General features: G+C 60.7%; 42 protein-coding genes and 1 pseudogene (1 of these 43 running past the window's edge). 31 read left to right on the forward strand and 12 right to left on the reverse strand.

Translation table 11 applies throughout. The annotated features are described in order from the left end of the window. On the forward strand, window positions 1-1,332 hold the 3' portion of the coding sequence (glmS, locus tag BR41_RS16950) for a glutamine--fructose-6-phosphate transaminase (isomerizing) (RefSeq protein WP_035059379.1). The gene continues 495 nt to the left of window position 1, outside the view; only the last 1,332 of its 1,827 coding nucleotides appear in the window; its start codon lies beyond the left edge, outside the window; it ends in the stop codon at window positions 1,330-1,332. 1,231 nt (window positions 1,333-2,563) lie between these two features. On the opposite strand, the gene BR41_RS25455 is transcribed toward glmS, so the two are convergent. Then, window positions 2,564-2,695, reverse strand: a complete 132-nt coding sequence (locus BR41_RS25455; protein ID WP_281174016.1) for a hypothetical protein — start codon at window positions 2,693-2,695, stop codon at window positions 2,564-2,566. 87 nt (window positions 2,696-2,782) lie between these two features. Between BR41_RS25455 and BR41_RS16955 the strand changes: the two genes are divergently transcribed. Further along, entirely contained in the window at window positions 2,783-4,903 is a 2,121-nt protein-coding gene (locus tag BR41_RS16955; protein ID WP_035059381.1) for a phosphocholine-specific phospholipase C, read from the forward strand. A 161-nt stretch (window positions 4,904-5,064) separates the two neighbouring features. Beyond that, window positions 5,065-5,460, forward strand: a complete 396-nt coding sequence (locus BR41_RS16960; protein WP_084187329.1) for a RidA family protein — start codon at window positions 5,065-5,067, stop codon at window positions 5,458-5,460. Window positions 5,461-5,475: 15 nt separating this feature from the next. Here BR41_RS16960 and BR41_RS16965 read toward each other — a convergent pair whose 3' ends face one another. After that, window positions 5,476-6,465 carry a hypothetical protein gene (locus BR41_RS16965; protein ID WP_035059383.1) on the reverse strand — a complete coding sequence of 330 codons (990 nt, stop codon included), beginning with the start codon at window positions 6,463-6,465 and terminating at the stop codon, window positions 5,476-5,478. Between the two features lie 276 nt (window positions 6,466-6,741). On the opposite strand from BR41_RS16965, the gene BR41_RS16970 reads away from it, so the two are divergent. Both BR41_RS16970 and BR41_RS16975 read left to right on the forward strand, forming a co-directional pair. Then, on the forward strand, window positions 6,742-7,935 hold the full coding sequence (locus BR41_RS16970) for an NAD(P)H-dependent flavin oxidoreductase (RefSeq protein WP_051711226.1): 1,194 nt from the start codon (window positions 6,742-6,744) through the stop codon (window positions 7,933-7,935). A gap of 124 nt (window positions 7,936-8,059) precedes the next feature. After that, window positions 8,060-8,644: a hypothetical protein gene (locus tag BR41_RS16975; RefSeq protein ID WP_051711228.1), complete on the forward strand. Its 585-nt coding sequence runs from the start codon at window positions 8,060-8,062 to the stop codon at window positions 8,642-8,644. A gap of 161 nt (window positions 8,645-8,805) precedes the next feature. Here BR41_RS16975 and BR41_RS16980 read toward each other — a convergent pair whose 3' ends face one another. The 4 genes from BR41_RS16980 to BR41_RS23730 form a co-directional block, all read right to left on the reverse strand. After that, window positions 8,806-9,018: a TM2 domain-containing protein gene (locus tag BR41_RS16980; RefSeq protein WP_035059454.1), complete on the reverse strand. Its 213-nt coding sequence runs from the start codon at window positions 9,016-9,018 to the stop codon at window positions 8,806-8,808. A gap of 7 nt (window positions 9,019-9,025) precedes the next feature. Continuing rightward, complete coding sequence (locus BR41_RS16985; RefSeq protein ID WP_035059385.1) at window positions 9,026-9,406, reverse strand: DUF4870 domain-containing protein; 381 nt, start codon at window positions 9,404-9,406, stop codon at window positions 9,026-9,028. Window positions 9,407-9,717: 311 nt separating this feature from the next. Next, window positions 9,718-10,836, reverse strand: coding sequence for an ABC transporter substrate-binding protein (locus BR41_RS16990; RefSeq protein WP_051711230.1), 1,119 nt, complete (start codon window positions 10,834-10,836; stop codon window positions 9,718-9,720). Between the two features lie 196 nt (window positions 10,837-11,032). Continuing rightward, window positions 11,033-12,157 carry an ABC transporter substrate-binding protein gene (locus BR41_RS23730; RefSeq protein WP_035059387.1) on the reverse strand — a complete coding sequence of 375 codons (1,125 nt, stop codon included), beginning with the start codon at window positions 12,155-12,157 and terminating at the stop codon, window positions 11,033-11,035. Between the two features lie 168 nt (window positions 12,158-12,325). On the opposite strand from BR41_RS23730, the gene coaD reads away from it, so the two are divergent. The 3 genes from coaD to BR41_RS17010 all read left to right on the forward strand — a co-directional run bounded on the left by coaD (window position 12,326) and on the right by BR41_RS17010 (window position 15,438). Continuing rightward, on the forward strand, window positions 12,326-12,829 hold the full coding sequence (gene coaD / locus BR41_RS24290; protein WP_035059389.1) for a pantetheine-phosphate adenylyltransferase: 504 nt from the start codon (window positions 12,326-12,328) through the stop codon (window positions 12,827-12,829). 245 nt (window positions 12,830-13,074) lie between these two features. Beyond that, on the forward strand, window positions 13,075-14,013 hold the full coding sequence (locus BR41_RS17005) for a class I SAM-dependent methyltransferase (RefSeq protein WP_035059391.1): 939 nt from the start codon (window positions 13,075-13,077) through the stop codon (window positions 14,011-14,013). A 15-nt stretch (window positions 14,014-14,028) separates the two neighbouring features. Then, a complete protein-coding gene (locus tag BR41_RS17010; protein ID WP_035059392.1) occupies window positions 14,029-15,438 on the forward strand; it encodes an exonuclease domain-containing protein in 1,410 nt (469 codons plus the stop codon). A gap of 235 nt (window positions 15,439-15,673) precedes the next feature. On the opposite strand, the gene BR41_RS17015 is transcribed toward BR41_RS17010, so the two are convergent. Together BR41_RS17015 and BR41_RS17020 are read right to left on the reverse strand one after the other, a co-directional pair. Next, window positions 15,674-16,534, reverse strand: a complete 861-nt coding sequence (locus BR41_RS17015) for a PIG-L deacetylase family protein (protein ID WP_051711232.1) — start codon at window positions 16,532-16,534, stop codon at window positions 15,674-15,676. A 132-nt stretch (window positions 16,535-16,666) separates the two neighbouring features. Next, the gene (locus BR41_RS17020) at window positions 16,667-17,173 is read right to left on the reverse strand and encodes a cyclic nucleotide-binding domain-containing protein (protein ID WP_051711234.1); all 507 of its coding nucleotides are present in this window, start codon (window positions 17,171-17,173) and stop codon (window positions 16,667-16,669) included. Between the two features lie 114 nt (window positions 17,174-17,287). Between BR41_RS17020 and BR41_RS17025 the strand changes: the two genes are divergently transcribed. From BR41_RS17025 to BR41_RS17045, 6 genes and pseudogenes are all read left to right on the forward strand, one after another. Beyond that, complete coding sequence (locus BR41_RS17025) at window positions 17,288-18,328, forward strand: DUF475 domain-containing protein (RefSeq protein ID WP_035059393.1); 1,041 nt, start codon at window positions 17,288-17,290, stop codon at window positions 18,326-18,328. Window positions 18,329-18,398: 70 nt separating this feature from the next. Continuing rightward, on the forward strand, window positions 18,399-20,360 hold the full coding sequence (gene mutL / locus BR41_RS17030) for a DNA mismatch repair endonuclease MutL (protein ID WP_035059394.1): 1,962 nt from the start codon (window positions 18,399-18,401) through the stop codon (window positions 20,358-20,360). Window position 20,361: 1 nt separating this feature from the next. Continuing rightward, window positions 20,362-21,150: a hypothetical protein gene (locus BR41_RS17035; RefSeq protein WP_035059396.1), complete on the forward strand. Its 789-nt coding sequence runs from the start codon at window positions 20,362-20,364 to the stop codon at window positions 21,148-21,150. Window positions 21,151-21,216: 66 nt separating this feature from the next. Continuing rightward, window positions 21,217-21,528: pseudogene (locus BR41_RS24720) on the forward strand (endonuclease domain-containing protein); the annotation flags it as partial. 231 nt (window positions 21,529-21,759) lie between these two features. Then, on the forward strand, window positions 21,760-22,671 hold the full coding sequence (gene miaA, locus BR41_RS23735; protein WP_035059398.1) for a tRNA (adenosine(37)-N6)-dimethylallyltransferase MiaA: 912 nt from the start codon (window positions 21,760-21,762) through the stop codon (window positions 22,669-22,671). Window positions 22,672-22,711: 40 nt separating this feature from the next. Then, window positions 22,712-24,178 (forward strand): sigma-54 interaction domain-containing protein, encoded by a 1,467-nt coding sequence (locus tag BR41_RS17045; protein ID WP_281174017.1) that lies wholly within the window; start codon window positions 22,712-22,714, stop codon window positions 24,176-24,178. 473 nt (window positions 24,179-24,651) lie between these two features. Here the strand turns inward: BR41_RS17045 and BR41_RS17050 are convergent, their stop codons facing one another. Beyond that, window positions 24,652-25,542, reverse strand: a complete 891-nt coding sequence (locus BR41_RS17050) for a LysR family transcriptional regulator (RefSeq protein ID WP_035059464.1) — start codon at window positions 25,540-25,542, stop codon at window positions 24,652-24,654. Window positions 25,543-25,641: 99 nt separating this feature from the next. Here BR41_RS17050 and BR41_RS17055 point away from each other — a divergent pair, with 99 nt between their 5' ends. The 16 genes from BR41_RS17055 to BR41_RS17130 all read left to right on the forward strand — a co-directional run bounded on the left by BR41_RS17055 (window position 25,642) and on the right by BR41_RS17130 (window position 44,388). After that, on the forward strand, window positions 25,642-26,736 hold the full coding sequence (locus BR41_RS17055) for an alkene reductase (RefSeq protein WP_035059400.1): 1,095 nt from the start codon (window positions 25,642-25,644) through the stop codon (window positions 26,734-26,736). A gap of 158 nt (window positions 26,737-26,894) precedes the next feature. Continuing rightward, window positions 26,895-27,911, forward strand: coding sequence for a zinc-binding alcohol dehydrogenase family protein (locus tag BR41_RS17060; protein ID WP_035059402.1), 1,017 nt, complete (start codon window positions 26,895-26,897; stop codon window positions 27,909-27,911). Between the two features lie 227 nt (window positions 27,912-28,138). Beyond that, the gene (locus tag BR41_RS17065; protein ID WP_035059404.1) at window positions 28,139-29,992 is read left to right on the forward strand and encodes a ribonuclease catalytic domain-containing protein; all 1,854 of its coding nucleotides are present in this window, start codon (window positions 28,139-28,141) and stop codon (window positions 29,990-29,992) included. 249 nt (window positions 29,993-30,241) lie between these two features. Further along, window positions 30,242-30,790: a hypothetical protein gene (locus tag BR41_RS17070; protein ID WP_035059406.1), complete on the forward strand. Its 549-nt coding sequence runs from the start codon at window positions 30,242-30,244 to the stop codon at window positions 30,788-30,790. A gap of 132 nt (window positions 30,791-30,922) precedes the next feature. Next, complete coding sequence (gene panD / locus BR41_RS17075) at window positions 30,923-31,303, forward strand: aspartate 1-decarboxylase (RefSeq protein WP_035059408.1); 381 nt, start codon at window positions 30,923-30,925, stop codon at window positions 31,301-31,303. Between the two features lie 245 nt (window positions 31,304-31,548). Continuing rightward, on the forward strand, window positions 31,549-33,045 hold the full coding sequence (locus tag BR41_RS25460) for a DUF3472 domain-containing protein (protein ID WP_211251786.1): 1,497 nt from the start codon (window positions 31,549-31,551) through the stop codon (window positions 33,043-33,045). Between the two features lie 326 nt (window positions 33,046-33,371). Further along, window positions 33,372-35,096 carry a M60 family metallopeptidase gene (locus BR41_RS25465; RefSeq protein ID WP_051711236.1) on the forward strand — a complete coding sequence of 575 codons (1,725 nt, stop codon included), beginning with the start codon at window positions 33,372-33,374 and terminating at the stop codon, window positions 35,094-35,096. Between the two features lie 158 nt (window positions 35,097-35,254). Next, the gene (locus BR41_RS17090) at window positions 35,255-35,602 is read left to right on the forward strand and encodes a hypothetical protein (RefSeq protein ID WP_035059410.1); all 348 of its coding nucleotides are present in this window, start codon (window positions 35,255-35,257) and stop codon (window positions 35,600-35,602) included. A 42-nt stretch (window positions 35,603-35,644) separates the two neighbouring features. Then, window positions 35,645-36,121, forward strand: a complete 477-nt coding sequence (locus BR41_RS17095; protein WP_035059412.1) for a copper chaperone PCu(A)C — start codon at window positions 35,645-35,647, stop codon at window positions 36,119-36,121. Window positions 36,122-36,508: 387 nt separating this feature from the next. Further along, complete coding sequence (gene hemF, locus BR41_RS17100) at window positions 36,509-37,408, forward strand: oxygen-dependent coproporphyrinogen oxidase (RefSeq protein WP_035059414.1); 900 nt, start codon at window positions 36,509-36,511, stop codon at window positions 37,406-37,408. A 529-nt stretch (window positions 37,409-37,937) separates the two neighbouring features. After that, on the forward strand, window positions 37,938-38,906 hold the full coding sequence (locus BR41_RS17105) for an ABC transporter substrate-binding protein (protein WP_211251787.1): 969 nt from the start codon (window positions 37,938-37,940) through the stop codon (window positions 38,904-38,906). 205 nt (window positions 38,907-39,111) lie between these two features. Further along, window positions 39,112-40,644 carry a sugar ABC transporter ATP-binding protein gene (locus tag BR41_RS17110; protein WP_211251788.1) on the forward strand — a complete coding sequence of 511 codons (1,533 nt, stop codon included), beginning with the start codon at window positions 39,112-39,114 and terminating at the stop codon, window positions 40,642-40,644. After that, on the forward strand, window positions 40,641-41,714 hold the full coding sequence (locus BR41_RS17115; protein WP_051711238.1) for an ABC transporter permease: 1,074 nt from the start codon (window positions 40,641-40,643) through the stop codon (window positions 41,712-41,714). The genes BR41_RS17110 and BR41_RS17115 overlap by 4 nt, the downstream gene beginning before the upstream one ends. Next, window positions 41,711-42,820: a galactofuranose ABC transporter, permease protein YjfF gene (gene yjfF, locus BR41_RS17120; protein ID WP_035059418.1), complete on the forward strand. Its 1,110-nt coding sequence runs from the start codon at window positions 41,711-41,713 to the stop codon at window positions 42,818-42,820. Before BR41_RS17115 ends, yjfF begins: the two co-directional genes overlap by 4 nt. 64 nt (window positions 42,821-42,884) lie before the next feature. Then, entirely contained in the window at window positions 42,885-43,394 is a 510-nt protein-coding gene (locus BR41_RS17125; protein WP_035059420.1) for an O-acetyl-ADP-ribose deacetylase, read from the forward strand. Between the two features lie 190 nt (window positions 43,395-43,584). Then, window positions 43,585-44,388: a substrate-binding periplasmic protein gene (locus BR41_RS17130; RefSeq protein WP_169741325.1), complete on the forward strand. Its 804-nt coding sequence runs from the start codon at window positions 43,585-43,587 to the stop codon at window positions 44,386-44,388. A gap of 244 nt (window positions 44,389-44,632) precedes the next feature. Here BR41_RS17130 and mauJ read toward each other — a convergent pair whose 3' ends face one another. The 3 genes from mauJ to BR41_RS17145 all read right to left on the reverse strand — a co-directional run bounded on the left by mauJ (window position 44,633) and on the right by BR41_RS17145 (window position 46,559). Further along, the gene (gene mauJ, locus BR41_RS17135; RefSeq protein ID WP_156970768.1) at window positions 44,633-45,964 is read right to left on the reverse strand and encodes a methylamine utilization protein MauJ; all 1,332 of its coding nucleotides are present in this window, start codon (window positions 45,962-45,964) and stop codon (window positions 44,633-44,635) included. A gap of 72 nt (window positions 45,965-46,036) precedes the next feature. Beyond that, complete coding sequence (locus tag BR41_RS17140) at window positions 46,037-46,300, reverse strand: hypothetical protein (protein WP_035059425.1); 264 nt, start codon at window positions 46,298-46,300, stop codon at window positions 46,037-46,039. Continuing rightward, the gene (locus BR41_RS17145; RefSeq protein ID WP_035059427.1) at window positions 46,293-46,559 is read right to left on the reverse strand and encodes a hypothetical protein; all 267 of its coding nucleotides are present in this window, start codon (window positions 46,557-46,559) and stop codon (window positions 46,293-46,295) included. The genes BR41_RS17140 and BR41_RS17145 overlap by 8 nt, the downstream gene beginning before the upstream one ends. A gap of 705 nt (window positions 46,560-47,264) precedes the next feature. On the opposite strand from BR41_RS17145, the gene BR41_RS23740 reads away from it, so the two are divergent. Then, the coding region (locus tag BR41_RS23740) for a helix-turn-helix domain-containing protein (RefSeq protein ID WP_156970769.1) at window positions 47,265-47,446 on the forward strand (182 nt) is incomplete at its 3' end.

Consider the following 47,446-nt stretch of genomic DNA (forward strand, 5'->3'; position numbering starts at 1 on the left):
CCCAACCGCCTGATTTGTGCCCGTCTTGGCAGTCCGCTGGTGCTGGGTCTTGGCTTTGGCGAGCAATATTTCGCCTCTGATATCGCCGCCTTGCTGCCGCTCACCCAACGCGTGATCTACCTGGAAGAAGGCGAACTGGCCGACGTGCGTCGCGATAGCGTGCAAGTCTTCTCCGCCGACGGCACGAAAGTCGAACGCACCGCCCGCACCATCGACGTGCAGCCTGACGCGGCCGAGCTGGGCCAATACCGGCACTACATGCAGAAGGAAATCTTCGAGCAGCCGACCGCCCTCACCAATACCCTGCAACGCGCGCTTGAACTCAACTGCGCACCGGAAGTGTTCGGCCCGACCGCTGGCGCTGTATTTCAGTCCACCCCGGCCATTCGCATCATTGCCTGTGGCTCCAGCTATCACGCCGGCTTGACGGCGCGTTACTGGATCGAAGAATGGACCGGCGTACCGGTCAGTGTCGAAATCGCCAGCGAGTATCGCTATCGCCAAAACATCGAGGCCGATGGCACGCTGGTCATCGCCATTTCGCAATCCGGCGAAACCGCTGATCTGCTAGCCGCCGTCCGCTCGGCACGTGAACGCGGCGCGATCAAGGTGCTGGCGCTGTGCAACGTGCCGCACTCCACGCTGACGCGCGAATCCGACCTCGTGTTTCTGACCCAGGCCGGCATCGAAATCGGCGTGGCGTCGACCAAAGCCTTCATCACCCAACTCGCCGCGCTCTATGTTTTTGGCGTTTCACTGGCCCGCGCCCGCGTCAGCCTGCCGGACGAGAAGCTGGAAGAGCTCATCGGCTGGCTGCCCAAGCTGCCGTTGCTGGCGCAGGAGGCGCTGGCACTGGAGCCGGAACTGGAAGCCTGGGCACACGAGCTATCCCACGACCACAACGCCCTGTTCCTCGGCCGTCATACCCTGTTCCCGATCGCACTGGAAGGCGCGCTCAAGCTCAAGGAAATCGCCTACATCCATGCGGAAGGCTATGCCGGTGGCGAGCTGAAACACGGTCCGCTAGCGCTGGTGGATGAAGAAATGCCGGTGATCGTCTGCGCTGGCAAAGAAGCGGTGCCGGACAAGCTCGCGTCCAACCTGCGCGAAGTGCAAGCCCGTGGCGGCCGGGTTTACCTGATCGCCGAACCGGGCTGCGAAGCACTGGCCGACGGCGTACACCGCGTTCTGACCTTGCCGCAATCCTCCGGCCCGCTGGCCGCGCTGACCCTGACGCTACCGCTGCAATTACTCGCCTATCACACAGCCTGCCGCAAGGGCACCGACGTGGACAAGCCGCGCAACCTCGCAAAATCCGTGACAGTCGAATAAGACGATCGGTTTGCAAGAGCATGATGTTCACGCTTGTTAAAGCCGTGAACAATCATCAGCTCCCCTGCCTTTCTCGCAGCGCGCTGCCAACATCGTCGCGCTGCGGGGAGAGCATCATTCAGTTCCATCGAAGAACCGAACCGTCAAACACGATTCGGTTTACCGGCTAACGCGGACCTGCTTGTAAGTCACTCGGCCATCGGGCTTTACACTGCGGATTACGTGGTTTCTAGCGCCACATAGCGGGCAGCGAAACAGCTCACCCTGTCCTTCGTTTTGGACGGTGACTTCTTCCAGCTTCCACCGTGCGCCGCAAGACTGATTGATACAGGTAAACATGAGTTGCTCCGCAACTTGGTTTCAAGAGAGCCGCGCAGCGTAGCATGCGACCGTCGACCGCATCTGATCCATCTACGCTCGACGCGTCCCTATTTGCGTGAATACCGGATAAACAGGCCATTGAATGAAGCACCGTTGACCACTGCCGTAGTCGGCGGCATTTGATAACCTGAAGCTATCAATCACTGATTGAAATGGTGAATCGCCGCTTGGTGCGCGAGATTGTGGTACTGCCAACGCATATTGAAAAAGGCGCTTCGATTGAGAAGCGCCTTTTTCAATATGTGGATGCCGGTTGTGCAATGTGAGCTAAAGCTTTATTTCAAAAGTGCGTGTCAAAAATGCATGTCAATTTTAAATATGATCCGTTGTTCACAAAGCTTGTTCGATCAATGGGTTGTTTTTTTATGTTTCTTGTGTCGGATTTGTTAATTCCATTTGACTTGGGTTTTTCAGATATCCAGTTCATCACGATGCCCGCTTCACGTTGTGGTCTTTGCACTGCCATTCACCCAAATCACTATTCTTTTTTTCATTGCCCATGTCGCCGAAAGGGGAGGTTGATTCTCGAATTGGGCATGCGTGAAGTTTGATTTTCCAGTGGGGCGCTGCTTTCTGGCATGGAAGGAGTCGGATGCCACTATTCAAATCATTCTTTGGGCATATCAATCTTTTTTCGTAGTTGGAATGAAAAATAGCATTCACATCGTTGTCATTTGAGAGTGCAATGATTTCACTCGTCGAACGTATCCGAGTCTTGATGATTTGAATCGTTGCTGATTGCCCAATCATAGCGTGCAAGAAATTCTTATTCAGGAGGCATTATGCAGGCTACAGCCCTGATCCCCATGTTGGGCGTTCTATTGGCGGCGGTATTTTTGTCGGGATGTAATCAAAGTGATTCTTCCGCCAATTCGGCCAGTGCGGTTAGCGCGGCTAACCCGGTCATTGCCTGCGGCGTATCGGCGACGGTGAAAAAGAGCTGCCCGCCAAGCCCGGCACCGGCATCCGGCAGTGCGGCCATTCAGCACTAAGCACGGCTGATTCCCGTACCTGCCGGTGCGGCATTGATCGTCTGACAATCGCATTTCAAATCGATGAGAAGCTTCCCATGGCGACCAAAGATCGTAGAGATTTCCTGAAAATGTTCGCAAGCACGGCCGGTGCTGCCGCTGCGATGACCTTGATCCCGGAGTCGATCCGCAAGGCATTGGCGATCGAAGCCAATTCCGTCACCGGCACGATCAACGATGTGCAGCACATCGTGGTCTTCATGCAAGAGAACCGCTCTTTTGACCATTATCTGGGCCATCTGAAGGGCGTGCGCGGCTACAACGACCGTTTTCCGGTCACGCTGCCCAACGGGTTGCCGGTCTGGTTTCAGCCACGTAAAGAGGATCAGACGCAAACGGTGCTGCCGTTCCGGTACGACACGACCAATCCCAACGTCAACGCGCAGTGCGTCGGGGGCTTGCCCCATAACTGGGCGACTTCGCATGCCGCGATCAACAACGGCAAGAATGACCAATGGGCGGTCCAGAAATCCAATCTGACGATGGGTTACCACACCCGGGACGACATCCCGTTCCACTACGCCCTGGCCGATGCCTTCACGGTGTGCGACCACTATTTCTGTTCCATCCCCGGCCAGACGCATCCGAATCGCATGTACTTGATGACCGGAATGATCGATCCGACCGGTGCCGGTGGCGGGCCACTGCTCGACAACACGGACTATGTCGACAACCAGTTCGACAAGCAGCAGATGGCGCCATTTACCTGGACGACGTATCCGGAGCGCCTGGAAGCGGCCGGCATTTCCTGGCAGATCTATCAGCAGGGCACCAATTTCGACAATTACACCGGCAATTACGGCACGAACGTGCTCGCCAACTTCGCGAACTTCGTCAATGCGCCGGCCGGGTCGTCATTGCAGCAAAAGGCCATGACGACGCGCACGATTCAGCAGCTCAAGACGGATGTGATGGCCAATGCGCTGCCACAAGTCTCGTGGCTGTTGCCGCCGGCCGCTTATTCGGAACATCCCAAATTCACGCCGCTGTATGGCGCTGAATACATTGCCGGCATTCTGGACGCGCTTACCGCGAACCCAGACGTCTGGAGCAAGACCGTGCTCTTCATCATGTATGACGAGAACGACGGGTTTTTCGATCATGTGGTTCCACCGCAGGCACCGACCTTGCCGGGAAGCGGGCAGAGCACCGTGAGCATCGATGCGGAACGCCACAGCCTGATCAATCAATTTCAGACCGGCAGCTTTACCGTAGACAACCTGCCGTACGGGATGGGGCCGCGCGTGCCGATGACCGTGGTATCGCCGTGGTCCAAGGGCGGTTTTGTCTGCTCGCAGGTATTCGATCACACGTCCGTGCTGCAATTCATCGAGAAGCGATTCGGCGTCATCGAACCGAACATCAGCCCGTGGCGGCGGGCGGTATCCGGTGATCTGACGGCGGCCTTCAATTTCGCCTCTCCCGATGCAACCGTGCCGGCTTTGCCGAATACGCAAGGCTATATCGCCGCTGCCGATGCGCAGTGCCTGCGGGCAGCTCCCGTGACCGCCCCGGCGATCGGTGCTGCGCAAACGGTACTGGCGCAAGAATCTGGCGTTCGCCATGCGCGGGCGCTGCCTTATGAATTGCACGTCAATGGCCAATTCAATCCGGCGTTGGCCAGCTATTCGATCACCTTTGCCAATTCCGGCCGGCAAGGGGCGCATTTTTGGGTGTATTCGAATGATCCAACGGTCAGCCCACGCCGCTATACGGTCGAAGCCGGCAAGCAACTGACCGATACATGGGCGCTGGATACCACCGGCCATTACCAATTGAGCGTGTACGGCCCCAATGGTTTTTTCCGGCGATTTGCCGGCGATTCAAGCGCTGACTTCAGTAAGGGCCCGGAAATCATCACTTGCTACGACGTCGGGAATGGCAATTTGTATCTGACCTTGATCAACGCCAGCACGAAGCCATTGACGTTCACCGTGGCGGATCAAGCCTATGGGCAAGGTTCGCGCCAATACACCATTCCGGTGGGTGGCACGCAGGAAGACTATTGGGATTTGTCTTGCGCGGCGTGCTGGTATGACTTGCTGGTGACAGTCAGTACGCTCGGCGGATTTCAACGCCGCTTGGCCGGGCATGTCGAGAACGGGCTAGCCAGCACCAGCGACCCGGCTGCGGTCGCACCTGTATTGACGGCGGTATGAACGACCTACCATCCGCCGCGAATAATGTCTGCTTGGGCGAATAAGCAGGTTGCTACCAAGGGTGTTCTTGCCGTTAATGCATGCTGTGTGAATACATCAAAGGCTCCGTAATCCGGGGCCTTTGATGTTGTTGGCTTCTATTCCTCATTGCGTGGACAAACATGAACGTTGAAACCCATACCCCGGCATCGCTCTTCAAGCCCATCGGCCCGTATAGCCACATCGCCAAGGCTGGCCCGTTCATCAATGTCTCCGGCACGCCCGGCGTTGATCCGGCCACTGGCCAGATGGCCGGGCCGGATGCGTATTCCCAGTCGCGGCAAATTCTGTTGAACATGCGCGCCATGCTGGAATCGGTCGGCGCGACGCTGGAAAACGTCCTGCACGTGCATGTGTTCCTCAAGCACGTCGACGATTTCGCCGAGATGAACCGGGCCTATGCAGAGGCGTTCGGCGATCACCTGCCGGCTCGCACCGTGATTTGCGTTGCTGACCTACCCAAACGCGATGCCTTGCTTACGATGAATCTGAATGCGGTTATGAGTGAAGTTGGCTAGGTCGCTCAGACGCACTCACGCAACGGGGTAGGAACTCAGCAATCGCTGTACGAACGCAGCGGTTTTTGGCGTATCTGCCCATTTGGTGCGATACCAGCTGCGGTGGATCAGGAAATTATCGAGCGTCGTCGTGCCGGTTCCATCCACCAGACTGGCCAGCTCAGCCCGAAACGCAGCGGGGTCGCGCCGACCCGCACCGCCGCGCCGGCCGTTGTTATAGAAAGCAACAACGGCGGCCAGCACTTGCTGGCGTTCTTCCTTGATGGCCCCCGTCTTGTCGAGCTGAATGAATGCCTCGATCTGATTCACCGTATGTTCGGCCCACAGGATGCGCCTTCCCTGCAGCGTTGAGCTCTCCACATAAGTGTCCGCGCCGTCGTAGGCGGCCATTCTGATCTGGATCGCCTCGCCGGCGAACGTATGCAGCACCTTCGTATAAGGCACCTTGGATTTGTACAAGCCGGGGTGATTCCGTCCCAGTTTGGGCACTTGCACCCGGTTCGTAATCAGGTCGATGGTCGTGCGTCCATCCTTGGTCGCCACGATGGATTCGGTTCTTCCCACCAGATCGACATAAATGCCGCCGTCGGCCAGCTTCTTGTGCAACTTGGCCGCCGGGGAGCTGTGTGCGCCGCCGTCGGGTGTGCGGGCGAACAGGCACGAGATCATGTTGATCTGCGTGGCCGCGCTTTCCGCCTTGCTGGTGGCGCGATCGCGCAAGGCAAACGCCAGCATGGCCGCGAGATCGTCCACGGTCTGCTTGATTTTTTCCGTGTCGTCGGTGATGAAGTCAATTCCCACGCCGCCATGCCCGGAGATATAAATCTTCACCCGCTCAGCCCGATCGGCCGGCACCTTGCCGTGTAGCACCGCCTTCAGTGGCCCGTCGTCGAAATACAGCTCCTCGTAGCCGTTGTCCTTGTGCTTGGTCTGCATGCGCTCCTGAAACTGCGATAGCACGTTGGGCAGCATGTTGCGCCAGGTGATGAGGATGGTTTTGCTCACGGCGAGGCCTTTGGTTCGGATATGACAAATGAGGTCCGACTAAGCATGGGCAAGGATTTTGGAAAAGTCAGCTTCAAAATCCTGGCACAGAGGGTTATTTCCCGCTTCGAGCATGATCTCGCTCCGAGTACCGGCCATCATTGCGAAGGCCTTGCCCGTTGCGGCTTGCGCCGCGTCTCAGCGGGCGCACCGTTGCGCAAGCTTGATATTGGTCAAGCTGCCGCAGCACCACTCCGCCTACAGTCCACGGTTCGCCATCGATGACCGAGGACCGCCATGTTGCTGCATCGCCTGAATGACTCCCGCTTGAATGAAAACAACCTGCCTGCCTTGCGCATCCGCAACCGAACCTTGCTGCCGATTGTGCAGGGCGGCATGGGGATCGGGATTTCCGCGCATCGACTGGCCGGGGCCGTGGCGGCATGCGGCGCGGTGGGCACCATCGCCAGCGTCGATCTGCGTCACCACCATCCCGATCTGCTCGAACGCAGCAAGCACCTCCGCGATGCAAAAGCGATCGATGCGCTGAATCTGCAAGCGCTGGATCGCGAAGTGAAGCAGGCGCTGGCGATTGCAGATGGCCGCGGCATGGTGGCGGTGAATGTGATGAAGGCAGTGGATGCGCACGCCGAATACGTCCGACAAGCGTGTGAGAGCGGCGCGCACGCCATCGTGATGGGGGCGGGGCTGCCGCTTGATCTGCCTGAGCTGACTGCCGATTACCCGCACGTGGCACGCATTCCGATCTTGTCCGACGCACGTGGCATCGCGGTCGTGCTGAAGAAATGGTTGCGCAAGCAGGTGCTGCCGGATGCCATCGTGATTGAGCACCCACGCTTTGCCGGCGGCCATCTGGGTTCGGCCAAGATCGAGGAAATTGGCGACCCGCGTTTCCATTTCGAAACCGTGTTGCCTGCCGTGTTCACGTTGTTTCGCGAATTGGGGCTGGAGCAGGAACGTATTCCGCTGATTTGCGCCGGTGGCATCCATCGGCCGGAACAGGTTCGCGAACTGATCCAGCTCGGCGCGGCCGGGGTGCAATTGGGTACGGCGTTTGCCGTCACCGAAGAGTGCGATGCCCACGCCGACTTCAAGAAAGTGCTGGCCGACGCCACGCCGGACGAGATCGTCGATTTCATGAGCGTGGCTGGTTTGCCGGCACGTGCCGTAGCCACGCCTTGGCTCAAGAACTATCTGCGACGGGAAGAGAAACTGCAAAGCGTTGCCAAGTGCGATCGCAACCGCTGCACCCAGGCGCTGCATTGCCTCACCGCTTGCGGACTGCGGGATGGCTTGGTGAAGGCTGGCCAGTTCTGCATCGATACCCAACTGGCAGCGGCGCTACGCGGCGAGGTCAAGAAAGGGCTGTTCTTTCGGGGTAGCGCGCCGTTGCCGTTCGGCAAGGCCATCCGCCCGGTGAGGGAACTGATCGAGTACTTGCTGGGTGGACTCGTCCCGGTAATGCGATAGCAATGGTGGCAGCGCTGCTGCGTTGCCACTTGTCGCGCCGCTCGTAACAGCGATGTTGCCTCCATGCCTTATGACGTATAAATTGTTTATACCGTTTATATCGTTTTACATGAAGGAGTCGTCAATGAGTGCCGAGAAAACTGTAGTGACCAAGTCCCCCGCCGCCCCGGCTGCCGTGGCTAAACCGGCTGCTACGCCGGCAAAGGCCACCCCGGCCACCCCGGCCAAGCCGACTGCCAAACCCGCAGCTGTCGCCAAGCCTGTACCTGCGGCGAAGGCGGCGGTTGCTGCGCCAGCCAAGCCTGCTGTGAAGCCGGCAGCCAAACCGGTCGCCAAACCTGTTCCCAAATCAGCTCCCAAGCCCGCACCGGCGGCGAAGGCGACTGCCCAGGTCAAGCCAGCCAAAGCAGTGGTGAAGGCGTCCCCGGCAGCCGCGCCCAAGGCCGATGCTAAAGCGGGCAAAGCCGGCAAGGACAAGAGCGCTGGCAAAAAGCCAAAGTTGGTGCGCGATAGCTTCACCTTCCCGGAGCAAGACTATGCGCTGCTGGCCGCGTTGAAGGGCCGCGTCATCAAGTCAGGCAAGGAAGTGAAGAAGAGCGAACTGGTACGCGCCGGCCTCGCCGTGCTGGCTGCCCTGTCGGACGATGCGCTGCTGAAGGCGGTTTCCAGCTTGGAAAAGCTGAAAACCGGTCGCCCGGCCAAGGAATGATGTTGGCCGCATCGGTGCAATCAGGCTGACCCGGCGTCCGACGGCTGCGGAACGCGATTGCTGCGGTTGAGGTGGCCGGTCCGCAATGAACTGCGATGGAAGATCGACCAAGAAAAAAGCCGCTCAACGATGAGCGGCTTTTTTCGTCGGGGAAGAGTGCTTCAAGTCCACTCGGTGATCTTGTTGCCTTGTTTATCGGTAAAGCTGCCGACCAGGATCATGATGAAATCGATCAGGGCCCAGATGCCCAAACCACCCAGCGTCACCAATTGCAGAACACCGGTGCCGATCTTGCCGACATAGAAGCGGTGCACGCCAAAGCCGCCGAGGAAGAAGCACAGCAGCGCCACGGTCAGAATGCGTTTGTCGCTCATCATGGCCTCACTTGATCAGACGGATATTGAACGGCAGGCGATAGGCAATGCCCTTGCTGGCGTTCACGGCACCGAGAATGCAGAACACCAGATGCAGGATGCCGACCGCGGCCATCACGAGGAAGCCGATGATCAGGAAGGCTGTCACCACGCCGATGATGTAACCAATGGCGGCAGTGATCGACCAGTTCAGCGCTTCCTTGGCTTGATCGGTGACGAATTCGTCATCCTTTTTGACCAGGAACACGACCAGCGGCGGAATGAAGCCGAAGATCAGGGTGCCGATCCAGAGCAATACGGCAAAGGTGTGGGAATCGTTGGTGGCCTTGCTGGCCGTGGCGGGTGCGTTGCTGCTTGCAGCCGGCTCGTCGTTTTGAATTTCGCTCATCTTGGTATCCCCGTAAGTGATGGTGCGTTGTATGTGCTACGCATCTTAGACGTCGTGGAAATAAAGAGCCAAATTGACGTCAAATTTAATGTTTAAAACGCAAAAACCGGCCATTGTGCCGATGCCGCTCCCTTAAGAAAATTGTCCCCTCTCCCACTTGTGGGAGAGGGCTAGGGAGAGGGTGCTTGCAAGGGCATTGCTCTTGGCTCGGCCCTCTCCCCCGGCCCCTCTCCCACAAGTGGGAGAGGGGAGTGCTTAAGTGATCGGCATTGGCACAACGGCCGGTTTTTCTGGTGGGTCGACGACGTTGATCAGCGCGTCAGCGTGCCGGTCGGCGTGATCATGGTCAGGTCGATGAAGTTACTGCCCAGGCGGTTGTTCTCATCGAAGGAGATGATGAAGCCGCCCAAGTCGTAATGCTTCATGCTCGTCAGTGCCTTGTAGACACCCGCACGGGTCGGGTTCTTGCCGGCGCGCTTGATGGCATCGACGGTCAGCTTGGCCGAGAGATAGCCCTGCAGCACCGAATAACTCAGGTTTTCACCCGAACGCAGCACCTGCTCGGCATCCTGCTGGAAATCGCGGATGAAGCGCACCTGGATGTTGTTCGGATACGGGAACACCTGCGACAGACCCAAGCCGTGGGCGTACTGCTTGCCGATGGTCTGGATCACTTCCTCGTACTGGATCGGCGAGAGGCCATACAGCTGGGAGGTGCCGCCTGCGGTCTTGAATGCCTTGATGAAGTTGGCGGCCGGCTTGGAAATGGCGACCAGTACCACGGCTTCCGGATTGAGCTTGGCCATCTGTTGTGCGGCCTTGCTGGTATCGCCGGTATTACGGTCATACCAGGCTTCGCCAGCCAGCTTGAGGTGGCGTTTCTCCAGCGCTGCCTTCAATGCCGCCACGCCGGATTCGCCGTAGCCATCCTGCTGGGCGACGACAGCGATCTTGGACACGCCCAGATTGTCAGCCAGCAGTTTGACGATGCGATCGATCTCTTGCTTGTAACCGGCGCGCAGGTGAAAGACGTAGGGATCGCCAGGAATCTGCACCGATTCAGCACCCGAGGTCGTACCGACCAGCGCGATGCCGGCTTTATCCAGCACCTTGGAATTCATCACTTCCAGCGTGTCGCTGGTGCCGTAATAGGCGACCAGTGCAATCGCGTTTTTCTTGTCGATCAGCTCTTGTGTGTTGGCCACCGCGCGTTTCGGATCGTTGGCATCATCGAGCACCTGGTGATCGATCTGCTCGCCGAAGATGCCGCCCGCTGCGTTGATGCGGCCAAAATAAAGCGAAGCGCCCAGCGCGAGTGCTTTGCCGGTGGCGGCGGCGATGCCGGTGGTCGGGACAGACTGACCGATGACGATATCGGCCTGGGCCGCGGCGACGGTCAAACTCAGACAGGCAATGAGGGAGCGCAGCACGATGGTTTCCTCGAATATTTATTTATAGTCTTGTTAGCCGTTTGTCATCACGGCGCTTCGAGGCATCTTAAATGAGCCGGTGCTGACAATACAAATTGGTCCGCAGGGAGTGCGCATTGCGACATCAGGTGGCGTGCCGGTCAGCCCTGTTCGTTCTGACGGCGAGGGTGGATGGCGAGGGGCCGTCGGGCGCGGATCAGCGGGCCAGTGCGCCGGTCGACGACACCATGACGACATCGACAAAGTTGCTGCCGAGCCGGTTTGTCTCATCGAAATTGATGACGAAGCCGCCAAGGTCATAACGTTTCATACCGGTCAGCGCGTTGTAGACCCCGGCGCGCGTGGGGTTCTTGCCGGCGCGCTTGATGGCTTCAACGGCCAGCCGGGCGGAGAGATACCCCTCCAGCACGGCATAACGCGGGGCATCGCTGTCTTTCAGCGCAGCCTCGGAATCTTGCCGAAACTCGCGGATGAAGCGCAGCCGGGTGTCATCCGGATAAGGGAACACTTGCGATAGCCCCAGCCCGTGTGCGGACTGCTTGCCAATGGTCTGGATCACGCCTTCGTACTGGATCGGCGACAGGCCATACAGCTGCGCAGAACCGCCCGACTCCCGGTAAGCCTTGATGAAGCGGGCGGCCGGGGTGGAGACGCTGATCAACAGGATGGCTTCCGGGTTGAGTTTGGTCATTTGCTGCGCGGCGCTCCCCAAATCCTGAGCCTTGCGGTCGTACCAGGCCGTGCCGGCCAGCGAGAGGTGGCGTTTTTGCAATTCGGCTTTCAAATCCGCCACGCCGGAATTGCCGTAGTCATCCTGCTGGGCAAGAACGGCGATCCGGGTCACCCCGAGATCATCGGCCAGCAACTTGACGAGGCGTTGCAGCTCCTGACGGTAACCGGCGCGGGTCTGGAAGAAATACGGGCTGCCGGGGTTTCGGATGTCCTCCGAGGCGGCCGCAGCGCCGATCAGTGGAATACCCGCGGTCTCCAGCACCTTGGCATTCAGCACTTCATGCATATTGAGCGAGCCGGAGTAAGCAACCAGCGCCAGCGCGTGCTTCTTGTTGATCAGGTCCTGCGTGTTCGCGAGGGTGCGCTTCGGATCATGGCCATCGTCCATCACCTGATGATCGATCTTTTCGCCGAAGATGCCGCCGGCCGCGTTGACGCGATTGAAATAGAGCGAAGCGCCGAGTGCGAGGGCTCGACCCGCGATGGCGGTCGATGATTCACCATCGGTGGGGACCGATTGGCCGATGACGATGTTGGCTTGGGCTACTGCGGCAGTCAGGCTAAGGCAGGCAATCAGGTGGCGCAGCAAGGTGAATTCCCTGAGGTGGCGGTGGGGTTGCCATTGGCATAAGGGCAACTCGGAGCATGTTAAATCAGCAGATGCTGACATACAAATGGGTATGCGGGCATTGTGCGTTGCGTCATAAGCCCGATGGTATAGTGGCGGCAATTTCGACGTTTTTTGGCGGGCAATCTTATGCGGCGCGGCGTATATGCGGGCAGTTTCGATCCGGTGACCAACGGCCATTTGTGGATGGTTGAACACGGCGTGCGCATGTTTGACGAAATGATCGTCGCCATCGGTGAAAATCCGGACAAGAAATACACCTTCAGCGTCGAAGAGCGCGTGGCAATGTTGCGCGAAACCACCAGCCACTTGCCCAACCTGCGGGTCGAAACCTTCGAGAACCGCTTCCTGGTCGATTACGCCCGCGAGCAAAGCGCCGATTACATCCTGCGCGGCATCCGCGAAGCCGCCGACTACGAGTTCGAGCGCAAGATGCGTTATGTGAACGCTGATCTGGCGCCGCACGTCGATACCGTCTTCCTGATGCCGCCGCGCGAAATCGCCGAAGTCAGTTCCACCATGGTCAAGGGCTTGGTCGGGCCGGAAGGCTGGGAGCTGGTGGTTGGCCAATATGTGCCGGAAGCGGTGTTCAGGCGCTTGCTGGCTTGGCGCGCCGGCCGCACGGAAATCTGATCCGGCATACGTACACCGTAGCCCGGACGGCTTTGCCGGCCGGGGGGCAATAGTGGAACACGAAACGGAACTGACCGTACCTACCTAATACCTGTAGGAGCGAGCTTGCACGCGATGGCGCTGGTGAATTCACCGTGGTCATCGCGAGCAAGCTCGCTCCTACATATCCATCGAATAGATAGAAGTGCAATCGCATAGACCTAGCGGCTGGTAAAATCGTTGTTTCGATTCAAAGACCCGCCGCCATGGCCGACCTGCAAGACTATAAGAACCGCCTCGCCAAGAACGCCAAACACTGGGGCAAATGGGCGCGCCGCCAAGGCATCAGCTGCTATCGCCTGTATGACCGCGACGTGCCGGAATTCCCGGTCATCGTCGATTGGTATGACGGCCACGTCCACCTGCAGGAATTCAACACCGGTTGGGTGCAAGAGGCGGAAGACCACGAAGCCTGGCTGGCGGAAATCTGGTTCGCCACCGGCGAAGTGCTCGGCATCCCCGAAGATCAAGTCGCGGTGAAAATGCGTCGCCGGCAGCGTGGCGACAAGCAATACGAGAAAACCGAGGTGGAAGGCGAGGAGCTGATCGTCGAGGAATACGGCCTCAAGTTCATCGTCAATCTCGATGCCTATCTCGATACCGGCTTGTTTCTCGATCACCGCAACACCCGCAAACGCGTGCGTGAAGAAGCCGCCGGCAAGCGCTTCCTGAATCTGTTCTGCTACACCGGCGCGTTTACCGTGCATGCGGCGGCGGGCGGTGCCAAGGAAACGGTATCGGTCGATATGTCCAACACCTATCTGGAATGGGCGCGCCGCAATCTGGCGATCAACGGTCTGGATACCCCGAATCACGAACGTATCCGCGCCGACGTCTTCCAGTTCTTCGCCCAGACTGCGCATCAGCTGGAAAAATTCGACCTGATCGTGCTCGACCCGCCATCGTTCTCCAACTCCAAGAAAATGGCCGGCATTCTGGAAGTGCAGCGCGATCACCGCTATCTGGTCGAATCGGCCATCGAACTCCTGAACCCCGGCGGCGTGCTGTATTTCTCCACCAACTATCGTCGCTTCAAACTCGACGAGGCGCTGGTGCCGCAATGCACCGATATTTCGGCACAGTCGATTTCCGAGGATTTCCGCAACAAGAAGATCCATCAGGCGTATCGCTTCGTGAAGCCTTGAGCAACAGGCCAAGCAATGAACAACGCCTACTACAGCGAACCGCTGGTGCTGGTCGATCTGGAAACCACCGGGGCGAATCCGACCAGTGATCGCATCACCGAAGTCGGGCTGGTGCAGATCGACGAGCGGGGCGCGCGGGCGTGGGCGAGTCTGGTCAATCCGGGCGTGTCGATTCCGCCCTTCATCCAGCGGCTCACCGGCATCAGCGACGACATGGTGGCGAATGCGCCGCCCTTTGCCGAGATTGCCGAAGACTTGCTGCTCAAGCTCGAAGGCCGCGTGTTCGTCGCCCACAATGCGCGTTTCGACTACGGTTTTCTGAAGAACGAATTCAAGCGCCTCGGTTTGCCGTTCCGTGCCCGCACGCTGTGCACGGTCAAGCTGTCGCGCAAGCTATATCCCGGCGAGTTCAAGCACAGCCTCGATACACTGGTGGCCCGGCACAGCCTGACCATCGAAGGCGATCGCCACCGCGCGCTGACCGACGCGGCCTTGCTGCAGCAGTTTCTCGATGTGGCGATGCGTGAGCACGGCGCAGAAACCGTTCACACGGCGATCGCTGAGCTGAGTCGCCAGCCGAGCTACCCGCCGGGCCTCGATCCTGCCGTGCTCGATGACTTGCCAGAAGGGCCAGGCGTCTATCTCTTTTACGGCGACAACGATGCGCCGATCTACGTCGGCAAGAGCAGCAATATTCGCCGCCGTGTCTTGAGCCATTTCTCCGCCGATCATCGCGCCCAAAAAGAGCTGCAAATTGCTCAGGCTGTTCGTCGCATCGATTGGCGCGAAGCGGCCGGTGACTTCGGTGCGCTGTTGCTGGAAGCACAGTTGGTGAAGGCATTGCGGCCGGTGTTCAACACCCGGCTGCGCCCGAGCCGTGAGCTGTCCGCACTGAAACTGGTTGATCAAGGCGGTGCTTTACGCCCGCAAACCATCCCGCTTGAAGACGTTGATTTTGTCGCCCACGATCAGGACTTCATCTTCGGCCCGTTCCGCGCCAAGCGTGACATTACGCGACTGCTGGAAAAGCTCGCCGACGGCCTGAACCTGTGCCGCGTGGTGCTCGGGCTGGAAGGCAAGGCCGGCGCGGCGCTGACGCCGTGCTTTGCCAGCCAGCTCGGCAAATGCAAAGGCGTGTGCTGCGGACGGGAGCCGCTGGCGACGCACAATGCACGGCTATTGGCGGCGCTCGCCAAACATAAACTCGCTGTCTGGCCGTATCCCGGCGCCATCGGCTTGGCCGAAGGGCCGGAATGGGCGCCCAAGCTCCATGTGATCGACCGTTGGTGCTATCGGGGCACGCTCGATGACATGAGCGAATTGCCGGAGATGCTGGCGAACCCGCTGCCGGCGTTTGATATCGATATGTTCAAGCTGATTCAGACCGAATTGAAGCGGCGGGGCGGGAAGGTGGTGGTGTTTTGAGGGGTTGCTTCAAAGAGTTCGCAAGCGGTCGTTCATGACCTGTAGCCCGGACGGCTTCGCCGGCCGGGGCTGCCATGCCACATAGAACCCCGTCGGCGGCCATATGAACAGATCGTGGCCTGCGCTTGTGCACCTACCTCGGCCGGCAAAGCCGTCCGGGCTACGATTGGCCCTGAGATAACAAAGCCCCGAGCTCATCGCACGGGGCTTTTGTTTACGACACTGCCAGACCCAATCAGCCCAGCACAGCCTTGATATCGTCGCCTTCACCAATCGTGAACTTCTTGTCCGTCGGCTGCAGCTTGCTGCCATCGAACTGCGTCACTTGGTAAATCGTGCCGAAGCTGAATGTCGGTGCAGCAGCGCCTTGGCCGCCACAGACTTCCGCGCCACGGCGCACGTTGTCGGCCATCCAGCCCGGCAGACGCAGGTGGTACGGATTGCGGCGGACTTCTTCCACGTGGCAGGCCAGCGCCGTGATCAGGTCAGTGGTATCGCTGTTGTTGGTGGCGATCAGCGCATTCGGCGCATCCATCTGCCGCCAGAACTCGGTCAGCGCGACCACGCAGCTATGCTTGGCTGCCTTGAGCGCATCGACCGCGAGGTAATGGGTGCCGATGTGGGCCGAGTGGTAGTCGTTGTCGTGCGGGAACACGCAAACAGTCGGTTTGTGTTCTTCGATCAGCGCGGCCAGGACCGAGACCTTTTCTGCCCACGCAGCCGGTTCGGCGTCGCGGGTTTTCGGGGAGACGCTCATCAGCCCGCCCGGAATCGTTTCCAGCAAATCCCAACCCAGGTAGTCACAGGCATTGGCCAGTTCGGCCCAGCGTTCTGGCTGGCGCTTGAGGTTGGAGCCCTGGGTGACCGCCACGTTGATGACCTTGAAACCTGCTTCCCGGCCCAGACGCAGCGGCAGTGCGCCGATGATGCATTCGTCGTCCGGGTGGGGCGCGAAGATCATCACGACAGGCGCGTCGGCGGCGGTTTTGGCCGCGCTCGGGCGGGTGAGGCCGTCGAGTGTGCTGAACAATGGGGCGTCTTTTTTCTGCAGCAGCGCGTCGTGCGCCTTGACGAGGTCGATGTATGGATTGCTCATGCGGGGCTCCGTGCGGGGGAAGGTCGGCGGCTTTAACAGGTGCTTGGGCACGCCGGATTAGTGCGTTGGAGTATAGGGGATTGACCGTACTGATCCAAACGTCATCAGATTGGGGCCAGACTCGGCAGGGTGTTAGATCCGATCCACCAGCAACCCGCTCATCCGCCGCAAACGCTGCGACAGCACGCGGCTGATTTTCAGCAGCAGCTTCACGCCGATACCGGGTTTGTCCTGGCACAAGCGCGTGAAATTGTCGCGAGAGAGCACGGCCAGCACGCATTCGTCGATGGTGATCAGCGTGGCGGAGCGCGGCTCCTGATCGACGATGGCCATTTCGCCGAACACCTTGCCCGGCCCCATCAGGTACAGTTCGCGCGCTTCACCGCTGTCGTTGCGTTTTTCGACCCGCATCTTGCCCTGCAGCACGATGCCAAGATAGCCAGCGGGTGACCCTTCTTTGAACAGCACTTCACCGGCGGGGATCAAATAGGTGCGGATGCTGTCGACCAGCGCATCCAGCTCGATCTGGTCGAGATCCTGTGTCAGCGGGATCTGGTTCAGGTAACCACAGATCTCGCTTTTGTAAGTCGTGCCGATGCCTGTCAATTCGCGATGGTCGAGGCTGGCGTCATGGCGCATTGCACGCTCCTAAGGCTCTGTTGAGTTGTCCAACGCTTACATTCATTATCGTCTGCAGCGCCGCGGACCCACCGCCGCGCAAGCATAATGCAGCACCGTCGATCGGAAAAAACGATGCTCAAATATTTTCGCGATGCCTTGATTGTAGCCGCCGCTGGCCTGTCGCTGGCCTGGTTGGCGGGTGGTCTGACCGGCTTATGGCTGGCTTTCAATCTGGCGTTACTGGAGACCAGTCTCAGCTTCGATAACGCCGTCGTCAATGCCTCCGTCCTGAAGCATTGGGATGAAAAATGGCGGCACCGTTTCGTGACCTGGGGCATGTTGGTGGCCGTCTTTGGCATGCGCGTGCTGTTTCCGCTGCTGATCGTTGGCGTGATCATCCATGCCGCGCCGTTGCCCGGCCCGGTCTCGCTGTGGCAGTGGTTCAGTAGCGGCCAATGGCCAGCAACCGATGTGCTGTCGCTCGCCATCGCCAATCCACACCGCTACGCCGCCACCTTGCAATCAGCCCATATCGAAGTGACGGCCTTTGGTGGGGCGTTCCTGATGCTGGTGTTCTGGGGCTACTTCCTGAACCAGAACAAGGACGAACATTGGTTCAAGCCGGTGGAAAAACTGCTGTCCAGCATCGGCAAGCTCGATCTCGCCGCCATCCTGCTCACCTTGCTGATCCTGCTCGGCATTGCCTCCATCCTGCCGCACGAAGAGGGTGACCGTTTCCTCATTGCCGGCCTGTGGGGCGTGATCGTGCATAGTCTGGTGGATGGCATCGGCAAGCTGGTCGGCGATGAAACGGCCAGCGCCAAGCTGGGTTGGAGCGGCTTCATCTACCTGGAGCTGCTGGATGCGTCGTTCTCGTTCGATGGCGTGCTTGGTGCCTTCGCGCTGACCAAGAACATTTTCCTGATCGCCATTGGCCTCGGTATCGGTGCGATGTTCGTGCGCTCGTTCACGCTCTTGCTGGTTTACAAGGGCACGCTGGCGCATTTCAAATATCTAGAGCACGGCGCGTTCTGGGCGATTGGCGCGCTGGCGACGGTGATGTTGCTGGCTGCCAAGTGGCACGTGCCGGAGGCGCTCACTGGCGGTATCGCGGCGGTGCTGATCGTTTTTGCTGCTATCCATTCGTGGTGGGAGCGCAAGCAAGCAGATTGACCGCAACTTCCGGGGCGATGCGGGCGACATGCGGCGATATAATGCCGCTTTCCCCGTCCGTGCCCCGCCCATGCCCCGCATCCAGGTCCTCTCCGATACGCTCGTCAACCAGATCGCCGCCGGCGAAGTGGTCGAGCGCCCGGCCAATGCGCTCAAGGAATTGCTGGAAAACAGCATTGATGCCGGCGCGCAGAACCTCAATGTCGAACTGGTGGCGGGGGGCAGCAAACTGATCAAGGTGATCGACGACGGCGGCGGGATCGAGAAAGACGATATCGCCCTCGCCCTGCATCGCCACGCCACCAGCAAGATTCGAGATTTCGATGATCTGCAGCGGGTGGCAACGCTGGGGTTTCGTGGCGAAGGTCTGGCATCGATCGCGTCCGTGTCGCGGCTGGTGCTCACGAGTCGCTTCGAAGGGGATGGTCACGCCTGGCGCGTCGAAGCCGATCACGGCCGGCTGACCGAGGCCGAGCCGGCTGCGCTGGCCGTCGGCACCACCATTGAAGTGCACGACCTCTATTACCAGTTGCCCGCCCGGCGCAAATTCCTCAAATCCGATTCGACCGAATTCGCCCACTGCGCCGAAATGGTCAACCGGCTGGCGCTCGCCAATCCGGACAAGCAATTCACCCTGATTCACAACGGCCGTGCTTCGATGCGGCTGATGCGGGGCGACATGCTCAAGCGTTGCGCCGCCGTACTGGGCGACGAATTCGCCCAAACCGCCGTCGCCATCGACGAGCGCGCCGGCCCGCTGCGCCTGTCCGGTCTGGCCGGCAGCCCGACGCTGGGCAAATCCAGCCGCGATGCGCAGTACTTCTTCGTGAATGGCCGCTTCGTGCGCGACAAGGTGATCCAGCACGCGCTACGTGAAGCCTATCGCGATGTACTCCACCACGACCGCCACGCCGCCTATTGCCTGTTCCTCGAGCTCGACCCGGACGGCGTGGATGTCAACGTGCACCCGACCAAGATCGAAGTGCGCTTCCGCGAGAGCGGGGCGATTTATCGCTTCCTGCTGGCATCGCTGACCAAGGCGCTCTCCGCTACCAAGGCGGGGGCCGTGCCGGCTGGCATCGATCCGGAAACCGGCGAAGTGATGGCACCGACGCCCAACGTGCAACGCCCGCAAACCTATGCCGATCTGGTGGCGCGCGGGGCATATAGCCAGCAGCCGATGCCACTGCCGGTGGCGCAGGAGCCGATGGCGTTGTATGAGCGGATGTTTGGGGATTTGCGGCGAGCTGATGGTGATTATTCGGGCGGGATCGAAATCCCCCCTAACCCCCTATACCTGAACGAATCAAAAGATTCGCACGGCACAGAGAAGGGGGGAATTAGCTCGCTTGAGCCAAGGGCATTTCAAGGCAACGCAGCCTACTCCCCCCTTTACGAAGGGGGGCGGGGGGGGATTTCTGCGCCGCTTCAAGCCTCGGACACCGGCATCCCACCGCTCGGCTTCGCCATCGCCCAACTCCACGGCGTCTATGTGCTCGCCCAAGCCGCCGAAGGGCTGATCGTGGTGGATATGCACGCCGCCCACGAACGCGTCGTCTACGAAAAACTCAAGACCGCGCTCGATTTCGACCAGATGCCGATGCAGCCGCTGCTGATCCCGCACGTGTTCGCGGCGGATCGGCTTGATGTCGCGACGGTGGAAGATCACCAGGAAGCACTCAAAAGCATTGGCTTCGACCTCTCCGCCACCTCGCCGACGCAACTGGCCGTGCGCTCGATCCCGCTGTTGCTGAAGGATGCCGATGCGGTCGAACTCGCCAAATCGGTGCTGAAAGACATCCGCGAAGTCGGCGCGAGCCAAGTGCTCACCGGCCGCCGCAATGAACTGTTGGCGACGATGGCCTGCCACGGCGCGGTGCGCGCCAACCGGGCGCTCACCATCCCGGAAATGAACGCGCTACTGCGCGAAATGGAAGCCACCGAGCGCTCCGGCCAATGCAACCACGGCCGGCCGACGTGGTTCCGGCTGACGATGAAAGAGCTGGACGGCCTCTTCATGCGGGGGCAATGACATGTACGGCATCATCGCAGTCAAACTCTTTGCCGGCCCGGTCGTCGTCGGTGCGGCCAGTCTCGCCGGTAAACGCTGGGGGCCGGCGGTGGCTGGCTTGCTCGGCGGCATGCCGCTGGTCGCCGCCTGCGTGATTGCCGCCGTGTGGCTGGAGTTCGGCCAGGCCTACGCGTTGAATGTCGCCAGCGCCACGCCAGTCGGGCTGTGGGGCAACATCGCCTACTTCATCACGCTGGGGGTCGCCAGCCGCTGGTTCGCCGGTAAACGTTTCGGCTGGGCCGGCATGTTGCTGTGTGGCTGGACGGTGTACCTGCTCACCGCGCTCGCGCTCAGCGTGGGCGGCCTAGCCCACAACCTGCCGCTTGGCATTGCCGCGCCATTTGGCCTGCTGTTCGCTGCCCGCTTCCTGATCCCCAAACCCGCCGCCCCGCCGCGCAACGTACCGCTGCCGCGCATCGAACTGGCTGCGCGGATGATGGCGGCCTTCTTGCTGATCCTCACGCTCAGCACCGCCACGCAACTCCTTGGCCCGGCGCTCACCGGCATCCTCTCCCCCGGCCCGATCATCGCCACGGTGATCCCGGCATTCACACTCGCCAACTCCGGGCGGGATGCCGTGCTGGTGCAATTGCGCGGCTTTCTGACCGGGCTGGTCGGCACGGGCGTGAGCTTCTTCGCCCTGCCGTGGCTGGCGGCGATGTTGGGCGCGTGGGCGGCGGTGCCGACGGCGGCCATTGCGATGGGCGCGGCGTTTGGGGCGAGCTGGTTGATGCGGTGGTTGGGGCGGTGAGTATGGCGAGTTTCTTCATATTCATTCCGGATTCATTCTGCGAGTACTGTGGTGACGCTCTATCGCATGGACTTGAAACCAGTGGCGCGTGAGTTACGGCAACGCATGACCGATGCGGAACAGCGGTTATGGTGTGGACTGCGTGGACGCCAGCTAGGGGCGACATTCAATCGACAGAAACCGCTGGGCGATTTTGTCGCTGATTTCTACTGCCATGAGGCAAAGCTGGTTATCGAGGTGGACGGCGCTCAGCACTTTGCAGATGCTGGGTTGCATTCCGACGGTCAGCGCACAGCTGCACTTGAGCGAATGGGGGTGCACGTACTGCGTTTTGACAATCGGCAGGTGCTTCTGGAGACGGCGGCGGTATTGGAAGCGATCAAGTCAGCGATGGATGCACGGATGGTCGAACTTGCGAACATTGCAGAAATCCCCCCCAACCCCCCTTCGAAAAGGGGGGAGGGAAGGCTGGTGGCCAAGTCAACAGCACTGGAATCTGCCAGCGATACCATCCCCCCCTTCCTCGAAGGGGGGCTAGGGGGGATTTCGACGTCGCTTCAAAATTTCGCCGCACTACAAGCCAATCACCTTCCCCCCGCCATCTTCCTCATGGGCCCGACCGCCAGCGGCAAGACCGCCAGCGCGATCCACCTGATCGAATCCGGCCTGCCCATCGAGCTGATCTCGGTCGATTCCGCCTTGGTGTTCAAGGACATGGACATCGGCACCGCCAAGCCGAGTGCCGAAGAACTCGCCCGTGCGCCGCATCACCTGATCGACATCATCAGCCCGGAAGCCGCGTATTCCACTGCCCAATTCCGTGACGATGCCTTGCGTCTGATGGCGGATATCACCGCCCGCGGCAAGGTGCCGGTTTTGGTCGGCGGCACGATGCTCTACTACAACACGCTGCAGCACGGCATCCACGATTTGCCGCAGGCCAGCCCGGAATTGCGGGCGCAATTGCACGCCGAGGCGGATCAGATTGGCTGGCCGGCGATGCATGCCAAGCTGGCGCTGCTGGATCCGGCGACCGCTGAGCGCCTCAAGTCGAACGACCAGCAGCGCATCGAGCGCGCACTGGAAATCTGCATGCTGGCCGGCAAACCGATGTCCGAACTGCTGGCCGAACCGACCGCCAACGCATTGCCATACCGCTTGCTCAAGCTCGCGCTCACGCCGTCTGACCGCAAGGTGCTGCACGAGCGTATCGCGCTGCGTTTCGACACCATGCTCCAGCAGGGTTTGCTGGACGAAGTACGCATGCTGCGAGAGAAATACACGCTATCGCTCGATCTGCCGTCGATGCGTTGCGTCGGTTACCGACAGGCATGGGAACACCTCGACGGCCTCGTCGATGCGGCAGAGATGCGTGAGAAGGGCATTGCTGCCACCCGCCAGCTCGCCAAGCGCCAGCTCACCTGGCTACGTGGCATGGATGATGTCGAGGCCATCGATTGTCTGCAGCCGGATTTGCCGATAGTCGTTGCCGAGAACGTGCGCAACTGGCTGGAGCGCTAGACTAGAAGCGCTTCCGATCAATCCCGCCACGGATCAACGCATGTCTGCTCTTCCATCTTCCGATGCCAACGACGAGCTGCTCGCTCCGCCCGAGCCGATGCGGGACGAACAACTCACCGATTACGAAAGCGTGCGTGGCTGGGCGATCCAGTCCTTGTTTCGGACCTTCGAGCGCTTTTGCGAAGGCACGGTCATCGTCGATGCCAACGCCCGCGTGGTCTGGATCAACGCCCGCTATGCCGACCGCTTTGGTTTCAAGAACCCCGCCGAGGCGATTGGTCGCCCGGTCGAGGAAGTGATCCCGACCAGCCTGTTGCGCGACGTAGTTCGCACCGGCCGACCAATGCTGCTGGACATCATGCAGACGCAGGGCGAATCGCTGGTGGTGACGCGCTTGCCGCTGACTGGCGAAGCCGGGCAGGTGATCGGTGCAATCGGCTTCGCGCTGTTCGACGAGATCGAATCGCTATCGCCGCTGGTGGCCAAGTTCTCCCGGCTGAACGAAGAGCTGGTGGCCACGCGTGAGTCACTGGCGCAGGCGCGGCGGGCGAAGTATTCCTTCGACAGTTTTATCGGTAGCAGCGCAGCCAGTAGCGAAGTAAAGCGGCAGGCGCAACGTGCTGCGCTGATGGATTCCCCCGTGTTGCTGCTGGGCGAAACCGGCACCGGCAAGGAAGTACTGGCGCACGCGATCCATAGCGCATCGCGGCGGGCGAACAAGCCGCTGGTGACGCTGAACATGGCGGCGATCCCCGATACCTTGCTGGAGGCCGAGTTGTTCGGTGCAGCAGCCGGCGCGTATACCGGCGCGGATAAAAAGGGTCGTGTCGGTAAATTCCTGCTCGCCGATGGCGGCACGCTGTTCCTCGATGAAATCGGCGATATGCCGCTGTCACTGCAGGCCAAACTGCTGCGCGTGCTGCAGGACAAGGAATTCGAGGCGCTCGGCTCCAACCGGGTGATCCGCTCGGACGTCCGCATCATCGCCGCTACTTCGACCCGACTGGCCAATCTGGTCGAGTCTGGCGCTTTCCGGGCGGACCTCTTCTACCGACTCAACGTGTTGTCGATCAACGTACCGCCGCTGCGCGAGCGCTTGAGTGATCTTGATGCATTGTGCGAGGTCATTCTGGCTGGCATGGCTGCGGTCGATGGCGGCGGGCGGCGTGGGATCGATTCCCCGGCGGTTGATTTCCTGCGCACCTACGGCTGGCCCGGCAATGTGCGCGAGCTGCGCAACATTCTGGAGCGAGCGGTGATGCTGAGTGATCACGCTTCGCTCGGTATTGATGACCTGTTGCCGTTGATCAACCCGGCCGCCGCACGCGCTGAGCCACTGGCCGTTGGCGTGAGCCATGCCGAGGCGATGGCGCACTTTGAAGCCCAATTGATTCGCGATGCCTTGCAGGCTTGTGGAGGCCGGGTGATTGAGGCCGCGGCGCGGCTGGGGCTCGGGCGGGCGACGTTGTACAAGAAGATGGCGGTGTTGGGGATTGGGGCGAGGTGAGGTTTTTTCGCTTTCGTTCGTTTATGCGCCTTCGGCGCGGGTAAAAGCTTTACAGCGCGTTCCGCCGCGCGGACGGGTTAAGGGGCTTGTCTCGCCAAGCCCCTTAACAATCCCAAGGCGACCCTGCAAAAGCGTCTGGCGCAAGCGCCAGATGCCCCAGCCAGCCCGTCACGGGCGGGAATCGAAAACTCGGGCCAAGGCCCTCAAACACTCGATCCCCGAAACCCCCGTGCCGGTCTGGCTGGCGGGGCGCTTTTGAAAGGGGGCAGACCATCCTTACCCCGGCCCTCTCCTGTGAAGGAGAGGGGGACTTTGTTTGATGCGGCGGCGTTTCATGTTGCGCCGCGCCTTGGTTTTTCTCCCCTCGCCCACTTGTGGGAGAGGGGCCGGGGGTGAGGGCACTACCGCGGGCCGTATCCTTTTCACCACCCTCTCCCTGACCCTTCCCCACAAGCGAACAGGCTTCCCAACCCTCACCGCATCTTCGCCAGACAAAAATCCCAAAACGCCCGCACCCGTGGCAATACCTGCCTGCTGCCGCTGCGCACGAGATAAAGCGGCGATGCCTCTCCCGCCCAATCCGTCAGCGCCGCCACCAGCCGGCCCGTCGCCAGATCGCCCGCTACATCCAGCCGTGATTTATAAGCCACGCCCCAACCCTGCCGTGCCCATTCGCTGACCACTGCGCCATCGTTGGCGTGCCGCGCGGGCATGATCGTGACGGTCTCGATTTCCGACCCACGCACAAAACGCCAACTCACGTGCGGCGTATCTCGGATGCTGTAGGCAAGGCAGGTGTGTTGCGCCAGTTCGGCGGGTGTTTGCGGCATGCCGCGTCGTGCCCAGTAATCCGGGCTGGCAACCAGGATGCGGTTGTTGTCCGGCGCGAGCGGCGTGGCGATCACGTTGGCGTCTTTCGGTGCGCCGGCGCGAAGGGCGATGTCCAGCGAATCTGCGATCAAGTCGTCCACCCGATCCGATAGCGCCACGATGGGCACGATGCCCGGATGCAATCTACAAAACTCATCCAGCCAGCCCAGCACGTATTGGCGACCGAAATCGGAGGGCGCGGAAATGCGCAGTGTGCCGGCTAATTCGCCACGGCTGCCGGCCAGCTCATCCAGCCCGGCATTGAGCGCATCCTGCGCGGCGCGGGCGCTGCGGTACCAGATATCGCCTTCCACCGTGAGCGTGAGCCGGCGCGTGCTGCGCTGAAACAAACGCGCGCCAAGCTGGGCTTCCAGCCGTTTCAGAGCGATCGAGAGGGCGGCCGGCGTCTGGTTCAGATCGCGTGCAGCGGCGGAGATCGAACCGCGTTCGACGATGCGCAGGAACCAGTCCCAACCCGGTAATTCGTGAGCCATTGATAAATAGTTGTTGATAATGTTTTGCGAATTATCGGCTTTTTCATGGGGAAATACAGGCGCACCATGCGGCATGCTTTTCCACACAGGAACCTCGCCATGAGCCGTCGCCTTTTCAGTGCCTATTCGCTGAACCATCTCAGCCTGCCAAACCGCATCGTCATGGCCCCGATGACGCGGGCGCGCACCAGCCAGCCGGGCAATGTGCCGAACGCACTGATGGCGGAGTACTACGCGCAGCGTGCCAGCGCCGGCCTGATCGTGACCGAGGCGACGCAGATCAGCCCGAGCGGGCAGGGCTACTCGTTCACGCCGGGCATCCACTCTGCCGAGCAAGTGAACGGCTGGCGCAAAGTGACCGATGCCGTGCATGCGGCTGGCGGTCGGATTTATCTGCAGCTCTGGCATGTCGGCCGCGTATCGCACGCGATCTTTCATGATGGCGGCCAGCCGCTTGCACCCTCCGCGATCCAGCCCAAGGGCACGCAGGTGTGGATCGTTGGCGACGATGGCGCAGGCCGCATGGTCGATTGCTCCATGCCGCGCGAGCTGGCGGTGGAGGAAATCGCCGATATCGTCGAAGACTTCCGCATCGCCGCCCGCAATGCCATGACGGCCGGTTTCGATGGCGTGGAAATCCACGGCGCGAATGGCTACCTGATCGACCAGTTCCTGCGTACCACCTCCAATCTGCGCACCGATGACTACGGTGGCAGTGCGCAAAAGCGGCTGCGTTTCTTGCAGGAAGTCGTGACTGCGGTGACGGAGGAGATCGGCGTGGAACGCGTGGGCCTGCGCCTGGCACCGTTCATCACCTTCAAAGACATGGCAGACCCGGAAATCATCGACACCATGCTGCTGGCGAGCGCATGGTTGGACGGGCGCGTGAGCTACATCCACCTTTCCGAAGCCGACTGGGACGACGCGCCGAAGATTCCCGACGACTTCCGCGTGCAACTGCGGCAGCGCTTCGGCGGCACGATCATCGTCGCCGGTGGTTATGACGAGTTGCGCGCTGAATCCATCCTTGAAGCGGGCTGGGCCGATCTGGTGGCCTTTGGCCGGCCCTTCGTTGCCAACCCCGATTTGCCCGCCCGCCTGAATCAGAACTGGCCGCTGGCGGCGCTTGATCCAGCCAGCTTATTCGGTGGCGATGGCAAGGGGTACGTGACTTACCCTGCATACGCAACGTGAGCGCGACGCATACCGCCAGCTGCATGTAGGAGCGAGCTTGCTCGCGATGGCGATGCTTGAAATGCCGCTATCGCGAGCAAGCTCGCTCCTACAGAAAGCTCGTCATTCGCTGTGTTTGCAGATTTTGTTTTTCAGCACTTTGAAGTTGGAGATCCACCATGAAAGCTGTTGCCCTGACCCATTACCTGCCGATTGATCACCCGGATGCCTTGCTGGATGTCGACCTCCCCAAGCCACAAGCCACCGGCCGCGATCTGCTGGTGAAAATCGAAGCCATCGCCGTCAATCCCGTCGACTACAAAGTGCGTTCGCCCAAGGACAAGGTCGAAACCACCCCGCGTGTGCTGGGCTGGGATGCGGCTGGCGTCGTCGAAGCGGTCGGGCCGGAGGTGACTTTGTTCAAACCGGGCGATGCGGTGTTCTACGCCGGCGATATCACCCGGCCGGGCAGCAACGCCGAGTATCAATTGGTGGACGAGCGCATCGTTGGGCACAAGCCGGACAGCCTCAACTTCGCCGATGCCGCCGCCTTGCCGTTGACCGCGATCACCGCGTGGGAGGCGTTATTCGATCGCTTGGGCATCAGTAAAACCGGTGCGGATGCGGGCAAGACGGTGCTGATCATCGGCGGCGCAGGCGGTGTCGGCTCGATTGCGATCCAGCTTGCCAAGGAATTGGCTGGCCTGAAGATCATCACGACCGCATCCCGGCCGGAGTCGCGTGAATGGGTGAAACAGCTCGGTGCGGATGCGACCGTGGATCACACCGGTGACGTGGTGGCACAGGTGCGGGCGCTGGGGCACCAGTATGTCGATTACGCCCTGTGCTTCAACGATACCGACGCCCATTTCCCCGCGCTGGCCGAGCTGATCGCGCCGCAGGGCATGATTGCTACCATCGTTGAAAATACCCGGCCGTTGCGGCTGGATGCGCTGAAATCCAAGAGTGCCGGCTTCGTGTGGGAGTTCATGTTCACCCGTGCCATGTTCCAGACGCCGGACATGATCGAGCAGCACAAGCTGCTGAATGAAATAGCGACGCTGATCGACAGCGGCAAGATCAAAACCACCGTCGGCGCGCATTACGGCGTCATCAACGCCGCCAATCTCAAGCACGCGCATGCGACGCTGGAGGCGGGGAAGATGATCGGGAAGATTGTTTTGGCCGGGTTTTGATTTTGGGTTCCCCCCTTTTCGAAGGGGGGTAGGGGGGATTTCTGCGGCATCTCAAGTTGCAATGACGTCGAAATCCTCTGGCTGAGCGAATCAAAGATTCGCACGCTCACAATCCCCTTCAAAAAGGGGGAGGCCCGAAACCTCCAGGCATTGATTTTCCAGCGGTTTTTAAAGCGGAAGGCCGCATGGCTGTTGTATAATCCGGCCCTTTTCTGTCGGGTTTGCACATGCACGTTTTTTACGAGGAAGACGGCGGCTTCAAGGTCGCCACGGTCAAGGAAACCCAACCGGCCAGCCTCATGGTGGAAGACGTGCGCGGCAAGCGCAGCAAGGTGAAGTCCGCCAATGTGCTGCTGCATTTCAACCAGCCCGACCCGGCGTCGCTGTTGAAGGAAGCCGAAGCGCTCGCGGCCGAGATCGATACCGATTTCCTGTGGGAAGTCTGTGGCGATGCCGAATTCGCCTTCGAGGCCCTCGCTGCCGACTACTTCGGCGAAAAGCCCTCCGCCCCGCAACAAGCCGCCGTGCTGCTGCGCGTGTCCGGCAGCCCGATGTACTTCTACAAGAAGGGGCGCGGCCACTACAAACCCGCACCCGAAGAGAATCTGAAAGCCGCCAAGGCTGGCCTGGAGCGCAAACAGCGCGAAGCCGAGCAGATGGCGGCCTGGCAGGCCGAATTGGCCGCCGGCACGCTGCCGGAAGCCTTCCTGCCCAAGATCAAGAATCTGCTGCATCGCCCGGACAAGAACGGCATGGAGTGGAAAGCGTTGGCGCAGGCCGCCGATGCCGCGCAAACCTCGCCGTTGCGCCTGCTGGAGCGCGTGGGCGCCATCCCGGATGCCGGTCAGTATTTCCTCGATGGCTTCCTGCTGGAATATTTCCCCAAGGGCCGCGAATTCGAGGCCAGCGAGCCGGTGTTCGCACCGACCGATCTGCCGGTGGCGGATGTGCAGGCGTTCTCGATCGATGACGCCACCACCACCGAAATCGATGACGCGTTCAGCCTCAAGAAACTGCCCAACGGCAATACGCAAGTCGGCATTCACATTGCCGCACCGGCGCTGGGCATCCTGCCGGACAGCGAGCTGGACAAGCACTTGCTGGAACGTCTCTCTACCGTTTATTTCCCCGGCGACAAGATCACCATGTTGCCGGATGCTGCCGTGAACGTTTTCACGCTGGAAGCGGGCATCGCCCGGCCGGCAGTGAGCATGTATCTGGAAGTCGGCCCCGGTTACGACATCCTCTCGCATCGCTCGGTGGTCGAGCTGGTGCCGGTGGCCGCCAACCTGCGCCACGGCGATGTCGAAGTGCATTTCAACGAAGATACCGCTGGCCGCGATGGCGGCGATTACCCGTGGAAGCAGGAGCTGACTTTCCTGTGGCATCTGGCTGGCGCGCTCGAAGCGCGGCGTGGCCGGGCGGATGATCCGAATGCGCCGGTGCGGATCGATTACAGCTTCTATGTCGACAAGCAGGGCGACGGCAGCCAGCGCGTGCGCATCCTGCCGCGTAAACGCGGCACGCCGATGGACAAGCTGGTCGCCGAGATGATGATTCATGCCAACAGCCAATGGGGCAAGGATCTGAAGCAGGCGGAAATCGCCGCGATCTATCGCACCCAATCGCAAGGCCGTGTGCGCATGACCACGCAGGCTGGGCCGCACGTGGGCTTGGGCGTGGATTGCTATGCATGGTCCAGTTCGCCGTTGCGCCGCGCTGTCGACTTTGTGAACCAGCAGCAAATCCTCGCGATGGTGCGCAACGAAAAGCCACGCTATGCCAAGAATGACGCCGAGTTGTTCGCCGTGATCGGCAGCTTCGATACCGCCTATTCCGCCTACAACGAGTTCCAGGACAAGATGGAGCGCTACTGGTGCCTGCGCTATCTGGAGCAGGAAAACATCGTTGAGCTATCCGGCGCGGTGATCAAGGAAAACCTGGTGCGGATCGAGGGCATGCCTTTGGTGCTGCGCGTGGGTGGCCTGCCGGAATTGCCGGCCGGCACCACGGTCAAACTACAACGGCTTGGCGTGGATTATCTGGAGCTGAACGTAGAGTGCCGGATGGCCACGATTTGATGCCAGAACGTGCGTGATAGCGGTCATGTAGCCCGGACGGCTTGCCCGGCCGGGGAGGCTCTCCACATGATCCACCCCGGCCGGCAAGCCGTCCGGGCTACGGTAGCGGCAGCGTTCCAGCGTTGCCGCACCCGTGGTGTCCTGCAACAGCAAATCCTACTCGACCGTACGTCCGTAAGAATTGGTAGTCAGGTATCGCAATTGTGCCGATTCGTTTCCAGAATTCAGAGCAGTAACGAGTAAAAAATCATGCTTCCCAAACGTCCGCTGAACCAACTGCTGCCTATCCGTTTTCGCAACGGTGAACAAGTGCGCCAGTTCTCCAAACCCTGCGTGCGTTGTGGCGCAATGCTCAACGCCAAGGATATGGAAGGCGCGGCGCGGTTGGTCGATGACCACATCGCCATTGCCGTGAAGGCACATTGCCCGGAATGCGGCGAAAACTTCGGTGTGGCCTGCGTGATCGACTCGGCCAAGCGGGTGCGCCGCGTGGTGATTCCGACTTGGGCATTCGGCTTGTACCTGCGCCGTTTGCCCTTGCAGGACGGCGAGCGCGAATTGCCACCGGCTGGCCGTCAAGCCGAAAGCGATGACATTGCGCCAGCCATTCCCACCCCGCCGCCTGCGCCGCAACACATCGTGCGTGGCGAAGAAGTCATCGGCCGCTACCTGGATAAGCCAATCCCGGCTTGGGTGCTGGTCGATGGCCGCCGCTTTGCCTTCGAGCGGATCGAGCTGGGCCAGAAGCTGGCCCCGCAGGAATTCCTGCTGGATGGCTGCCTGGTCTACAAGCTCTGATCGCCAAGGTTTAAACGAACCTGGCCTGGTCAGGTCAAACGCCGATGCCCGCGTCATTGGCACTTGGCTTGGCAAATCAAGCCGCTATAATCGCCAGCCCTATCCCGTTTACCGATCAGGCGGAGGTTCGCCATGCAACGCTCGATGCTCAAATCCAAGATTCACCGCGTGACCGCCACGCATGCCGAATTGCACTACGAAGGGTCATGCGCCATCGACGAGGATTTGCTCGACGCCGCCAATATCCGCGAATTCGAAGCTGTCGATATCTGGAACATCAACAATGGCGAGCGCTTCTCGACCTACGCGCTGAAGGCGGCGCGCGGCTCCGGCATCATCTCGGTCAATGGCTCTGCGGCGCGGCGTGCCCAGGTTGGCGATCTGTTGATCATCGCCACCTTCGCCCAGTATGAAGAAGCCGAAATCGCCAACCATCACCCATCGCTGGTGTATGTGGATTCGGCCAACAAGATCACGCAGGTGAATCGCGGCATTCCGACCCAGACGGCCTGATTGCAACGTGGGCATAAAAAAACCGGTTCCGATGAACCGGTTTTTTTATGCCCACCGTTTTTATGTCCATCATTTTGATGTGCGGCGTGTTGTGGCGTGAATCCACCACTCACCCAGCCGTCTGTCGGGCACGACCTGTTCCATCAGGGTCGTGGGCTACTCTCCCGGTGCCTTGAAAACTGTTTCAAACAGTTTTGCAGGCAATAAAAGATTCAATAAAACCAAACAGGAAGATGGAGGAGAACATGGCTTCGATGTCCGTTCTGGGCACGCGGCTGCTGGGCGCGGCTGCGCTCACGGTTTGCGTTGCAAGTGCTTATGCCGCGAGTTATCCGGCATGGAGCGCCACCACGATCTACACCGGTGGCGAATATGTCACCTTCCAGGGTTACAACTATCAGGCGCAGTGGTGGACGCAAGGCGATAGCCCCGCCACCAATTCCGGCCCGCAATACAGCGGCAAAGTCTGGCTGACATTGGGCGCAGCCACTGGCGCGACGCCCACCCCGGCCCCCACGCCAAAGCCAACCGCAACACCGGCCCCAACCCCGAAGCCCACGGCAACGCCAACACCGGTGCCGACTCCCAAGCCGACGGCTGTTCCTACGCCGACCCCAACCGCTACCCCGACGCCGACGCCCGTCCCCAGCGGATGCGACAACGCCAGCGTGATCACGGCTACGACGACCAGTGCCGGCGTAGCGCGCATCGGTTCAGTGTATTCGGCCACCTTGTACGACCCGACACTGACCACCACCAACACTACGCATCAACCGCAAAAGATCACCGTGCAAGTCACCCGTGCCGGTAGTCCGCTGGCCGGTTGCAAGGTGAGCTGGACGCCGCAGAACGGCACCGCCAGCGGCTGGGTCTTCCCGCTCAGTGACAAGAGCGACGCCAGCGGCAACGTCAGCGCGTGGTGGGTGGCTGGCACCGCCAGCTCGCAAGCGGTAACGGCCAGCATCCAGCATCAGGATGGCTCGCAACGCACGGCGCAGATCACCGGCCAGGCGTATCCGCACCAGACGCGCGCCAACTCCATCCACATCAACTGGAGCACCGGCACTTGGGACCGCTTCACTGTGGATGTCACCCCGCAAACCTGGGGTCCGACCACTTACTATTCGGCGGTCAACTGGGTGGGTGCGTATACCGGCATCCAGTCCGGGCAGCTGCTGTTCTCGGTGTGGGACGTGAATGGCGTGAGCCCAACGGTGATCGACCAGGGCATGGCGACCACCTGCAAGAACTTCGGCGGCGAGGGCACCGGCATCCAGTGCTTGCTGCCGTTTACGCCGCAGGTGAACGTGGCCTATCGCTTCGAAGTCGACATCGATCCGACCACCGACGGCCGTACCGATTACACGGTGTACTTCACCGACATGAGCAATGGCGTGCGCAAGAAATTCGCCACCCTGCGCTATCCGACCACGGTCAGCGCCTGGTACGCATCCGGCTTTGTCGAGGACTGGTCGGACGCCCAAGCCAACTGCATCGCCAACCCGGCCCGCATCGCCTATTTCGGCAACGTGCAATACCGCGATAAAGCGACCAACCAGTGGGTGAAGGTCACCAAGGCCAGTGGCGATGCCGTCTACACGCCGACGCACAACGAAATCTGCAGCAATTACCAGTTCGGCGTCGAGAGCGGCAACTTCAAGCTCAGCACCGGTGGCGACGCGGTTGGGCAGCCGCTCAACCTGCCGGGCGGCCCGACTTCGGTGAGCATGACGCTGCCGTAGTGGGCGTTGAATGTAGCCCGGACGGCTTTGCCGGCCGGGGTGACGGCGCTACTTGGGGCCGTGAGGCCCCGGCCGCGACGCGTCCGGGCTACGTGTTGCGCAGCTGATACAGCGGGTGCAACGGAGAAAAGTCCCCGGTCTGCTTTGCTGAATCGAGCCAGCTGCAATGCGGCCTGGACGGCTTCATGTAGACATCCGTACCAAATATCAGACTTTGCTGTTTTTGTTGATTTCGTAAGTTAAGCTGCGCATCGCCAGTCAGCTAGTCCGCTGGCAAGGGCAAGACTAAAAGCAAGACAAAACAAGACTAATCAGGAGACGAGTGCATGTTCCAGAATTCCGCTTTCGGGGTACGGTATGTCGCCGTGGCCGCGGTGATGGTTGCCGCAGCCGGCGCACACGCCGCGAGTTATCCGGCATGGAGTGCCACCAAGATCTACACCGGTGGCGAATATGTCACCTTCCAAGGCAACAACTATCAGGCGCAGTGGTGGACACAAGGCGATAGCCCCGCCACCAATTCCGGCCCGCAATACAGCGGCAAGGTCTGGTTGCCGGTTGGCGCTGCGACCGGGGCGACGCCTACTCCGGCACCCACGCCGAAGCCGACTGCAACACCGGTTCCAACACCGAAACCCACGGCAACGCCAGCACCAACCGCTGCCCCGACACCCAAGCCGACGGTTGTACCCACGCCGGTTGCGACGCCCAGACCCACGGCGACGCCGGTCCCCACGGTCGTTCCGACCCCGGTGGCCACGCCAGTGCCGACAGCTACACCGACACCAACGCCGGTTTCCAGCATCGTGCCGCCGCGTGCGATCACGCTGGAGCAACCGGGCGACATCGGCAAGCTGCGCGCCGCGCAACTGCGCAGCTTCAATCACACGCCGTTCCAGTCCACTGGTTACTGGGTGCAGACCGGCGACGTGCTGGTGGTGAACTACTACTACACCGGCGCCGCGCCGAGCCATAATCCGGAAATCTGGATTCACAGCATCGATGACGACACTTGGAACTACGACACCGACCAAAAGGTCGCGCTCGGCGTCGGCAGCACCACCATCACCGCCAGCAAGACCGGCGCGGTGTACGTGTCGGTGTTCAACGACCCGACTGGCGGCGAGATGAACGTCGAACTGACCTCGGGCGGCCGCATCATGCCGCGCTTCGTGCTCGGCCAGCACACGGCGGCGCAGTGGCAGCAGATGCTTTCCACCTACAGCACGGCGCCGTATGGCGAGCTGGTTGGCAACCGCATGATGCTGACGGCCACGTTGCCGAAGGTGCAGAAGTTCGCCACCGATCCGGTCGGCCTGATGACCAAGTGGGATCAGATCGTCACGCTCGAAGACCAGCAATATGGCATCGCGCCGACCAATACCTGGCCGAACATCACGGACAAGCACCGCTACCACTTCGTCGAACTGCCGACCTACACCGGCTGGATGTATTCGTGGCAATACCGGATGGCCAGCGCCCCGGCGGATGCCGCGATTGGTTCGGTGTTGAACGCGGCCACGCTGGGTTCGGATGGCTGGGGCCCGTGGCACGAACTCGGCCACCAGCACCAGCTCGGCCCGATGACGTGGGACGGCCAGACTGAAGTGACGGTGAACCTGTCGTCCGCCTATGTGCAGCGGTCGCTTGGCTTGGCTAGCCGCTTTGAAACCGGCGGTGTCTGGACCAAGACCTTCGCTTATCTGGCCCAGTCGACGCGTGACTTCACGGCACAGTCCGATCTGTTCGTGCGTGCGACCATGTTCTGGCAGCTCGATCTCGCCTTCGGCAGCGACTTCTACGCCAGGCTCGGCACGTATATGCGCAGCCTGCCGTCGTCGCAATTGCCGACCACCAGCGATGCCAGGATTCAGTTCTACATCCTGAGTGCGAGCAAGGTGTCCGGCTACGACCTCACGCCGTTCTTCCAGCAATGGGGTGTGCCGGTTGCCGCGGCGACCACCACCAGCATCAATGCCTTGGCGCTCAAGCCGTTGACGGCACCGATCTGGGAAAACCGCGACAGCAACGTGAAGTACAAGCTGTACTGATTCATTGCTCTGTTCGTACCGCAGCAAGAGGAAAGCCGGGCGTGATTGCCCGGCTTTTTTCTTGGGCGCGGGGGTACGGCAAGCGCAAGCTGACGAAGCCGCGCCGATGTGTACAATCTTTGCTATTCCTCAAGAGCCCCGCCAGAGCCTGAACCCTCGTGCCGCGTCGTCATCTCGCTACCCTGATCCTGCTGTGCCTGGCGCTGCTTTGGCAGCCCGTGCAAGCGGTGCGTGCCGCCAAAGCGCAAGCGGCGATGCTCACAGGGTTGGCGCTGTGCTCCGCTTCGCCGTCGACCAAGCAGAAGCTGCCAGCGGGCGAGCTGGCGCGACATCACGCGCATGACTGCTGCCAGCCCAATACGGGCAATGGCGTGTTGCCTTCCGCAACCATCGCGGCACCGTCGCCAATCTCTGCAGCGGCACCGCAGGCGCTGCCGCTATCGCCGCTGGTGGAGCACCCGCCACCGCAACAACGCGCCCGTGATCCACCGTCCCGCGTGGTTTGATTGCCATCGCTTCGTTTTCCACGCTTTGAGGACTTTCCAATCATGTTGATTCGCAAATTGCTGCTCGTCGCCGCACTCGGCTGCACCGCCCTGATGGCTTCTGCCCACGAATACACCGCCGGCGATCTGTTCGTTCACCACCCCTGGGCGCGTGCTACCGCACCCGGTGCCAAGAATGGCGGCGTGTTCCTGCTGGTGAAAAACAAGGGCAACCAGCCCGACCAGCTCATCGGCGCGCAGACCGATGTCGCCGAACAAGCCGGCCTGCATGAAATGAAGATGGATAACGGCGTGATGAAGATGGGGCCAGTGCCGGCCGTCGAGGTACCGGCCAAGGGCGAGGTCGAACTCAAGCCGGGCAGCTACCACGTCATGCTGGTGAACCTGAAGGCCCCGTTGAAAGCGGGCGACAAGTTTCCGCTGACCCTGACCTTCAAGCGTGCCGGGCAGGTGAAGGTGGAAGTGAAGGTGGAGGCGATGGGGGCGAAGGCGGAGGAGATGCATCAGCATCCGCAATAGGACGCTTGCTCCCTGTAGTCCGGACGGCTTCGCCGGCGGAGGCTTCGTCTCAGGTGTCGCTCCCCGGCCGGCAAAGCCGTCCGGGCTACGGGGGGCTGCGGTTTTCTCCCCTCGCCCGTTTACGGGAGAGGGGCCCGGGGGTGAGGGTGCTTGCCAGGGCCGCGTTCTTTTCACGACCCTCTCCCTAACCCTCTCCCACTTTCCCTGAACAAGGCTAAAAGCCTTGCACGGGATGTGAGAGGGGACAAATGTTGCGCTGACTTCAAATCTCATCTCTCAATCCACATTCCAACCCCTACGAAAACCCCCGCAACCAAAAGGTGCGGGGTTTCTTCATTGCCGGGGCACTGCCGTATCATCACGGTCTAGCTATTTTGGATACCCGCCATGAGTACCACTGCCGTCAAAGACTACCTGCTGAGCCTGCAGCAAAACATCGTCGCCACGCTGGAGCAATACGACGGCGGCACTTTCATCGTCGATGAGTGGGTTCGCCCGGCTGGCGGTGGCGGCATCAGCCGCGTGATCGAGGATTCGGCGTTGCTGGAGCGTGGCGGCGTGTTGTTCAGCCACGTGATGGGCGACGCCATGCCGGCCTCCGCCACTGCGCACCGGCCGCATTTGGCAGGCTGCAAATGGGAGGCGATGGGCGTGTCGCTGGTGCTGCACCCGCGCAACCCGTACATCCCGACCGTGCACATGAACGTGCGTTGCTTCCGTGCCTTCGCAGAGGGGCAAGAGGACGTGTTCTGGTTCGGCGGCGGCATGGATCTCACGCCTTATTACGGTAGCGAGACGGATGCGCGGCACTTTCACGCCAGCTGCAAAAACGCGCTCGACCCGTTCGGCGATAGCTACCACCCCAAGTTCAAGGCGTGGTGCGATACCTACTTCTTCCTCAAGCATCGCAACGAAGCACGCGGCATTGGCGGCGTGTTCTTCGACGATTTTTCTGAGCTGGGTTTTGAGGGCAGCTTCGCCCTGATGCGCTCGATCGGCGATGCCTTCCTGCCGGCTTATATCCCCATCGTCGAGCGTTGCCGAGATACCGAATACGGCAAGCGCGAGCGGGATTGGCAAAGCTACCGGCGCGGGCGTTATGTTGAATTCAATCTGGTGTGGGATCGCGGCACGTTGTTCGGGCTGCAATCGGGTGGGCGTACCGAATCGATCTTGTGCTCGATGCCGCCGAGTGCCAGCTGGCGCTATGACTGGCAGCCTGAGGCTGGCACACCCGAGGCGCGGCTGTTGACGGATTTCTTGCCGGTAAGGGATTGGTTGGCGTGAGTAGTGCGCTTCACGGAGCGATTGCTCAAAGGCTCTGACAACAGCAAGTCCCCGCTGCAATTCCCTCCTTCCGCGAAGGGGGGAATATTCCGCACAGCACGTAGCCCGGACGGCTTGCCGGCCGGGGCAGCCATGTGGGCAAGTCCTGTACCGCATGGAGAATGGGCACCAACCCCGGCCGGCAAGCCGTCCGGGCTACACAAGCAGCCCGTAGGGTGCAATAAGCGCAGCGCATTGCGCCGAATCCGTGACCAGAACCACACCATGCGGCGCATTACGGTCGATAGCCTAATGCGCCCTGCAGAGCGCTATCACGCAGCAAGATCGTGAATAGCCTTTACCACCCCGATTCCCGCCAAAGCACCGGTCTGGTGCGATTCTGTCCTGATTTGTGCATCAACTCAGCTGAATATTACATTGGTATGTAGCCTCCGCTGGCGCAGGATTTTGTGAGGCTTGCAGCATGGCAAGCCCGAACCGGATGCACCAAATAAGTGCCGGTCCTACCTACATTCAGCTGGAGTCGAAAATGATGCAGAAATCAAAAAGAAATGTGCTGGCCGCGTTGATGATCGCCGCCGGCGTGGTCTTGTGTAGTGCCGGTGCACAAGCGGCAGACAAACTGGTGTTGGGCTTTGCGCAGGTTGGCGCGGAAAGCGAATGGCGCACCGCCAATACCGAGTCGGTCAAGAGCAGCGCCAAGGAGGCGGGCGTCGAGCTCAAGTTTTCCGATGCGCAGCAAAAGCAGGAAAACCAGATCAAGGCGATCCGCTCCTACATCGCTCAAAAAGTGGATGTGATCGCGTTCTCGCCAGTGGTCGAATCCGGCTGGGAGCCGGTGCTGCGTGAAGCCAAAGCAGCGAAAATTCCGGTGATCCTGACCGACCGCGCGGTGAAGGTCAGCGACGATTCGCTCTATACCTCGTTCATCGGTTCGGACTTCCTCGAAGAAGGCCGGCGCGGTGGGCGTTGGCTGGCGGATCACTACAAGGGCGTGACTGGCCCGATCGCCATTGCCGAGCTGCAAGGCACCGTCGGTTCCGCCCCGGCCATCGATCGCCACAATGGCCTGATCGAAGTGATCAAGAGCGATGACCGTTTCAAGATCATCGCCAGCCAAAGCGGCGATTTCACCCGCGCCGGCGGCAAGCAGGTGATGGAAGCCTTCCTCAAGTCGCATGCCAAGGAGATCAACGTGGTCTACGCGCATAACGACGATATGGCCATCGGTGCGATCCAGGCGATCGAAGAGGCCGGCCTCAAGCCGGGCAAGGACATCATCGTGGTGTCGTTCGATGCCACCAAGGGCGGCTTCCAGGCCATGATGGCCGGCAAGATGAATGTCTCCGTCGAATGCAGCCCGCTGCTCGGGCCGCAACTGATGGAAACCGCCAAGCTGGTCGCTGCCGGCAAGCCGGTGCCCAAGCGCATCGTCACCAAGGAAACGGTGTACCCGATGGAAACGGCGGCAGCGGCGTTCCCTTCGCGCAAGTATTGATTTTCAGTTGAGGTGAGGGGTGAGGGGGAAGGGGTGAGGAGTTGGAGCAAGAAAACGTTTTACTCCGCAACCCTACCCCCTCACGTCTTGGCGCTGTGCCGAGATGTGAGCTTGTAGTTGGTTGTGAAGTGTAAAAGTGCTCTTCTGCTCCAACTCCTCACCCCTAACCCCTCACACCTCACGCTTTATTCATGGAGTCCTTCCATTGAACGCGAACACCCCCTTGCCCGCCGCACCGGCGCTACCCATCCTGCACATGCGCGGGATCGATAAGCGCTTCCCCGGCGTGCATGCACTGAAGAACGTCGAATTCCGTTTATTCCCCGGCGAAGTCCATACCCTGATGGGCCAGAACGGTGCTGGTAAATCCACCTTGATCAAGGTACTGACGGGCGTGCACCCGGCCGATGCCGGCGAGATCACGCTGGCCGGGCAGCAGGTGCACCTGACTGCACCGGAAGCTGCCGAGGCTGCCGGCATCCGCACCGTGTATCAGGAAGTGAACCTCTGCCCCAATCTCTCGGTGGCGGAGAACATCTACATTGGCCGCTTTCCCAAGCGCGCCGGCCGCATCGACTGGGCCACGCTCAATCGCGCCGCTGCTGACTTGTTGGCGGGTTTGGCGTTGCATATCGACGTCACCCGGCCACTGAATACCTACCCGATTGCCGTGCAGCAAATGGTCGCCATCGCCCGCGCTTTGAGCGTGGATGCGCGCATCCTGATTCTGGATGAACCGACCTCCAGCCTGGACGAAGACGAAGTACAGAAGCTGTTCACCGTGCTGCGCCAGCTCAAGGCGCGCGGCATGGCGATTCTGTTCGTTACGCATTTTCTGGAGCAGACCTACGGCATCTCCGACCGGATTACCGTGCTGCGCAACGGTGAGCTTGAGGGTGAATACCGGGTGGACGAACTCCCGCGGCTGACGCTGATTCACAAAATGGTCGGCCGCCAGATCGATCTGGAAAGCCTGAACCAGCCGCAAGCGAATGCCGCGACGGCAGGGGAGACCTTTCTCAATGCGCGAGATGCCGGGCATAGCGGCGGCGTACAGGGGCTGGATCTGGAAATCCGTGCCGGCGAAGTGCTGGGCTTGGGCGGATTGTTGGGATCGGGGCGGACGGAAACGGCGCGGCTGCTGTTCGGCGTGGATGGCTGTGACAGCGGGCAACTGGCGGTCGGCGGCAAGCAAGCGCACTTCAAATCGCCGCACGATGCCATTCAGCACGGCATCGGCTATTGCCCGGAAGACCGCAAGACCGAGGGCATCATCGCGGATTTGTCGGTGCGCGAGAACATCATCCTGGCGCTGCAGGCCAAGCGCGGCTTGTTCCGCTATCTGCCGAAAAAGCGCCAGTACGCGATTGCCGACGAGTACATCAAACAACTCGGCATCAAGACGCCGGATGCGGATCGGCCGATTGGCCTGCTGTCTGGCGGCAATCAGCAGAAAGCCTTGCTGGCACGCTGGATGGCGACCGATCCAAAGATGCTCATCCTCGACGAACCCACTCGCGGCATCGATGTCGCGGCCAAGCTGGAAATCATGGATCAAGTATTGGCGCTGACCCGCAAGGGGCTGGCGATCCTGTTCATTTCGTCCGAAATGGGCGAGGTGGTGCGCGTGAGCCATCGCATTGCCGTGCTGCGTGACCGGCGCAAGGTGGGCGAGCTGCCCGCTGGCAGCGTAGACGAGCAGGCGGTGTTTCAACTGATTGCCGGAGGTGAGCAATGAATCAGACCTCAAATACAGGCGGCATGCGTGCGCGTGGCGCGGCGCTGGCGCGTCATCCCTTGTTTTTACCGCTGCTGGCATTGGTGGCCTTGCTGCTGCTGAACCGGGCGTTCAATCCGCATTTCTTCCAGATCGTGAATCAGGATGGCCACTGGTTCGGCAGCCTGATCGACATCCTCAACCGCGCATCGCCGCTGGCCTTGGTGGCACTGGGCATGACGCCAGTGATCGCCACGCGGGGCGTGGATGTGTCGGTGGGTGCGGTGGTGGCGATCAGCGCGGCCACGGCGGCGGTGCTGATTGGCGGGCAGATGCATATCGTCAACGGCGTCGAGACGTATGCCTCCAACGTGCCGATGTCGGTGGCGATTCTTGCGGCGCTGGGCGTCGGGCTGTTGTGTGGTTTGTGGAACGGCACGCTGGTGGCCTGGGTGGGCATGCAGCCCATCATCGCTACGCTGATCCTGATGGTGGCCGGGCGCGGCATCGCGCAGCTGCTGACTGCTGGTCAGATCGTCACCATCTACTACCAGCCGTATTTCTATCTCGGCGCAGGCTATCTGTTCGGGCTGCCGTTCGCGGTGTATCTGGTCGCGGCGGTGCTGGGTTTGCTGTGGTGGTTGATGAAGCACACCGCGCTGGGCTTGTTCATCACCGCCATTGGCATCAATCCGGTGGCTTCCGGGTTTGCCGGCATCAAGGCACGGACGATCACGCTGTGCGTGTATGCCTTCTGTGGGCTGAGCGCTGGCTTGGCCGGGCTGCTCATCAGTTCCAACGTGAAAAGCGCCGACGGTAACAACGCCGGTTTGTTGATGGAGCTGGATGCGATTCTGGCGGTGACGCTCGGCGGTACTTCGCTCGGCGGCGGGCATTTCAGCCTGATCGGCACGCTGATTGGCGCATTGATCATCCAGACGCTGACGTATACGACTTACTCGATCGGCGTGCCGCCCGAGGCCAATCTGGTGGTGAAGGCCATCGTGGTGTTCGTGGTGTGCGTCACGCAATCGGATGTAGTGAAAAAGCTCGTCATCCGCGAGCGAATGACCTTGGAGGGCGGGCGATGAAACCGCTGAATTCGACTGAACGTTTCTCGTTGGGCCGGTTGTTCGATGCACGCCTGCTGCCGCTGCTGATCACGCTGGCGCTGTTCCTGCTGATGTTCGGCTATGGCTCGGTGGCCTATCGCGGCTTCTTTTCGCTGCAGGTGTTCCTCAACCTGTTCATCGACAACGCCTTTTTGCTGATCGTGGCGGTGGGCATGACCTTCGTGGTCATCTCAGGCGGCATCGATTTATCGGTGGGCGGCGTGGTGGCGGTGACGACGATGATCTCGGCGACGCTGATCCAGAATCATCACCTGTCGCTATGGGTGGTCACGCCGCTGGTGCTGGGCATGGGCGCGTTGTTCGGCGCGTTTCAGGGCGTGCTGATCCAGTACTTCCGGCTGCAGCCGTTCATCGTGACGCTGGGCGGGCTGTTTCTCACCCGTGGCCTGTGTTTCTTGATCAATATCGAATCGATCACCATCACCGATCCGGTCTACACCAGCCTGGCGGAATATCGCTTTGCCATTTTCGGCTGCTTCGTCTCGGCCAACGTTGTCATCGCGCTGGTGGTGTTTGCGGTGGCGATCTGGCTGGCGCACTACAGCACCTTCGGCCGGGTGATCTACGCCATTGGCGGCAACGAGCGCTCCGCCATGCTGATGGGCCTGCCGGTGGCGCGTACCAAGGTGCTGGTGTACACGCTCTCCGGCTTCTGCGCCGCGCTGGGCGGGGTGACGTTCACGTTCTACATGCTGTCCGGCTACGGCCTGCACGCGCAGGGCATGGAGCTGGATGCGCTGGCGGCGACGGTGATCGGTGGCACGCTGCTCACCGGCGGCGTCGGCTACATCACCGGCACCTTGTTCGGCGTGATGATCCTCGGCGTGATCCAGACGCTGATCACCTTCGACGGCACGCTCAGCTCGTGGTGGACACGCATCGCTATCGGCGCGTTGCTGTGCATCTTCTGCGTGATGCAACGGCTGCTGGAGCGGCATTCCACCGGCAAGAAGCGTGATTCGATCGGACATCAGAAGGGAGTGAAGGCCGCACCGCCTGCGCGCCAGCCAGAGGCCGCATCGCTCGGGCCGAATTTGACGCTGGAGCAGCCGCACGGGGTGTGATGCGGCGTGGCTTGAGCTAGCCTTGTCTGAATTTGATGCCCGAATTCGATAGGGAGAAACGACCGTGGCCGAGCTACTGATTACCCCCGGCGACATCACCACGCTGGCGGTCGATGCCATCGTCAACGCCGCCAACTCCTCGCTGCTGGGCGGTGGCGGCGTCGATGGCGCCATCCACCGCGCCGCCGGGCCGGAGCTGCTGGCGGAATGCCGCACCCTGCACGGCTGCCCGACCGGGCAAGCGCGCATCACCAAGGGCTACCGGCTGCCGGCCCGATTTGTCATCCACACCGTCGGCCCGGTCTGGCACGGCGGCGGGCAGGGCGAGGCGGCATTGCTGGCGAGCTGCTATCGCGAAAGCCTGAAACTGGCCGAGGCGAACGGCCTTGCCAGCGTTGCTTTTCCAGCGATCAGTTGCGGGGTGTATGGCTATCCGCTGGCGGCGGCCGTCGATATTGCCGTGACGACCGTGCGCCAGTACGTGGCAGGCGGCAGTGGCATCCAGACGGTGCACTTCGTGCCGTTTGGCGCGGCGGCGGAGGCTGCATATCGGGCTCGGCTGGCGGTGGGCTGAGCGGCAGACACCAATCCAAAGCAGTTCGTAGGTTGAGCGCAGCGAAGCCCAACAATCTCGGCAATGCATGTACGGCAAGCGTTGGTTGTGGGTGCGTGACAGCAGCCTGTCGCCTCCAGAACCGGGTGTACGTCAACGCAGCCGGAAGCAAGCCATACTCAAGCTGTCTGAAGGCACGGAGTGCGAATCCATGCTGCGCTTGATGAAGCCCGCGTTATCCGGACTTTTATCCTGCTTGTTATTGGTCAGCCCGTTACTCCACGGTGCCGGCCTGCAATTGATCACCGAAGAACTTCCGCCATTGAGTTTCACCAGAGACGGTCAATTGCACGGCTGCGCCTATGAGATGGTCGAAGAAATCCAGCGCCGCACAGGGAGCGAGGTTCCTGTTCAAGTCATGCCGTGGGCGCGCGGTTACTACATTGCGCAGCATGAACCGATGACAGGCTTGTTCACCGCCCTACGAATTCCGGAGCGGGAAAAGCTGTTCCAGTGGGTCGGGCCAATCAGTGGCGGCACAGTCAATTTTTATGCGCGGCGCGGTAGCAAGCTGATGATCCGGAGCATTGACGACGCTAAAGCCGTCAGCCATGTCTTGATTACGCGCTCTTCCTATGCCGAACAAATGCTGACGAACATGGGGTTTACCAATCTGGAGCCGGTCAAAACAAACGACATCATGGCTCGGATGTTGCTGCATGACCGCGCCCCGTTGATGCTGGAAGTCAGTGACGTGGTGCCTGCCGAATTGGCAAGAAACAATGCCAAGCCAAGCGATGTCGAGGCTGTTTATTCGATTGGCAAGGCAGAGGGCTATATCGCTTTTTCGCTCGCCACGCCATCCAGTCTGGTCAGCCAGTGGCAGCGTACGCTGGATGACATGAAGCGGGATGGCAGCTTTCAGGCGATCTTTGGCAAATGCTTTCCGGGTGCTCCGATTCCAGGCATTGCGGGGCCGGCTGGATTGCCGGCCAGCCCTCCTGCAAAAAACTGAAGCTGGGGTAGCTGTGTAGTCCGTAGGGCGCAATCCCCGCAGGGCATTGCGCCGCACATGCTGAAATCTCGCTTGGAATGGCAGATCGCCGATTTGCAACCTCGGCGGGCTGCTATGCGATGCAAAACATATATCTGACGCGTCAGACTATGTTGACGAAGCCCCCTTAAATTACGACGACCGAGATGCGGCGCAATGCCCTGCGGGGATTGCGCCCTACGTGCTCAGCAGCCGGCCGTTAGCCTCATTGCGCCTTCGTGTGGCGGAACTGCTCTAACGCTTGTGCAACCGCGTCTTCGGGGGCCTGCGGGATAATGTTGATGGGGATGACGACCTCGCAATCCACTGGCTCCGCGCCCTCGATGGTCAGTTCGACGATGCGGTTGCCAATGACGCTGTGAAAGTAGCGGGCAAAGTCCTCCACATCTTGCTCTGTGGTATCGGCGCTCTGCCGAACACTGCTTTCATTGAGCAGCGTATGCATCCGACCAGTTGCCACGTTCATCAAAAACGCCAGAACAATGGTTTTGCGAGCGTTGTGTGCAGCTAGTTGCACCGAGCCATCGCCACTCCCCACAGGAAGCAGTGTCATGGATTGGAACTGTGCTGCGGGTCGATCTGGCCATAGCCTGATAGTTACCGTTGCGCCGTCCAGCTTACCCAAGTCTTTGACGTCATCCACATAGCCGCCAGCCTTAAGGGTTTCGACCGCTTTCGGTGTCATGAGCACCTGCCATGGCGCTACGCGGTCTCTCTTCTCGTAGAGATCCATCTCGTCGGGCACACCCGCATCGACTTTGACATAGCGAGTGGCCAGTGCAGCAATGATGTCTAAGTCAGCGGCGATGCGCGTCCGATCCTCCGGGATATCCGGATCAACAGTGGTTCCCGAAATACTGGCGTGTGCGACTGCGCAGCGCCCTGAGTCGTACAAGTGCTTGTTAACGTTAATCTGCTGCGCCTGTAGTTCACTGACCCGCTTCGCCGCGTCACCATCAAGCTGTGGCAGATTTTGCTCGACCCACGTCACCCTAGCTTGAGATACAAACTGGCTCTCGATGACCTTGAAGAAGCTCAGGAACGAATATGGCTCGTGCACGTACCGCAGACGGCGGCCCTCACGGAGAAAGGCAAGCGCCATACGCACCTGGTCGTCTTCGATGATGGGCAAGTGATTGCAGCTGAAAGTCTTGTGGCCGCCCAACGTCAAGGTTGTGACTGCATCCTGCAGGCTGACGTGCAAGATAGGACTCCCCGCCCATGTCCGCATACCGGTGATGTCTACGTATCCGCGTTTGAAGTATCCCAGCAATGAGACAAAACGGTAGAGCCGAGACAGAGCCTCGTCGATTTGTTTGTTATCACATGGTGTGCTGATGGTCGGCGACGTAGTCCGCCCATCCGCTTGTTGGTTGGCACCGCGCAGAAGGTATTCTTGGCTGTTGTATTGGAGCCAAACGTCTTCCTGTGGCCATGCCAGGGACGAAACGACACCAACGGTAAGCCAGCCATGCTTACCCTGAATCTTCGCGGTAGCTTCGTCGCCGAAGAGGTGCGGAACGTAGGGAGTTTTCATACTCAACATAATAGGCGGCCAGCCGGGTAGGGCGGAACACCCAAAGGGCGTTCCGCCGCATCTAACTATCGCCTAACGCCGATCCATCGGCCGCAATGCTCCAAGCCGTTGCATGGTCTCGTAGCGGAGCGTATCCAACCCGAAATGCCATTCCTCAGTCAGAAACGCGCCGACTTTGGCCAGATGGTGCAGATCCGATTCCGGCTCGCTCATGGCGATCATGGAGCGGAACACGCCTCCCAGCTGGGCGATGCGATCCAGGCCGATGTCGGCGACGTTGTTGAAATCGTCGAGGGGCAGCATGGGTGGGGTGGATGGGCTGTGGCGATCAAGCATGGCGGCCTCCGTTGCGGGGGCAACGAGCCATCCGTCGGCGATTTGTGAACACGCCCGCTTGCCACGCCTGCATCGCGGCGCGTTGCTGTTCCGCTAGCCGGCTGCCGTCGCGTGCCAGTTGATAGGTGGTCGTTCGTGGATCGATCAGGTTGGTCAGGATGGTAAAGATTCGATCCAGCTCGGCGAAACTGTCGCGGGCTTGCGCGATGAGGTGATCGAGGTCGGGTGGTGCTGGGGTGCTATGAGGTGAGTTGGGCATGATTAGCCTCCGATAGTTTGCGGGCTATGCCCGCTCCTTCGCTTCCAAACGAAGGGGGCGGGCGCAAGGCAGGATTGGAAGACCGGCACTATCGGAAACCGGCAGCCCGAAGGCTCCCCACCTTTGCCCGCCACAGAGGACGTACCAAGGGTGTTGCGAACATAAAAATAGCTGCGAAAAGCAGCTGTTCGCCGATAGATATCCGGGCTTCCAAACCCGATCGCGCTATTGAACGTGACTCCGCAAAACTACCCGACCCGTGCCAAGCTGGTCAAGACAGGCTGGCACACCGTATCCGTAGCCCGGACGGCTTGCCGGCCGGGGTGACGACGTTGGCCGACTCCACCGGCGTGGATACGTTGAACCAACCCCGGCCGCAGAACGCGTCCGGGCTACGTGGGCGGCCTTGGTCGGATGGGGGGGGGCGCCATGTAGGCCGGGTCGTTCGACCCGTGCGTAGCGACGCGTCACATGTCCGCCGAATTCGCGGGTTACGCTTTGTGGGGCTAACCCGCCCTACGCCGTCTTGCTCTCTACCCGCGCCAGTTCGTAGGTTGAGCGCAGCGAAGCCCAACATGGGTTGCCGAGGATTGCGCCAATGTTGGGCTTCGTTGCGTGTTCAGCCGGGAGACATAGGTAACACTTGTCGGGAGACATGGGTAACACCTTTTATGATCATCGCCTTGCCATTCACAGGAGCAGGCGATGCCTTGGAAGGAGTATTCCACCATGTCCTCACGCCACGAATTCGTCTTGCTGGCCCAAGCCCCTGGCGCCAATGTCCGTGCGCTGTGCCACGCCTTCAACATCAGCCCCAAGACCGGCTACAAATGGCTGGCCCGCTTCGCTGAACACGGCGCCGCCGGGTTGCAGGATCGCTCCCGCCG

This window comes from Andreprevotia chitinilytica DSM 18519, from assembly GCF_000711875.1.
Classification (GTDB): Bacteria; Pseudomonadota; Gammaproteobacteria; order Burkholderiales; family Chitinibacteraceae; genus Andreprevotia; species Andreprevotia chitinilytica.

Excerpts from the sequence above, each read along its gene's own strand:
- yjfF (WP_035059418.1), top strand. The coding sequence starts at position 41,711 with ATGAAACCGCTGAATTCGACTGAACGTTTCTCGTTGGGCCGGTTGTTC.
- BR41_RS17065 (WP_035059404.1), top strand. The coding sequence starts at position 28,139 with ATGCACGTTTTTTACGAGGAAGACGGCGGCTTCAAGGTCGCCACGGTC.
- BR41_RS17115 (WP_051711238.1), top strand. The coding sequence starts at position 40,641 with ATGAATCAGACCTCAAATACAGGCGGCATGCGTGCGCGTGGCGCGGCG.
- BR41_RS17105 (WP_211251787.1), top strand. The coding sequence starts at position 37,938 with ATGATGCAGAAATCAAAAAGAAATGTGCTGGCCGCGTTGATGATCGCC.
- BR41_RS17055 (WP_035059400.1), top strand. The coding sequence starts at position 25,642 with ATGAGCCGTCGCCTTTTCAGTGCCTATTCGCTGAACCATCTCAGCCTG.
- mutL (WP_035059394.1), top strand. The coding sequence starts at position 18,399 with ATGCCCCGCATCCAGGTCCTCTCCGATACGCTCGTCAACCAGATCGCC.
- BR41_RS25465 (WP_051711236.1), top strand. The coding sequence starts at position 33,372 with ATGTTCCAGAATTCCGCTTTCGGGGTACGGTATGTCGCCGTGGCCGCG.
- BR41_RS17060 (WP_035059402.1), top strand. The coding sequence starts at position 26,895 with ATGAAAGCTGTTGCCCTGACCCATTACCTGCCGATTGATCACCCGGAT.
- BR41_RS17035 (WP_035059396.1), top strand. The coding sequence starts at position 20,362 with ATGTACGGCATCATCGCAGTCAAACTCTTTGCCGGCCCGGTCGTCGTC.
- BR41_RS16955 (WP_035059381.1), top strand. The coding sequence starts at position 2,783 with ATGGCGACCAAAGATCGTAGAGATTTCCTGAAAATGTTCGCAAGCACG.
- coaD (WP_035059389.1), top strand. The coding sequence starts at position 12,326 with ATGCGGCGCGGCGTATATGCGGGCAGTTTCGATCCGGTGACCAACGGC.
- hemF (WP_035059414.1), top strand. The coding sequence starts at position 36,509 with ATGAGTACCACTGCCGTCAAAGACTACCTGCTGAGCCTGCAGCAAAAC.
- BR41_RS17010 (WP_035059392.1), top strand. The coding sequence starts at position 14,029 with ATGAACAACGCCTACTACAGCGAACCGCTGGTGCTGGTCGATCTGGAA.
- BR41_RS17050 (WP_035059464.1), bottom strand. The coding sequence starts at position 25,542 with ATGGCTCACGAATTACCGGGTTGGGACTGGTTCCTGCGCATCGTCGAA.
- BR41_RS17140 (WP_035059425.1), bottom strand. The coding sequence starts at position 46,300 with ATGCTTGATCGCCACAGCCCATCCACCCCACCCATGCTGCCCCTCGAC.
- BR41_RS17015 (WP_051711232.1), bottom strand. The coding sequence starts at position 16,534 with ATGAGCAATCCATACATCGACCTCGTCAAGGCGCACGACGCGCTGCTG.
- BR41_RS16985 (WP_035059385.1), bottom strand. The coding sequence starts at position 9,406 with ATGAGCGAAATTCAAAACGACGAGCCGGCTGCAAGCAGCAACGCACCC.
- mauJ (WP_156970768.1), bottom strand. The coding sequence starts at position 45,964 with ATGAAAACTCCCTACGTTCCGCACCTCTTCGGCGACGAAGCTACCGCG.
- BR41_RS17020 (WP_051711234.1), bottom strand. The coding sequence starts at position 17,173 with ATGCGCCATGACGCCAGCCTCGACCATCGCGAATTGACAGGCATCGGC.
- BR41_RS17045 (WP_281174017.1), top strand. The coding sequence starts at position 22,712 with ATGTCTGCTCTTCCATCTTCCGATGCCAACGACGAGCTGCTCGCTCCG.
- BR41_RS17145 (WP_035059427.1), bottom strand. The coding sequence starts at position 46,559 with ATGCCCAACTCACCTCATAGCACCCCAGCACCACCCGACCTCGATCAC.
- panD (WP_035059408.1), top strand. The coding sequence starts at position 30,923 with ATGCAACGCTCGATGCTCAAATCCAAGATTCACCGCGTGACCGCCACG.
- BR41_RS17095 (WP_035059412.1), top strand. The coding sequence starts at position 35,645 with ATGTTGATTCGCAAATTGCTGCTCGTCGCCGCACTCGGCTGCACCGCC.
- BR41_RS25455 (WP_281174016.1), bottom strand. The coding sequence starts at position 2,695 with ATGGCCGCACTGCCGGATGCCGGTGCCGGGCTTGGCGGGCAGCTCTTT.
- BR41_RS17130 (WP_169741325.1), top strand. The coding sequence starts at position 43,585 with ATGCTGCGCTTGATGAAGCCCGCGTTATCCGGACTTTTATCCTGCTTG.
- BR41_RS25460 (WP_211251786.1), top strand. The coding sequence starts at position 31,549 with ATGGCTTCGATGTCCGTTCTGGGCACGCGGCTGCTGGGCGCGGCTGCG.
- BR41_RS16980 (WP_035059454.1), bottom strand. The coding sequence starts at position 9,018 with ATGAGCGACAAACGCATTCTGACCGTGGCGCTGCTGTGCTTCTTCCTC.
- BR41_RS16960 (WP_084187329.1), top strand. The coding sequence starts at position 5,065 with ATGAACGTTGAAACCCATACCCCGGCATCGCTCTTCAAGCCCATCGGC.
- miaA (WP_035059398.1), top strand. The coding sequence starts at position 21,760 with ATGGGCCCGACCGCCAGCGGCAAGACCGCCAGCGCGATCCACCTGATC.
- BR41_RS17025 (WP_035059393.1), top strand. The coding sequence starts at position 17,288 with ATGCTCAAATATTTTCGCGATGCCTTGATTGTAGCCGCCGCTGGCCTG.
- BR41_RS16975 (WP_051711228.1), top strand. The coding sequence starts at position 8,060 with ATGAGTGCCGAGAAAACTGTAGTGACCAAGTCCCCCGCCGCCCCGGCT.
- BR41_RS16970 (WP_051711226.1), top strand. The coding sequence starts at position 6,742 with ATGTTGCTGCATCGCCTGAATGACTCCCGCTTGAATGAAAACAACCTG.
- BR41_RS17070 (WP_035059406.1), top strand. The coding sequence starts at position 30,242 with ATGCTTCCCAAACGTCCGCTGAACCAACTGCTGCCTATCCGTTTTCGC.
- BR41_RS17005 (WP_035059391.1), top strand. The coding sequence starts at position 13,075 with ATGGCCGACCTGCAAGACTATAAGAACCGCCTCGCCAAGAACGCCAAA.